Here is a 53,422-nt window from a genome sequence, read left to right as displayed (position 1 = left end):
GGCCGCTCGCGATCGCGTACAAGAAGCCCAAGGGCGCCACCCTCACCGACGAACAGAAGGCACACAACCGGATCCACAACGCGCTACGCGCCGTCGGCGAACGCGCGAACGCCCTGCTCAAGGTCACTTTCCGGCTGCTCCACAACATCACCATCGACCCCTGGAAGATCGGACTCGTCGCGAAAGCCGCCCTCGTCATCCTCCACACCGAGCACCGCAGGACCGCCTGACACCCAATACACCAACACACCATTGTTGTCACGGAACGCGACGAGACGTTACCGGGAAAGGCTCACTGCCTGAGCCGGCATCACGCGGGATCGTCCCGGCCCGCGGGTGGCGGGGTCAGCGCCTGAACAGCTTGTCGTCGTGCCACGCGTAGGTCTGGTCGACTCGTTCGGACAGGTCGCGACCGACTTGCGCATTTCGGTGACCGACCGATGCAACCTGCGCTGCGGCTACTGCATGCCCCCCGAAGGGCTGCCCTGGCTGCCCAAGGTGGATACCCTCACCGACGATGAGGTGATGCGGCTCGTCCGGATAGCGGTCCGCCACCTGGGTGTGCGCGCGGTTCGTCTGACCGGCGGCGAGCCAACGCTGCGGGCTGGCCTCGCGGGCCTGATCGCGCGGCTTACGGCGCTCACGCCCCGCCCAGAGCGGTCGCTGACGACGAACGGGCTTACGCTCTCGCCCGGACCACCGGCGCGAGCGCCGCCGCCGCACTGCGGCCGGCCGGCCTGGACCGGGTCAACGTCTCCCTCGACACGACCAGGCCGGACCGGTTTCTCACGATCACCCGTGGCGACCGGTGGCACGACGTGGTGGCCGGGCTGGCGGTCGCGGCGTCGGCCGGTCTCGCGCCGGTGAAGGTCAACGCGGGGCTGCTACGCGGCGTGAACGACGACGAGGCGCCGACGCTGGTGCGTTGGTGCCTGGAGCGCGGCTACGAGCCGCGGTTCATCGAAGATGCCGCTTGATGCCCAGCACGGCTGGGCGCGGGAGCGGATAGTCAGCGGTCTGGAGATCCTGGAGTTGCTGTGCGCCGAGTTCACCCTCACCCCGCTGGATGGCAGGGGTAGCGCGCCGGCCGAACTGTTCGCCGTGGACGGCGGGCCGGAGCGGGTCGGAGTGGTCCGGTCGGTCACGGCGCCGTTCTGCGGCGCCTGCGACCGGGTCCGGCTCACCGCCGACGGTCAGGTCCGCAGCTGCCTGTTCGCCCACCAGGAACACGACCTCCGGACTCCGCTGCGCGAGGGCGCGAGCGACGCCGAGCTGGCTGCCCGCTGGCGAGCGGCCATGTGGGGCAAACACGCGGGTCACGGGATCGGCGATCTCGGGTTCCTCCAGCCGGACCGACCCATGTCGGCGATCGGCGGCTGACTCCGTCGGCGCTCCCCTACCCGCCGGAGAGCCCACGTTCAGGAACGAATCATCGTTGGCGCAGGTAGAATGGGGGAGGCAGCAATGGGGGCCCGGTTGCGGGACATCATCGACCGCCGCGGTCCGCAGGCGGTCGGGGTCTTCTTCGGCGGTTATCGGCATGGGACGCCACCGGCGACCGGATGGCCCAGGCGCTGTACGCCGCGATCGGCACCCGGCGAAGTTCAGCCCGTTGACGATCGACGGCACGGCCAAGGTACTGATCTCGGACCTCGTGGGCGGATCCCCTGCCCTCAGCGACCGCCCTGACTACGACAACGCCGCCTTCGTCTTGTTCGCTGCGCGACCTCGAGATGTTCGCCGCGATCGAGATCATCAACAATGAGACGACGGCGTTGTCCACCCACGTCCGGCCGACCAAGGACCAGCTCGAGCGCGCGGACATCACCCTCTGGGACGCGCTGCTTCCGCGCGTCGCGGCCCAGCACACGCCCGCAGCCGTCGAACCGGTCGGGGACCGCCGATCGGTCTGGCGGGTGCTCACGGAGATCGGCCGCCGGCTGGGCCACCAATTTGCCGACACCACCTCCGCCGAGATCACCGATGACACCACCATGCTGGCGGGCATGCCGCCCGTGCTCGCCGTCTGTTCGCGGACACGTCGCCGAGCACTGGGTCGAGGTCCCCCGCGAGGTGCCCGCGCCGTGGGTCGACGCACATGTCGAACGGATGGGCGGCTGGCGGCTCGCGCCCCGGCTGCTCGTCGACCAGCTGGCCGCCCTCAAGCCCACCGAGTCGTCCCCGGCGCCGACCCGATCTGCGGCGACATTGTGCCCGGCGTCACCGTCGCACCCGCGACCTGATCCGGTACCCCGGGATCCGGGCACGCACGGATCCCGACCGAAAATGGCACCGCTTTGTAAACCCGACGGTGTCGGGCGCCAGCGCAAGGCGTCCCACGACACCATACGATTCAGGAGACTCGATTGCCCCACTGGTACGCAGACAGCCCTGTACCACGCCATCCGGTGAGCCCGGACGCCAGGGCGCGGCCACGCGCCGTCACTGCCGAGATCCGGACGAGCCCGCTGTCGATCGATGAATGCCTCGCCGCGGCGAGGACGCGCACGGTAGGAGGCATCGCCCTCTTCGTCGGGCTCGTCCGGGACGACGACCAGGGGCGGCCCGTGGCAGAGCTGGACTACACGGCTCATCCCTCGGCTCAGTCCGAGCTCGCGAGGGTGGCCGACGAGATCGCGGCGATCGACGGCGTGCAGACCGTGGCCGTGCTGCACCGCGTGGGACGGCTGTAGGTGAGTGATCTCGCGGTGGTGACGGCCGTGGGCGCGGCGCACCGGGCGGAGGCATTCACCGCATGCCGGCGCCTGATCGACGAGGTCAAAGCCCAGGTGCCCATCTGGAAGCACCAGCTCTACACCGACGGACCGTCGGAATGGATCGGTGCCTGCTCGCCGCCAGACAACGACTGAATGCCGCCTTGGGCGGTGTTTCGGTGGGGTCGATTTTGGCGAGGATTCGAGGCCGATGCAGCGGTGGTTCTCGGTCCATTCGTCGTTCCGCTCGGCGAGAACGGCGCCGACGAGGCGGACGACGACGTCACGGCTCGGGAAAATGCCGACGATGGCGGCCATGAGCCCCGATGTTCTCGTCGCGGGCGCACGGCCCTTCCCGGCGGTGAGCCCGCGTGGAATCTGCCAGACCGTAGCTGCCGTGGGAGACGAATCGTGGCGCCGTCGGGGTTGGCCGTGGCCGGGTCAACGGCCAGACGCGTCAACCGGACAGACGGGGCGGATTCATTCGTCTAGGCTGAAAGAACAGGCTGCCGGGGCGTCCACCGTTGTGGCAGCTGGCAACCGTAAGGAGATCTACCCGAGTCGTAGGAGGAATCGTGATCACTCATCGTCCCAACGCGTGCGCGCCGCGGCCGAGGCCCGTCGTGCTAGGAGACTTCCGATGATTACCACGACCTGGCCCGCGCGAGACCTCGAAAGCGAACGGGCGGCCCGGCGGGCGCTGACGGGCCTACGCGTTGCGGACGCGATGCTGCGCGAACCGGAGCTGCACGGGCCAGGCACCACGGTCGGCCAGCTGCGGGAATTCTTCGAGGATGACCATGTCCACGCTGCGGTCGTCGTCGATGCCGGCCGCCGGCTGCTGGCCGTCGTGGAACGCGCAGATCTGGCCGCCGGCGGGCCAGCCAGGGACCTGGCCACTACCGCCGGTCGGTGTGAGGGCCGCACAGTTGCCGCCTCCGCCGACCTGATCACGGTTTGGGAGGCGGCGCGGGCAGCCGGGCGGCGCCGGCTCGCTGTCGTCGACGAGGCCGGGACGCTTCTGGGCCTGCTGGCGCTAAAGCGCACGGGCCTGGGTTTCTGCTCCGAGGCCGACGTCCTCGCCCGGCGGGAGGACCGCCCGAAGTAGCGCCGAGCCCGGACCACACGGCGCCCTGTTGACCGCGCCACCGCCGCCGAGGACGGCCCGATGTCTTTCGATGCCGGCGAACGACCGAACAGGACAAGCCAGCCACACACCCGGGCGAAGATTGGATAAAGCAGGGGTACGGACATAGTTGACCATCATGCCGACGGTCGGGCCGTCACATCAGCCCAGCTTAAAGGCCCAGGCTGACTTCTGGCACCACAGCCAGAGGGCAGTCAACTCGGCGAGCGGAGGTCCCGCTGGCAGGAATATCTTTGCCCAAGATCGCCAGGGGTGGCTCGATGCAACACCGCCCTTCCGCGGCACCGCGTCAAGAGCCGGGCGAAAAAGACGCTGACAGGCCGACACTTCCGGCGTGGTCGAGCCCGATCAACCCGAACGCCTACCGCCCCGACCAGCGCGGCTGCCGCCTAGCGCGGAACGCGGCGACGCCCTCTTGGAGGTCCTCCGTGGCGAAGGCGAGTGCGAGTTGGGCCTGCAGGTAGCCCAGGGCAGCATCAAGCGGCTGGTCTCTGGTTGCGTCCAGGGCGTTCTTGCCCATCCGCATCAGGAGCGGTGAACGAGATGCGATCAGCCCGGCCCATTCATCGACCTCGGCGGCGAACCGGTCTGGGGGTGCCACCGTGTTGACGAGGTGTAGCCGTTCTGCCTCCTCAGCTGAGATCAGTTGGCCGGTCATCATGAGTTCGTTGGCCTTTGCCCGGGGCACGCTTCGATAGATGAGTGCGGAGATCATGAACGGGAACACGCCAACATTGATCTCGGGACACCCAAACCGAACGCCCGTGCGAGCGACGATCAGGTCGCAGGCGAGCGCGAGGCCGAACGCGCCGGCGAGGACGTCGCCGCCGGCCGCACAGATGCTCGGCCGCCCAAGCTGCCCCAGCAGCCGAAAGACCCGGGGAAACCGATCCAGCCCGGCATACTTATTTATCATCGGGACGTCGTCGGAAAACGCCTTGAGGTCGCCGCCGCTGGAAAACACTTGCTCGTCGCCGGACCTCAAGACGACCACTCGCACAGAGTCATCTGCTTTTACCTGCTCGAGCAGGCCGATCAGCTCGTCGAGCAGTTGGTTACTGAGGGAGTTACGCGTCGAGGGATCATTGAGAGTGATGGTAGCCACGCCACGTGCATCACAGTCATATTCGACGATCGGCATTGGAACGGTTTCCTCCTTCTCCGCGCTTCTGCGGGTGCGGTGGGAATCGGCAGCGCTGCTCGGTCACGCGCGCCAGCCCGACGTGGTTCCGGACGTACGGGGCGGCCGCCTTCTGGCACTCGGCCTGATCCTCTCGTTCAGTGCCGGACTGGCCGCGGTACTCATGAGCCTGGGACTGCTGCTGGTCCGTTCGCGCTCCCTCGTCGCCCATCTAGGCCGCTTCGACCGGTCCTGGAGCGCGGCGCTGCCCATCGTCACCGCCGTGGTCGTCACGGCCCTCGGCCTCAAGGGCATCGGCGTCACCGGTCCGGTGTAAGGACCGAGAGAACCGCGCCACCACGACCGGGGGCGGCCCCGCGAGCGGACACCTCGCGCTCCCCGAAGGGTAAGTACCTCGCGCCCGTCCCGATGTTCGGTCGATCTGGCGTGCGGCACACGTGGCACCTCGACACGCAGAGGGTTGCTGGTGAGCACCTCCTCGCGGTGGTCGTAGGCAGGGACGCGCGCTCGACTCGCCAGCTTGAGCGAGCCGCTAGTCGAGTCCGGCTCCCTGCCTCCACCAGCCGCGAGCCGTATCGGACGCAAAACTTAACCACGTAGTGGCCCGATCGTCAAGGGTTGAATTGTGACCCACCCTATTGCTAGCGTCAGACGTCAGACGTCAGACGTCAGACGTCCGCACCAGGCTAGGACCTCGTCGCAGATTCAGACCTTGCCGCCTCAGAAGCCATGCCCGACCTCGTGGGGTCTGGGTCTTCGTGTCGGCCACATCGCCGGACAGTCCGGCCGCAGTGTGTGCTCTCCGGACGGGGTGACAGGAAGTCCTATGGAGGTAGAGCGTTGAAACGAGTGATCTGCACTTCAGTGGACCGAGGCGTCGCCCCGTCCGACATCGGCCCTGACGACCTGCGCAAGCACCTCAGTGTCGCAGACACCGCCCGTATGCTGGTGTGCGCCGTCCACCTGACCGGCGATCTCACTCTTCTCGATCGGTACGAGGCGCATGTCACCGCCTCAGGCGGTGCTGGACAGTTCTTCGTCGTGGAGGGCGGTGCTGGAGACCACCCCGTGGGAGACCCTGAGCCGGACGGGTTGGCCGAAAACCAGGTACGCGCGGAACTGACCGACATTCTCTGCGAGGCCGTTGCGCAGACCCCGCTCAACCTCTACACCCCCTTCGACGACAAGACCACATTCATTCGGCTGGGCAGCGTGGCCTCGGGCGCCAAGATCGACTCGGCCTACAGCCAGTTCCTTCTCGAGCAGGCCGGGTTCCTGAATGACCTCGTTCAGGACGAGCCCGCGAAGGCGACCTCGGACGTGCACATCGCGATCATCGGCGCCGGTATGGGTGGCCTCGACGCGGCGGTTCGGGCCACGGCGCTGGGCCTTGACTACACCATCCTCGAGAAGGCCGCCGGTGTCGGCGGTGTGTGGCAGACCCACCGCTACCCCGGCAGTGGCGTGGACACCCCGTCGGTGGCGTACTCGATGTCCTACGAACTCAATCCCGACTGGGGTCGCGAGTTCCCGCTGTCCGACGAGTACCGGTCGTACCTCGAGGACTTCGCCGCAAAGCACAATATTCTTGAGCACGTGCGGTTCGGCACCACCGTGTCCGCGATGGTGTGGAACCCGGACGACGCGACGTGGGAGCTCACGGTGAGCTCCCCAGGCGGCGACCGCGTGGTCCGCGCGAACGTCGTCATCTCGTCGGCCGGCACTCTCAACGAGGCGAGTATCCCGAACATCGAGGGCCTGGACAGCTTCCAGGGCGACATGGTTCACACCACGCACTGGCGTCCCCTCGACGTGGCAGGCAAGCGCGTCGCGGTGATCGGTACGGGTGCTGCCTCGATCCAGACCGTCGCGTCGATCGCGTCGGAGGTGGGCTCACTCACCGTATTCCAGCGGCAGCCGCACTACCTGATGCCCAACAAGGCGTCCGACATCGTGCCGGACAGCGAGATCTGGCTACGCCAGAATCTCCCATTTTACCTGCAGTGGACCAGACTAAAGTCGGTCTGGGAGCTGAGCGATGCGGATCTCTACGAGATGAGCTACGTAGACCGTGAGTGGATGAAGACGCACGACATGTCGTTCTCCGCCGCGAACGAACGCAGCCGGCAGGCGTCGCTCGACTACATCAACGAGTGCTTCGGCAAACGCTCCGAGCTGGCGCGGAAGGTGACGCCGGATTACCCTTTCATGACCAAACGACCGTTGCGTGACCCAGGGACCTTCGGTCCCGGCGGTTTCTACTACGCACTCACTCTGCCGCACGTCGAGCTCGTCGCTGAAGGAATCGACTCAATCGGGCCGAACTTCATCCGCACGACAAGCGGTGAGAAGATCGAGATCGACACGATCATTCTCTGCACCGGAATGGTGCTCCACTGGATGAAGCACATCGACGTAGTCGGCGTCGACGGCGTCAAGCTCGTGGATGTGTGGGGCGAGGACGACCCCCGCGCGTACCTGGGTGGGACCGTTCCAGGCTTCCCGAACTTCTTCATGAACAACGGGCCGAACACGGCAGGTGGGCACGGAGGCACGCATACCCTCCAGGCAGAGACGGTCAACCACTACTCCTTCGAGTGCATCAGGTTCATGCTCGAGAAAGGTGCCCGGTCGATCGAGGTCACGCAGGAGGCGTTCGACGACTACCAAGCTCGTCTTGACGAGGCGATGAAGGACAAGGTGTGGGTGGCCGATGATCGCGCCCACAACTTCTGGAGGAACTCCAAGGGTCGCGTCATCCTTCAGCAGCCGTGGCGTCTCCTCGACATGTGGCGCATGTGTCGGCGGCCGAAACCAGCTGATTTCGTGCTCGCTCCCGGCCCGGTGCTGGTGGAGTCAGCGTGAGATGGTGGCCCTGACTGATATTCTGGATCATGCCGGCCGAGCGGCCGGCAGGTCGCCTAGTCACTAGCAGCACCGCGGTGCCTGTCCGGTAACGGAACCTGTGGGATTGTGGCTCACAGGCATCCGTTGCCGGAAGGCAGTCGGGTGTGACGCGTGCGGGACTCTCGTTCAGCGGGCACGAAGGAACTTGATCCTCAAGCGTGTGACCAGGCTAGTTGCTGGCGATCATCAGCCCTGTCACTGACAACACCGCGAGGCCTGCGAGTATGGCAAGACATCAACCACGTCAGCGAAGCACCTCTGCTCAGGTCGAGGAGCTGGTCCGAAAGCTTGCGGCCAACGGTGAGAAGCGAGTGCCCAACGAGGACCTCCTGGCGTCGGAGCTTGGAGTGAGCCGGCCTACGATCCGAACCGCTCTGCAAGCGCTTCAGCGCGACGGGCTCATCAGGCGGCGCCACGGTACCGGAACGTTGATCAACCATTTTGCCTTCGGTCGCGACACGACAAGCATCACCGCTGAGCGCGACATCATGGCCCACATCAAGGAGTGCGGTCACGAGCCACGCCTCGAGTCCGTCGCGGTCATCCCGTCGGTCACACACGAGGGCGCCGGGGCCGAGCTTGGCGTGTCGGCTGATGAGCCGCTTTGCGAGATTCGGCGGGTGTACACCGCCGGCGAGGTGCCGGCCGTCCTCACCTACGAGTACATCCCCGAAACCTACATCCACGTGCCAGCCGAGGCGCGCGTACCCTCCCGCACGATCCTCGACTTCGTCGCGGCGTGCACCGAGTTCCGCGTCGCCTACACGGTCACCTCGCTCGTGCCAGCCGTGGCCGACGCCGAGGTCGCGTCGGCCCTCGACCTCCCCCCGGGCACGCCGATCCTGTGCTTCGACAGCCTCCAGATCGCGTCCACCGAGACTCGCGTGGCGTTCTCGCGGTCCTGGGTCAGCTACGGCGTCGTCCGCTACTGCGTGGTCCGCGACCAGGGTGGCTGACGCTGGTCAAGCACGCCCACGCGGCGATATGCCAGGGCCGGGACCATGACGAGGGAAGAAGGCGCAGCAGCACGGGATCTCCTAGATTTCGAGCACGAGCCGGCCGAACGCCGCGCCGCTCTCCAGGCGTTCGTGGGCGGCGACCACCTCGTCGAGCGGGAACGCGCGGTCGACGACCGGTGGCGGGACGTTGTACGAGGCGAGCACGGACATCAGGCCGGCGAAGTCCTGCGGGCTGCCCATCGTGGTGCCAAGCAGCGAGTACTGGCCGAAGTAGTAGGGCCGGACCGCGATGCGAGCTTCCTCGGCTCGCGACGCACCGAGCACGACCAGCCGCCCACCGGGGCGCAGGGCACGCAGCGCGTCCTCCCACGTGCCGACCGAGTCGAGGACGACGTCGAAGCCTCGTCCGCCCACGAGTCCCCGCGCGTCCTCCGGCCAGCCGGGGTGGTCGTATCGCACCCCTGCGGCAGCCCCCAGCCCGCGGGCCCGGTCGATCTTCTCCTGGCTCGACGACGTCACGACAACTCGAGCGCCGACGGCGGAGGCCAGCGAGACCGCCATGGTCGCGACGCCACCGCCCGCGCCCAGGACGAGCAGCGACTCGCCCTCCTTCAGCGCGGCCCGGGTGAACAGCGCCCGATAGGTGGTCAGCCCGACCAGGGGCAGCGCGGCGGCCTCAGCCCAGGACAGGCCAGCCGGCTTCGGGACGACGCACTCGCGAGGCACCCGGACAAGCTCGGCATAGGTCCCGTTGCGGCGGTCTCCGAGGATCTCCCACCCCGCTCCGGGCGCCGCCACGTCCTCGCCCCACCACAACGAGGGCACCACCATCACCTCGTCGCCGGTGACGGCGTCCACACCGGCACCGTCCGCGCCAGGGACGTGCGGCAGCGGCGAATCGTAGCGACCCTGCCGGACCAGCACGTCGTGCCAGTTGAGTGCGGCGGCCTTCAGCCGGACCACCGACCAGCCGGGTGCGGCCTCAGGATCTGGTACGGCGGCCATCCGGAGCACTCCCGGGGGGCCGAACTCGTCCAGTACCGCCGCCCTCATGCCGCCCCCGGCGCAGTACGGTGCGCCATCTTTCCTCGCGCTTCTCCTGTGATCAGGCCGGGTACCAGCTAACCGGCCCGGCCACGATCGAGTGGCTGGTCAGCTGGCGGCCCAGGGTGGACTGGGCCTCACGAGCAGCCTCGATGATCAGCTCGAGGTCGAGACCGGTGTCGACCCCCATCTCGTGGAGCATCGAGACGAGGTCCTCGGTGGCGATGTTGCCCGTCGAGCCAGCCGGCACCGGGCAGCCGCCCAGCTCGCCGAAGCTGGACTCGAAGCTGGTGCAGCCCGCCTCCAACGCCGCGTAGGCGTTGGCCAGGCCCTGACCCCGGGTGTTGTGGAAGTGCGCGGTGACCTCGATGCCGGGCAGCCGCTCGATGGCCGCCGTAAAGAAGCGCGAAGCGTACGCCGGGTTGCACATGCCAGTGGTGTCGCCGAAGCCGATCTCGGTGGCCCCGGCCTCCGCGAACCTCTCGGCGAGATCCAGCACCCGACTCATCTCGACCTTGCCCTCGAACGGACAGCCGAACGAGGTCGCGATTATCGCGCACAGCCTGAGACCCTCGGCCAGAATCCGCTTTCCCATGACCTGGACGCCGGCCACGGTCTCCTCGACCGTGCGGTTGATGTTGCGCTTGTTGTGCGTCTGGGACGCGGAGACGAACAGCGCCGCTTCCTCGAAGAACTCACGTTCACGCAGCGCGTTGTCGAGACCGCGACTGTTGGGGACGAGCACCATCCGGGCGACGTCGCCGGGCACGTCGATGCCGCGCAGCACTTCGGCCCCGTCCGCGAGCTGCGGGATGACGTCGGGCCTGACGAAGCTGGCCACCTCGATCCGCTTGAAGCCTGCGCGTCCCAGGGCGTTGACGAGCCGGATCTTGTCCGGGGTCGGGATCCTCTCCGGCTCGCTCTGGAACCCGTCGCGAGGTCCGACCTCGCGGATGTGCACGCGTCGGGTCTCTCCGTCGGTCGCGTTGGGGTAGCTGGTCATCACACCTCCTGATCAGCGCAGCTTGTCGACGAGGCCGCGGATCTCGTCCACGGCCTGCGGGTTCTCGGCGCTCGACAAGTCGCCCGGATCGGTGCCGAGGACGGCCGCGCGGATTGCCCGCCGCAGGATCTTCGCCGAGCGCGTCTTCGGTAGCCGCTCGACCCGGAGCACCTGGCTTGGCGTGAAGGGCTTCCCCACACCACCGGCCACCAGGCCGCGCACGCGGCTCGCCACGTCGGGCTCCGCAGCGGCGTCGCGCGCGGCGACGTAGAAGACCCACACCGCCTCGCCCTTGCTCGGGTCCGGGATGCCGACGACCGCGCACTCCGCCACGTCGGGGTCCGCGGCGACGACCGACTCGATCTCGCCCGGCGCAACGCGTTTGCCCGCCACATTCATCACGTCGTCGGAGCGGCCCAGGACGAACCAGCTACCGTCCTCGTCAACGAGCGCGAAGTCGCCGTGCCGCCACAGGCCATCGAAGGTCGACCAGTAGGCCTCGTGGTAACGCGAGCCGTCGGCGTCCTGCCAGATGCCCCTGGTCATCGAGGGCCAGGGCTGGCGACAGACGAGCTCGCCGATCACGCCTCGGACCGACTCCCCCTGGTCGTCGACCACGTCAACGTCCATCCCGAGCGCAGGACCGCCGAGCGAGCAGCTTCGGATCTCCTCGACCGGGTAGGGACAGAGGAACGAGCCCCCGACCTCGGTGCCACCGGAGAAGTTGATGACCGGCACCCGGCCGTCGAAGACGTCGCGTGCGAGCCACTGGTAGGACTCGGGATCCCACGGCTCTCCGGTGGAGCCAAGGACACGCACGCTACCGAGGTCGTGACGCGCCACGCCGCCGTCGGCCCGGAGTGCCCGGACCAGGGTCGGGCTCACGCCCAGCATCGAGACCTGGTGCCGCTCGACGAGGTTCCAGAGCCGCTGCGTGTCCGGCATGTCGGGCGAGCCTTCGTAGAGCAGAAGGGTGCCCCCGGTGCCGTGCGTACCGAAGATCGAGAGCGGGCCCATGATCCAGCCCATGTCGGTGATCCAGCAGAAGGTGCGTCCCGAACCCAGGTCGAAGCCGTAGGCGACCTCGGAGGCCGTCTTCGTCACAAAGCCCGCGTGCGTGTGCACTGCTCCCTTCGGCCGTCCAGTGGTGCCCGAGGTGTAGGCCAGTAGCAACACGTCGCCGGCCGCCGTGGACTCGACCACGGGATCCAGATCGCCGGCCAGCGCCTCGTACCAGGCGATCTCGCCGTCGACGAGCTCGAGCGGCCGCCCGAGGTTGCCGACCACTACCACCGTCTCCACGCTTGGAGACGATCCGAGGGCGGTCCGCAGCATTGGGAGCATCGCCGTCTCCCTGGAGCGGCGCACCGTGCCGTCCGCGGTGATCACCACCTTCGCCCGCGCGTCCCGCAGACGGCGCGCCACGGCTAGCGGCGCGAAGCCCGAGAACAACGGGACGAGAATCGCGCCCAGGCTCGCGACGGCGTACGTCGCCACTACGGCCTCGGGCGTCATCGGCAGGTAGATGGCCACCGCGTCGCCCTTGCGGACGCCCCGGGCCCGGAGCGCACCTCGCAGCCGGGCCACGTGGTCGGCGAGTTCACAGTAGGTGAGCGTTCGGACCCGCCCATCCTCGGACTCGTGCACCACCGCCCTGACGTCCGGGGAGCGGTCCGCCCACGCACCGAGGCAGGCGTCGGCCGCGTTGAACCCGGCGCCGACGAACCATTCGGGCCACGCGATGCCCCGGCTCTGGTCGACCACCTGGCTGTACGGCGTCCGGAACGTCAGCTGCAGGTCGTCGACCACCTCGCCCCAGAAGGCACCGATGTCGGCCACCGACCGGGCGCGCAGCTCGTCGGCCGTCGCTACGCCGAGCCGGCGCATCAGCCGTGCGACGTTGCTGTTCTCCAGATAGTCGCGGCCGGGGCGCCAGACGTAGGTCATGAGTGGTTCCGTTCGACGACGAGGTGGACACTGCGCGCGGTCCGGCTCAGAACCGGCTGCGCGCTCTGCGGGCGGCCGGGGTTGTGGCGGATGTGCGTGACGGCAGGCCGACGGTGGCCTTGCCAGGCATGACGTCCTCGCCGCGCTGGTTGCGCGCGAAGGTCGTGACGTGGACGAGGGACTCGCCGTCCTCCGACACCTCCTTGCCGACCACTTCGCCGCCGAGCTCGATCACATCGGAGAGGTAGACAAAGCCCCGGTACTGCGAATCCAAGTGCTTCACCCAGCCAGCGTCACCCACCCAGTGAGTCATCAGCTGGATTTGCCAGCACTGACGCTGGAAGCCCACGTCATACTGGAACGCGACGCCCATCGCATTGGCGGCCGCCCGGTTGTAGTGCACCGCGTAGATCGGCTCCTGCGCACCGGTCGTGGGGTCACGAAAAGACCATGCAGGGTGAGCTGCGTAGTCGACAAGCGACGCCGCGTGCGCCTTCAGCCGGGGGATCGGGGTGCCGCCCCCGGCGATGAACGCGACCTCGTCGGTGAGCCCGACCGGGCCCTTGGTCAGGCGCGAGACGGTGTCGCCGACCTCGACGTCCTCGAAGTAGCGGGGCTCCTCACCACGCGGCTGCTCCGTAAGAACCTGCTTCTCGACCTCCTCGATCTCCCCAGAGGTCCACGGGTGCGGAATCGTCAGGGGCTTGCGCTCGCTGTTGTTCTTGCGCGCGGTGGCCCGTTCGTAATTCACGACCTGCCAGCGGATCTCGGCGACCGTCTCCCCAAGCTGGTTGGTGTAGGAGTTCGTGAAGTGGTCGGTGACCATCTGCCGCGCGAACGACGACGGCCGCGGGCCTGTGAAACCGTCGTAGCGGCAGCTCGCGGTGATGGTGTCACCCCAGTAAACCGGCCTGAACAGGTCCATGTCGGTCGCCGAGTGGAAGGAGCCCAGACCCGGCCAGCCGAACTGAATGCCGGAGAAGCAGCCGATGACAAACGACGGCGGCGCTACCGGCGCGCCGTAGTCCGAGGCCCGACCGCGCTCGGCGTCGGTCCAGAGCTCGTTGACGTCCCCTATGCCGCCGGCGAACTTCGCGACCGCGATCCGCGTGGCTTCCTCGTTGTTCACCGAATGACCGATACGCAGGTCCACCCCAATCTTCGCCCGCATCGACTCCATCATTTCCTCGCCAATGACAGCCTCCGGCATACGTGCCTCGGACGTCGAGGTCGGAAGTGACGAGTTTTCGGTGCTCACCGAGGAAGCTCCTTTGCCGTGGCCAACAGATCATTGTGCGGTCCGTGCGCGCTGTGGTGCAGTCCTCGCACCCGACTAGGTCATCTACGCCTTCCGCCATGTAGTCTAGTGCTATATCATCCAGTAGTCGAGCGATCCGATGCCACTCGAACGGATGTTGCAGGCTCCCGTTTCCAGACCGGAAGGCCACGATGCCGAGACAGATCCCTGTAGTCGAGTACCTCGCCCTCGGCGACGATCCTCACCTGACGAGCCATGCCTGTCGGTCGTGCGGTGCCCTGTACTTCGACCGCCGCAACGCGTGCGCCAAGTGCTTCGCCACGGACTTCGACACCACCCACCTCGCCAACCGAGGAAGGGTACGGGCCTTCACCATCGTCGGTCGGATCAAGCGTCCGTTCGTGTCGGTGGTCGTCGATCTCGAGGGCGGCGGGGTCGTGAAGGCGAACCTGCTGGGAGTCGACGACCCAGACGCGATCACTCCCGGGATGCCCGTCGAGCTCGCGACCTTCGTCGCGGGCACCGACGACGAGGGCACCGAGGCCATCGCGTTCGGGTACCGACCGCGGTCCGACAGAGAGGCGCAGCCGGCATGAGCGCGGGTGACATCTGGATCGTCGGCGCGAGCATGACGCCGTTCGGTCGGTTCGCGGACAAGGATCTCGTCGACCTCGCAGCCGATGCGACGCTGGACGCCCTGCGCGACGCCGACATGACCATGGCCAATATCGGGATCCTCGCGCTGGGCAACGTCTACGAGGCCAACTCCCACAACGGTCAACGGCTCCAAAAGCAGATCGGCCAGACCGGCATCCCGGTCTACAACGTGGTCAATGCCTGCGCGACCGGAGCGAGCGCGGTCCGGATCGCGATGCTCGCCGTCGCTGCTGGCGAGACTGAGGTCGGTCTGGCCGTCGGCGTCGAGAAGATGGGCAAGATGGGCATGATCGGCGGCGCGGCGGCCGCGCGCGCCGAGAAGAAGGTCTACGGGCCGCGCGGCCGGTACGGCGCGGTAATGAAGTCCGAAGGCCTGTTGGGCACCGGGCTCATGCCGGGTGTCTTCGCCCAAGCCGGCACCGAGTACGCCCTGGCGAACGGGGTGACCGCGACACAGTTCGCGAAGGTCGCCCAGAAGAACCACGCGCACTCGGTGCTCAACCCCCTGGCTCAGTATCGCAAGGAGTTCTCACTCGACGAGATCGTCTCCGCCGAGATGATCTCCTACCCCAACACGCTGCCCATGTGCTGCCCCACCGGCGACGGGGCGGCGGCCGTGGTCCTCGTGTCCGACCAGAAGCTCCGCACTCTCGACCCCGACGTCCGCCGGCGCGCTGTCAAGATCTCAGCCTCGATCATGACGTCGGACCCCTGGACCGAGTCCGACCAGGTGCAGCCGGACGTGAACACGCTTACCCGGATGGCCGCCGACGCAGCGTACGAGACGGCGGGCCTCGGCCCGGCCGACCTCGACATCGTGGAGCTGCACGACTGCTTCGCCACCGCGGAACTGCTGCACTACGACAACCTCCGGCTCTGCGAACCCGGCGGAGCCGGGGACTTCATCGACTCCGGTCGCCCCTGGCGAGACGGCGACACCCCCGTCAACGTCTCTGGAGGACTGCTCTCCAAGGGCCACCCGCTCGGCGCGACCGGCGTGGCGAACCTCTTCGAGGTAGTCACCCACCTACGCGGCGAGGCCGGTGACCGCCAGGTCGAGGGGGCCCGCGTCGGGCTCACCCACGTCATCGGACTCGCCTCCGCCTGCGCCGTCCACATCCTCGAGGCGCCCGCCCGCTGACAGTCAAGGAGGAGCGGACGGGACGGACCGCCTCGGGTGCGCCGTGCAGGCGGTCCGTCCCGGCGTCGCAGCGGAGGCTGGCTCAGCTTGCTGATCCTGCCGACAGGTAGTGCGCGAACAGGTCGCTGGCGCGCAGCTCGGCCGACGGACCGGCAAACGCCAGCTCGCCTCGCCTCAGGACGAAGGCGTGCTGGGCGATGTCGAGCACCCGGTGTACCAACTGGTCGACGACCAGCACCGAGACACCACGTCCTGCCACCAGCTCGTTCTCGAGGAACTGGAAGATCGCGTCGGTGACGATGGGCGCCAGACCGAGCGACGGTTCGTCCAACAGCACGAGCTGCGGCTTCCGCACATAGGCGCGGGCCATGGCCAGCATCTGTTGCTCGCCACCGCTCATCGTGCCTGCCAACTGCTCCATCCGCTCGCCCAGGCGCGGGAACACCGTGGTGGCCAGGTCGGCCGCTTCACGTTCGCGTCCCTTCTCAGCTTGCATGATCAGGTTCTCGCGCACGGTCAGGCGTTTGAAGACAGCCCTGCCCTCGCCGATGTGGCACAGGCCCATCTTGGTCCGCCTATACGGTGCCAGGGTTGTGATGTCGCTGTCGTAAAGGGAGATTGTGCCGCGGGTCGGGCGGATCAGGCCCGCGATCGTGTTGAGCAGCGTCGACTTACCTCCACCGTTCGGGCCGACAAGCGCAACGACCGACCCGGCGGGAACCTGCATCGAGACTCCCCGCAGCACCTCCGTCCGGTCATAGCCGGCCGCGAGGTCCTTGACTTCGAGCGCCGGTGTGCCGGCCATCGGCTGCGGAGACCGGGTCGCGGGTGGGGTCGGTGCGGCGTTCATGCCGTTCCTCCGGCGCTGACCTGGATGGGGGCGGCTGACCCTACCTGCGGGCGCTCGCGGGTTCCCGTCTGCTCGGCGCCCAGGTAGGCGGCCTGCACTTCGCGGCTCTGGGCCACCTCCGAGGGAGTCCCCTCGAAGACGAGCTGCCCGAAGTCGAGGACGTAGATGTAGTCGCAAAGCCCCATTACAAGCGACATGTCGTGCTCGACGAGCAAGATGCCGCAGCCCCGCTCTCGCACCACCTCCCGCAAGATCGCCGCGAACCGCCTGGTTTCCTCGACGCCTAGCCCGCTCGACGGTTCGTCGAGGAGCAGGGTGTCGAACGGCCCTGCAAGACACCGGGCGAGCTCGACGAGGCGGCGTTGGCCGGTCGACAGGCTGCCCGCCTGAACGCCGGCGACATCGGTGACCTCGCAGAGTTCCATGGCCTCCTGCACGGCGGCGTCGCGACTGCTCAGTTCGTGCCGTCCCGCGATCAGCTGCCGCCAGGGCGCGGCGCCCGCGCGGCTCGCCTCCCAACCAATACCGACGTTGTCGGCCACCGTGAGTGAATCGCAGAGCTCCATCACTTGGAACGTCCGGCCGAGCCCCAGCCTCGCCCGCGCACTCGGCGAACGGTGGGTGATGTCGCGGTCGTGGAGCTTGACGGTGCCCTTCGACGGCCGGTCGAAACCACTGCAGGCGTTGAACGTCGTGGTCTTACCGGCGCCGTTGGGCCCGATCAGTCCGGTGATCTGCGCTGCTTTGGCCTTCAGCGAGACGTCGTTGACTGCCACCAGCCCACCGAACCGGATGGTCAGGTGCTCGACCGTCAGCGCGCTGGAGCCGGGAGCGAGCCGGGCGGGCGGCGTCTTGGTCCGCTCGACGCGGGGGCCCGTCGACGACGGGTGGGCCGACCGACGGCCAGCCCGACCGAACTTCGACTCGAAGAATTCCTGCAGGCGCTTCGGCATGGGAGCCGGCCCGCCCTGAGTCGCGACGAGCACCGCGAAGAACCCGAACAGGACGTTCATGACGCTCGTGGTGTTCTCACCCGGCAAGTAGCCGGGGATCACAGCTGTGATGCCGGCGAACAGCCCGTACCACGGCACCCGGAAGGGAGCCAGGGCCAGGATCGCCAGTAGGACGACGGAGTTGAACGATGTGAAGTAGGAGTTGGTCGGTCCGACGCTGCCGAGCATCGCGCCGTACAGGGCCCCGGCCACTGCGGCGATGAAGGCGCTGGTGCAAAACACGATCACCCTGGTGACCCGCACGTCCACTCCCAGCGTCGACACGGCCTTCGCCGAGTCGCTCAGTGCCCAGAGCAGCCGACCGAGCCTCGCGCGATGGATCACGCCGACGAGGACGACCGTCGCAAGGAGGAACGCCATGACCACGTAGTAGTAGGCGACGTCGGACTGCGCCCAGCTCGGCCGCGGCATCGAGCGCCCGGCCGCGAGCGTGGTGAACATCCAACCTCGGCGGTACAGCAGGCGCTCGACCAGCAGCCCGAACCCGAGGGTCGCCAGGGCGAGGAACAATCCCGAGAGCCGGATGGCTGGTATGGCCACCAGGGCTCCGACCGGGACGGCGATCAGACCCGCGGCAAGGATCGCGAGTATCCATGGGAAGCCGGCCTCTAGCTGCAGCTGGGAGAAGGCGACGGCACCGATGGCGGCGAAGGCCGCACTGCAGAGCGAGACAATGCCCGCGGTCCGCACCAGCAGCCCCAGGGCCAGGATCATCATCGCCATCGTCAGCGCGCCGGTCCAGTACGGCGTCAACTTGTACCCGGGCGCCCAAAGCGGCACGGACGCGAGAGCGCCGAACACCACCACGTACGCGGCGAAACGAAGCGAGCGCGGGCCGTGCCAGAGCAGCGCCGGGCGATGCTCGAAGGTGGAAGGCGGCAGCAAGGTGCGCTTGGGGAGGAGCAGCATCGCGCCGATGAGCACCACGAAGGGCAGCGCCTTCGACATCCCCAGGAGGGCAGGGTACGTCAGCTCGTACCGGGAGATGACCGCTTCACCGACTCCCACCAGGATGCCACCGACGAAGGTCATCGAGATCGAGGCGAACCGGCCGACCGCGGCCGCCGCGAAGCTCTGGACCACGAGGAACGTCAGCAGGATCGGGTCCAGACCAAGGAACGGCAGGATCAGCACGCCGGACATGGAGGCGATCGTGCAGCCGAGGACCCACGACACGCGGCGCACCCGGACGGGACTGACCCCTTGGACGTCCGCGAGGTTCGGGTCCTCGACCACGGCACGCATCGTCAGGCCGAGCCTGGTCTTCTTGAACAGGACCGTCAAAGCGAGGACGACCAGCGTGGCTGCGACGAGGACGGTTACCTGGCTGTAGCGGACATTGACGTCGAACAGCCGGAACATCTCGTTGCCGCTGGGGAGGTACTGACGGACGGGCCTGGTGTCGGGACCGTATTTCAGCGTGCCGGCGCCCTGCATCAGCAGGATCAAGCCCGCGGTACCGACAATCTTCCACGCGGTGCGCTGATGGGAGAGCCGTCGAGCGACGAATTCCATCACGAGTCCGGCGACCGGGCCGGCTACCAGGACCGCGACCACCGCGGCGACGATCCAACTGGCCTGTTGCTGGACGTAGAAGTAGTAGAAGACGTACGCGCCGAAGGTAGCGATCGCCCCGTGCCCGAAGTTGAGGATGCCTGCCGTCTTGTACGTCAGAACCAACCCGGTTGCTGCCAATCCGTAGATGGCACCAGTAACGATCCCGGCGACGACGAAGGGAAGGATTTGTAACACCTGACGACCACGCAATCAAGCTAGGGGGCAAAGACTCGGCGAGACTCTCGCTGGGCGGTCTTTCTGCCAACCGACCCGACAGCGTGACGTCTCGACCGCTCCTGGCCAGCCGGGAGGTCAACTGGCCGCGACGCCACGCTGTCGGCAACATCAGCTCTGGACGCACTCCGAGGCCAGGTCACCCTTGGCGCCGTTGCCGGACTTGCCCTCGAAGGCGACCCGCTTGAATTCGCCCTTGGAGTCGCGCTCGATGGTCCAGAAGCAGCTGATCGCTGGGCTGGGCCCGTCCTTGGTGAAGGTCAGCGGCTGCGGAAGCAGACCGTCGAGCGTCTCGTCCTTGACCTGCCGGTAGGCGCCCAGCACGCTGGCGCTCGTGACATCGGCGCTCGACGCGGGATCCTTCTGCATGGCCTTGCGGAACAACTCCAGAGTCGACCACGTCGTCGTCTGGACGTACCCGCGATAGTCCACACCGTGGCCGTAGCGCTGCACCGCGTCACGGAACTGCTTGGCAGGCGCGGCGTCGGCGAACCACGGGAAGCCGGTCGACATCCCGTACATGGGCGTGTCGCCAAGCGACTCGAAGAGCTTGGCGTACGTCGAGACCAGGATCAGCGGCCCGGTGTAGCCCTGCGTACGACACTCCACCAGGAGCTTGGACAGCGGGTTGGAGGTGACGTACCCGGCGATCCCGCCCGGCTTCTCGTTGACGATTTGCAGGCACTGGGCGGTGGCACTGGTGTCGTCCGCGGCCATTGTGACCGTGCCCTTGTAGTCGATGCCGACCTTGGGTGCATAGGCCTGCTGGACTTTGCCGATCGCCGCGCATTCGGGGACCTCAGAGCAGACGACGCCTACGGTCGAGTGGAGACCGGCGTCCTTGGCCACGTTCGCGGTCGTCTGCAGGATCTGGGGCGCCTGGATGTCCGTGCCGAACCACGTGCTCGGGGAGTTCTCCGCGCTCCGGGCGAAGTTGACGCCGCCGATGATCGGGACGCCCTTGGAGTCGAGGTAGTCAGCGATGGCTGGTCCGGCGACGGAGCTTTCGATCGCGATCGCGACCACCCCGTCCTGCTCGACCGCCTCGCGCGCGGCCGCGGCCGCTTTGTCGGCCTGGAGCTGGTCGTCGTACACCTTGACGGTGACCGGGTGCCCGTTGATGCCGCCCAGCTCCTTGTTGACCATGTCGGCCCAAGCCTGGGAGACCGGGCCGGCCGGCGCATAGGTCTCTGAGAAGGCGCCGGTGCTGGAGGCGATCAGACCGATCGTGATGGGCGTCCCGGTCGGCGTGGGGCCCGCGCCGGCCGGGGGCAGGTCACTCGCTAAGGGGTTCCCCGTCGCAGAGTCGACCGCACTGCCGCCTCCGCCACACGCAGAGAGCACGAGCGCAGCCACAACGCCCGTGAGAGCGATACGCCTACAAGATCGGGATTTTTTCAACGCCACTTGTGACCCCCTTGGTTGGCGGCAGCCTGCATTGGTCTCGGAAGTATGGTGTGCGTCACCAGCAGGGTCAATAGTCATCGACTATTTAGTGCTCGACTATTTTTCCAGGCCAGGGATCCTCGTACGCCGCCCGGCGGGCCGGCACGTCAGGTGGCGAGTGCCCTGCCGAAGGGGGTGGTACGCACCTCAAACGGTCGTACGCGCCTCGCGACGACACGGCGACAGTGCGTTACCGAAGGTGCCGGCACCGCAGGGACTGGTCGTCCGGCAGTCCCACCGACCTGGGGCGGGGCCGAGCTACAACGCGGTACCGCTACGACGATGTACGGAGCACCGGCTGATGTATCCCGCGCACAATGCCCCTGCTCAACCGCGAACTCGGAGCGGGATGGTGGCGTACATACGCTGAGACGCACCAGGCGTTCGCCAGTCCGGACGCCAGAGGATGCGACGTGGGCGACGGGACATCTCAGGCGTCATGTGTCGGGCGCACTTTTGAGATGACGTTGGTGTCGCCGCCCCTCATACGCATACGCGCCAGGATCTCGGCGAAGTCCGCGCGGTCCGCGGCGCTGCTGCCGCACAGCCCGAAATCGACCTGCCGCACTGAGTCCGTCGCCTCCGACGAGATCCTCTTTCCGGCGGCCGTAATCGACACCAGGGTCGCGCGCCGATCCGTCGGGTGCGGACTGCGAACGATCAGCCCCCGCTTCTCGAGTCGGTCCGTCGCCAGAGTCGCTGTCGTGGCGTGCACGAGCAGGATCCGCGCCAGTTGACTGATCAGGCGGGTCCCGTTGTCGCTGAGACGCAGCGTCATCAACAGCATGTAGTCGGTGATGTTGAGCTTGTGGGCACGCAGCGCGCCCTCGACCTGGTCGGCCACCATCCGGTGGAAGCGGAACAGCGAGCCCATGGTGAAGAACTCGTCTTGCTGCTCGCCGAGGCCGTGCAGCGCCCAGAAGGGACGTGCCCACTCCAGCGGGTCGATGGGCGATGTGACCCGCGCCGAACTGCTCTCGTCCGAACGAGATGACATCGCTGGCTCCGTTTCGGTCGAGCCCATCGAATACTGTGGAATGAACTATACGGGACCGCACCATTTACGGTGCCCCCGCCATGCGTCGCCGCGCCCCCCCCCGCGGCCGGTCCCCCGCCCTCCCGCCCCGCGGCCTCAGTCCGGGAGCCCAAGGAACCGACGCGCATTGCGAAAGGTGACCTGCTCCAGCATGTCGCTGGGCAGGGAGCCGACCTGGTCGAGGATCAGTCCAGGAAGGTCCGGCCCGAACGGGTAGTCCGAACCGACGACTATCTGCGAGGTCCCGTACGTCTGCTCGAGGTGCCGGAAGGCCGCCGGGGCGAAGACCAGGCAGTCGACCCACATCCGTCGCGCGTACGCGCTCGGCGTCTCCGGCAGCACGTCCATGAGGTGCAGGTCACGTCGATCAACGGGTCGGTGGTCTGACCGCCACGTCCGGTCCAGGCGCGGCAGGATCATCACCAAAGAGCCCGCGCCGTGACTCGCGCATATCCTCAGCCGTGGGAAGTCGCGCACGATCCCCTCGATGATCAGCCCCGCGAGCGCGGCTCCGATCTCGTTGGGGAGCGAGGTCGCCGCGGCGGCGGTCTCCCAGGTTATCCCCAACGGTGCGCGTCCCTGACCAGCATGCACGAACAGCGCGAGGTCGAGCCGTGCTGCCTCCGCGAAGAAGGACCGGTACCGGGCGTCGCACAGCGGCACGCCGGCCACACTCGACCCGATCTCGACGCCGCGCAGCCCCGCGGCGCTGACCTCGCCCAACATCTGGGTGGCGGCGTCAGGTTCCTGCATCGGCACGACGCCCAGACCGACCAACTTGCCCAGTCCGCTCGCCACCTGGTCCGCGATCCACTCGTTCGTGCGCGAACAGAAGTGTGCCGCCTCGTCGGCCGGTGCCTCGTAGTTCAGCAGCGCCGGCATCATTGAGAGCACCTGGATCTCGACGCCGGCCTCGCGCATGTCGTCGAGGCGTTCGGCCAGGCTGTAGCCCCCCGGCTTGACAGCTCGGGTCTTACGCCCGCCGCGGCACAACCAGGCTTCCTCGCCCGACCGGTCGAGCGACTGCCAGGGATAGCTGCCGCTCAGCCCGAACGGGATCTCCGGGGGCACGACGTGCGTGTGTACGTCGATCATCTGATTGACCACGCCGAGAGCTCCTAACCACGACCATTGACGCTTCGGCTCAAGAGCCTCGACGCCATCGATTTACCAGCATCACCGAGCTTCGGTACGGGTTGCGCCGCTCCTGCCACGAAACGCGGGGAACGTGGCGGGTCACTTCGCCAGCTGCGCAACGATGCGCAGGCGCAGCTCGGGACATGAGTCATCCGATTCCGAGCCCTGGTGCGCACGCCACCACACGCCCAGGTCGTGGCTGGCCTGAGCGAGGATCTCCGCGGCCTGCGTGTAGCGCGCGTTGACCTCGGCGAACGTCTCCAGAGGACCGTCGCTCAACGAGCGGATCCGCCGGGCGAGGTCGGCGAAGTGGTCCCTTCTGTCGCCATCGGCCCCGACCCACTCGTCGATGTCGGCGAGCAGCCCGACGACGAGGTCGGTGCGGTGCCGCACCCGGAGCGCCGCGTCGTCCCAGTCGATCTGCGCGAGGACGGCTCGGATCTCACGCAGGCGTGCGCGCGCGAAGTCCGAGCGCACCTCCGGCTCGATGACGTCCCTGAGTACGGCGCGGACCCCGGCGATCGTCTCAGCGGGTGTCGGTCGCATTCCTACCTTCCCTCCGCCGCGAGGACCGCCGCGAGGACCCTCCGGACGAGGCCGTCGGACGGCGGCTGTGGTCGGTCGGTGGTGCCGAGGGCGAAGTTCCGCGCCGCGGTCACCGCGATGACGGCCAGTCGGAAGGCCGACATGATCTGCCAGAATTCCAACGCCCTCCGGTTGATCTCCAAACCCGTCCGTTCGGTGTAGCGGCGCAGGAAGTCCTCGACCTCCCACCTGCCAGGGATGAAGTGCTCGTGCGTGTAGAGCGTCGTCGTGTACCAGCCGAGGTCGTCGAGCGGATCACCGAGGTGGACCAGTTCCCAGTCGAGTACGACGGAGAGCTTGCCTTCGTGGACCAGGACGTTGGCCGGGCGGAAGTCGCCGTGCACCACCACCATCCGGGCCGGCGGCGGCGGGGGGTTGTCGCGCAGCCACGCCGCGACCGCCCGCAGACCGGGCTCGGGTTCGATCTGCGCGGCGTCAAGCCTACCTTCCCATTGCTCCAGCTCCTGCAACGCGGGCTCGGGACCCGGGTCGGGCAACACTCCCTGGACTCCGGTCTCATTCGCGTCGATCACGTGCAGCTGACCCAGAGCATCCGCCAACGAGGCCGCGAAGGCTGACTGACCTTCCGTACCCAGTCTGAGTGGATCGTTCGGCCGCAGCACCGCACGGTGCGCTGAACCCTCGCAGCGTTCGACGATCATCGCGGGCCGGAGCAGCTGCTCGCCGGTGTCGTCGAGCCAGTGGACCCGCGGGCTGGGCATGCCGGTTCTCGCCAGGTGCTTGAGCACGGCGAACTCGGCCACCCGTTGCGTCTCGACCACGTCGGCGGGCGGATCTCGCCGCATCAGGAGTCGGTGGACAGACCGTTCGCCGTTGTCGGCCCAGACCGCGTCGAAGGGCCAGTTCTCCCTCGAGGCACCGCCACCGGAGCGACGCAGGTTCGTGACCTCAGGCTCGGCCCCGTCTGGGAGGTTCGCGCGCAGGAACGCCGTGAGCGCCTCGACGACGGCGTCAAGCTCCGGGGCGGCCGCAGGCTGGACGGCCACAGCGTTCACGGGCCGGCCTTGTACTTCGCCGCGACCGCCTCCGGGTACTTGGTGTAGCCGGGGAGGACCACGTACTGCATGACGCCGTAGCCGACCTGGCCCTCGTGCCGCACCTCGAACAAGTGGTCGCTGCCCGCCTTGGCGTAGCGGTAGATCTGGCTCTCGTCGGTGAGGTCCCAGGTCTCGTGCTCCAGGCTCTCCTCACCCTTCCAGTGGCCCTGGAACCACCCGTTCCAACCCTCGTACCCGCCACCGCGCAGGTGGGCGCGCCCAGGGTGGGCCTTGAGTTCGAACTCCATCGCGCGGCCCGACTCCAGCGTGAGCGTGATCAGTCCGCCGTCGAGAGCCGGGGCCGGGGCGCCGTGGATCCACTGGAGGTCGTGTTCCACCCCGATGATCGCGTCGTCGTCGGCGGGAGCGCCGAAGCGTCGCCCGATACCTGCGGTCAGGTGCGTCAGCCGACCGGGCTGGTCCTCGCGGATGTAGACGTGCACCCCGAACTCGGGCAGCTGGAAGGGGCAGAACATCGCGAACTTCCACTTTGGGCGGTCGGCCGGCTGCGCGCCCTGCACGCGCGGCAGCGGGCGGGTACCCCAGGAGTGGTCGCGCTCGCCCCACCAGGTCTCCGGCGTCAGGGTCCATTCGCCGGTGGGTCCCTGCAGCGTGCCCGCTCCGCGCCCCATCTGCGCGTAGCGGGCCGCGTCGTAGACGACCCGGCTCCGGGCCACCTCGAAGTGCCGATCCTCCAGGATCGGCTCCTGGTCACTGGTCCAGGTGATGTCGAACGCCAGGCCGGACGGGTTGTCGTCGAGGATGAACCGGATCTCCTCGTACGGTTTGACGATCTCGGCCCGGAGCGGACCGACGGCCATCAGATCATTGCGGGGCGAGAGCGCACGGGCCATCCGAACATTGGTCTGCGTGTCCCCGTGAGCCAGGACGGCGTAGGCCTCCTGGGTGTCCTGGTTGGGGTAGTGGCCCAGCCCCAAGGTCAGCACGGCGTCCTTGGACCGGACGTCCTGAAAGCTCACCCAATACCGCTCGCGCCAGCTCGGGTCGCTCGACGCGACCATCGCGTGCGGGTAGGAGACCTGGTGATAGAAGTACTCGTCAGGCGGACTCAAACGCACCATTTCATTCCCATCTGCTGTCGGCCACCGTGCGGTGTGAGTGTGTGGTGGACCGACAAAGGCCCTCCACGACGCGGCAGCCTGCAACGCCTGCTCTGGGCGCGCACCCTGCCGCCGCTCGGCCGCGGCCGCCTGGAGCTCCTCAGCGGCCCTGCCACACACCCGGACGCTTCTCGCTCAGCGCGGCTACCGCCTCCCGCAGGTCCTCGCTCTGCGTGGTGATCGCCTCCAGGTAGAAGCCGGTGTCGAAGCACTGGTCGATCCGTGACGCCAGGGCCTTGTTCAATGTCCGCTTTGTCAGCTGCACCGCCACAGGCGGGAGCGCGGCCACCTGCCGCGCGAGCTCGAAGGCGAGCGGGCCGACCTCTTCGGGGGTTTCGACGAGATCGCTGACCATCCCGAGCTTCCACGCGTCCTCTGCGAGCAGCCACTCACCCCACAGCAGGTGACGCTTGGCTCGCGCCAGGCCGAGGTGGCTCGGCCACATCACAGCGCCACCGTCACCCGCCACCAGGCCGAGCTGGACGTGCGGGTCGGAGAACCGCACTCCTGGCGTCGAGACGATGCGGTCCGTGGTGAGCACGAGGCTGGTAGCGACGCCGAACACGTGACCGTGCACGGCGCTGACGATCGGCTTGGTGAAGTCGGCGAACTGCCGGAACAACCGTCGACCAGTGTCGACGTCCTTGAGTAGCAACCGCAGATCGGCGTTGATCTGCAGCATGCGCTCCGTGTCACCACCTGCGGAGAAGTGCTTGCCGGTCGAGGTGAGCACGACGGCGTTCACGCCGTCGTCGCCCTCAAGCTCCGCGAACGCCGGTCCCAGCTCCCCGAACAGCAGCTCGTCGAACCGGTTGTGCAGTTCCGGGCGGGTGAACCGCACCTCGCCCACGGCGTCGTGCCTGTGCACCGCCAGCGTGCTGTATTCCGTCATCGTTGTGCCCGTCTGCTCGCTGCGCTGTTCGGCCAGGTCCAGGTCGTCTCCACCAGACGAGGCGTCGGCCCTCATGGGGCGGAGGCCACCGCGACGCCCTGCTGCGTCAGGTCGTCGATCTCGTCAGCCGTCAAGCCCCAGTCCCGCAGCGCGTCGACGGTGTGCTGCCCAGGTCGAGGGGCTCCAGCCGAGACCGCACCCGGCGTCCGGGAGAACCGGGGCGCCGGGGCGGGTTGCGGGACGCCGGCGACCTCCACGAACGTGCCGCGAGTGCGGTTGTGCTCGTTCTGGGGCGCCTCGGTGAGCCGGAGGACAGGAGACACGCAGGCTTCGGTCCCGGCGAAGTGAGCGGTCCATTCCGCGCGCGTCCGGATCTTGAAGACCTCCCGGAACCGCTCACGCATCGCCGGCCAGGAGGACTGGTCGTCCTGAGGCCCGACGGTTGCCGGGTCCAGGCCAAGGCCGTCGAGCAGCGCGGCGTAGAACCGGGGCTCGATCGCGCCCACGGCGACGTACTCACGGTCCGAGGTCTCGTACGTGTCGTAGAACGGGGCGCCACCGTCGGTGAGGTTGACACCTCGCTCGTCGACCCACCACCCCTCCGCGATCATGCCGTGCAGGCACGAGGTCAGCAGGGCGGCACCGTCCACCATCGCGGCGTCAACGACCTGGCCTCGGCCACTGCGGGCCCGTTCGACGAGCGCCGACACAAGACCGACAACGAGCAGCATTCCGCCACCGCCGAAGTCTCCGACGAAGTTGACTGGCGGCACGGGCCGCTCGCCCACCCGGCCGACTGGGTGGAGCGCACCTGCGATCGCGATGTAGTTGATGTCGTGGCCGACCTCCGGGGCCAACAAGCCGGTCTGCCCCCAGCCGGTCATCCGTCCGTACACCAGCCTGGGATTGTGCTCCCAGCAGTCCTCCGGGCCGATGCCGAGGCGCTCGGCAACCCCGGGTCGGTTGCCCTCGACGAGGATGTCGGCGTGGGCGACCATACGCAGCAAGGCGCCGCGCCCCGCGGGCTTCTTCAGGTCAAGGATCGCCGAGCGCTTCCCACGCCCCAGCGTGAGCGGCGCCTCCAACTCCCGCGAGGGCCGGTCGATGCGAAGCACGTCAGCACCCATGTCGGCCAACATCGCGCAGGCGAACGGGGCCGGCGCGAGACTCGCGAGCTCGATCACGCGCACACCAGCTAGCGGACCCATGGCACCCTCCCAGGAGACGGCGGCGGACGAGCCTCGAACGGGAGCTCGGTGCGCCGCGGCTCACCGGTCCCGGTCGATCGGTCAGACCCGTTCGATGATCGTCGCGGTGCCCATGCCGCCGCCCGTGCACATCGTGATCAGGCCAATCGTCTGGTCGCGGCGCTCGAGCTCGTCCAGGACGGTCTGGAACAGGACCGCTCCGGTCGCCCCGATCGGGTGACCCAGCGCGATCGCACCACCGTTCACGTTCACCCGGCTTTCGTCGATCTTGAGGTCACGCATCACCTTCATCGGGACGGCGGCGAAGGCTTCGTTGATCTCCCACAGGTCGATGTCCGCGACGGACATCCCGGCCTTGGCCAGGCATGCCTCGGAGGCCGGTCCCGGCGCGGTGAGCATGATGACCGGATCCGCGGCGGCCACGGTTCCGGCCACGACGCGAGCCCGAGGTCGCAGACCGTGGGCCCGGGCATAGGCCGGCGACGCGAGCACCATCGCCGCGGCAGCGTCCACGACGCCGGAGGAGTTGCCGGCGTGGTGAACGTGATCGATCCCGGTGACCTCGGGGTACACCACAGCACACCGCTCGTCGTAGCTCCGGCCCTCGGGCTGGACCTCGGCCCCCAGCGCGACGAAGGCCGGCTTCAGCTTCGCGAGCGACGCGACGGTCGTGCCCGGCCGCGGGTGCTCGTCCCGGTCGAGCACAACCTGGCCGGTCGCGTCCTTGACCGGCAGAATGCTCCTGTCGAAGGCGCCGTTCTCCATGGCCGCCGAGGCCCGGTCCTGGCTGCGCACCGCGAAGGCGTCGAGCTCAGACCGGGTGAACTTCTCTCGCGTGGCGATCAGGTCCGCGGAGATCCCCTGCGGCACCAACGGATAGAGGTCGAGCAGGCGGTCGTTGCCGGCCGCCGTCGGCGTGGTGATGCCGCCCGGGTACCGGGACATGGACTCGACGCCGCCGGCGACGACGAGATCCTGCCAGCCAGCCGCGATGCCCATCGCGGCAAACATGATCGCCTGCTGCCCGGATCCGCAGAACCGGTTGAGGACCACGCCGGGAATCTGCTCCGGCCATCCCGCGGCGAGGACCGCCAACCGGGCGATGACGTTGGCGTGGTCACCATCTGGGTTGCCGTTCCCCATGATGACGTCCTCGACCGCCGCGGGGTCGATCCCGGCGCGTTCGACCAGGCCGTTGAGCACCTGCGCCAGCAGCTCCTGCGGATGGATGTCGTGGAGCCCGCCCCCCGGCTTGCCCTTGGCCCGGGGAGTACGGGCCCCGTCGATGATCCACGCTTCGTTCACCATCATTGCCTCCGATCAGACCAGACGGACCAGTCTCTGGGTTGAGTCGAGCCATCCGGGCGCCCGAGGGCGCTCGAGCTTCCCGCGGGCGACGATCCGGACCGCCGCGCCACCTCCGCCCGCAGCAGGTCGGCGGAGCCGACGACATCGTTGAACGCCGACCGTGCACGCTCGAGTGCCGAGGGCCGACAGCCTGCCAACGTCGAGGCGAGCTCCAGCCCGGCATCGACGAGGTCAACCGGCTCGGCCAGCCGGTCGGCGAGGCCGGCGGACCAGGCGGTCGCGGCGGGCACCCGCTCCCCGAGGAGCACCATGCGACGTGCCAGCGACAGGCCGACCCGTGCCACCAAGGAGCGGTAGGTGTACTCGCCCACACGGATCCCGAGCGGGATCTGCGGGAGCGAGAAGTAGGCGTCGGTTCCGGCGACAACGAGGTCACCACACAGCGCGAGCTCCACGCCCCCGCCGATCGCGCCTCGCTGCACGCACACGACGACCGGGACCGGGCACCTCGTCACCTCGTCGAACAAGGAGACCAGGTCGACGAGGTAGCCTCGGAACTCGTCCGCGGTCAGGGCCGCCGCCTCCGAGTGATCGCCACCGGCGCAGAAGTGCTTGCCCTGCGCCGACAGCACGACGGCCGAGCCGAGATCGGTCGCGTCACGGATCGCCTCCCGGAGGTCTGACACCAGCTGCGGCCCCAGCGCGTTGTTCCGCTCCCCGTCGGCCAACTGGACGTGGGCGACGCGGCCGTGCCGGCTGACGACGACCAGGCCGGTCATGACTGCGTCCCCGCGGCCGCGAACTCGGCGCGCCCGATGATCAGGCGCAGCACCTCGGACGTCCCCTCCCCGATCGAGAACGCCTGACTGTCGCGGAAGAAGCTGAGAACCGGTCCCTCGTCCGTGAAGCCGATGCCTCCGTGGAGGTGGAGCGCCGCTTCGGTCGCGTCGTTGGCGAGCTCGGAGGCCGCGAGCTTGGCCATCGCCGACTCGGTGGAGCACCGCTGGCCCGCGTCGAACATGTCGATGGCCCGCTCCATGAGCAGCTGCGCGCCGTCCAGCCGCACGCGTAGGTCGGCGATGCGGGCCAGGACGACATCGTTCGTCGATAGCGGACCGCCGAAGGAGTGCCGGTCCTGCAGGAAGTCCACCGTCGACGCCAGGACGCTCTTGGTCATGCCGAGGCAGATCGAGGCGACGCCGATGCGGCCGAACTCGACCATCGCCATCATCTGGTAGAAGCCGCGCCCCTGCTCGCCCATCAGGCGCTCGTCCGGGACGAAGCAGTCGTGAAGTTCGAACCAGCCGACACCGGCCGCGCGCAGGCCCAGCGTGCTGTGTCGACCTCCGAACTTGAAGCCCGGGTCGTCCCTGCGCACGATGAACATCGACAGCCCGCGGCGGGGCGGGCCGTCAGGGTCGCTGCGGGCGCCGACGAGGACGAAGTCGGCGTTCGCCGCGTTGTCGATCAGCCGCTTGCCGCCGTTGAGGACCCAACCGCGGTCGACGCGGATCGCCGTCGTCCTGAGTGCGGCGGCGTCCGAGCCGCCGTGAGGCTCGGTCCAGCCCACGGCCCCGAGCGACTCGCCGCTGGCGGCCAGGGGCAGCAGCTCGGCCTTCTGGGCGGCCGACCCGAATCGGTGCAGCAGCAGTCCGCTCAGGTTGGACCAGGTCGCGGCGACGGCGCCGGTCGGCCATACCCGCGAGAGTTCCTCCTGCTGGATCGCGAAACCGCGCAGTCCGTCGTCGGCGCCGCCGTACTCCCGCGGAAGCGCCCGTCCGAAGCATCCGGCCTTGGCCATCTCCCCGCGGATCTCGGGGGTGATCTCCTCGCGCTCGTCGGCCGCCGGCACGAACGGCCTGATCCGCTCGGCCAGCCGCCGCATGCGATCACGGTGGGCTGCCTCCCACTCGCGCCGGGCCTCGAGCGCCATCGACACCACCTCTTGAGGGAATTTGCTTAAAGCTCAATAGTTTGCAGTTAGACCATAATCCTCAAGCGAGCGCGGGGCATGACCTGTGTCACAGACCCAGCTTCGCCGCCACGGTGTCCAGGTGGTCGTCGACGACCGCCAGCAGGCGGGCGGACGACACCGCGCGCTTCAGGAACAGGTGGGCGTCGTGCTCCCAGGTGTAACCGATGCCGCCAAGCACCTGCAGCAGGCTCGACGCCGTGCGCTGGAACGCGGTCGACACCGACGAGCTGGTCATCGCGACCAGGAGTTCCTCGTCCTGGGCAGTTGCCTCGGCGAGGGACCAGGCGGCGTAGTACACGACCGACCGGCTGGACTCGACGGCGACGAACATGTCCGAACAACGGTGCTTGATGGCCTGGAAGGCCCCGATCGGCCGACCGAACTGCACCCGCGAGCCGGCGTAGGCGACCGCCATGTCCAGGCAGGCCTGCATGCCACCGAGCTGCTCTGCGGTCATGATGACCGTGGACACCAGTCGCGCGCGGTCCAGCGACCGGACGTCGCCCGCCGCACCCACTAGCTGCGCTGGGGCGGCGTCCAACGACAGGATCCCGAGCGGCCGGGTCGGATCAAAGGCTTTCGACGGCGTCGCGACGAACCCTGCCGCGTCCTTTGACACCGCGAACAGCGCCGGACCGCCGGTGGTGGCAGCGACGACGAGGACGAGGTCGGCGGTCGCGGCGTCGACGACCGCGGTGCACGTCCCCGAGAGGCTCCAGTTACCCGCCGCGTCGCATGCCGCGTCGACGGTGCCGTCACCTCCCCGGACTCGGCCGGGTTCGCCGCTCGCGACGGTGGCCGTGATCGCCCCGGCGGCGATCTTCGAGAGCAACTCCTGCCGGACGAGCCCGTCGGCCGCCTCGAGGAGCGCCGGCACGGCCAGGCCGGCCGTAGCGAACAGCGGCGAGCACAGCAGGTTGCGCCCGGCCTGCTCGAACAGCACGACCTGCTCGACCAGACTCGCCTCGGACCCGCCCGCACCCTCCTGGACGAGGAGTCCGGACAGGCCGAGCCCTTCAGCCAGCTCGGCCCACAGCCTCTCGTCGTAGGCACCGTCGCCGTCAACGAACCGACGACGGTGGTCGGCGCCGACGCGGCTGCCGAAGAAGTCCTCGAGCACTTCCCGGAACGAGCCCTGCTCATCGGACAGTGCGAATCGCATGTACAGCTCCTTCAGCTGGTCCGAGGGACTTTCACGCGCGGCTCACGTGGAAGACCGAGAACCTGCTCGCCGATCGTGTTCCGCTGGATCTCCGACGAACCGCCGTAGATGGTCGTCGGGCGGGCATGAAGGAAGTCGTAGGTCCACACGGCCGTGGACGTCGGGTCGATACCCGCGGGGTGAGGACCGAGCACCGCGAGGCCGGGGGCACCCGACGGCGCCAGGATGCCGCGGCCCGCGACGTCGAGCGCCAGCTCGGTCACCTGGTGGCGGTACTCGGAGGTCACCAGCTTGGTGATCGACGACTCCGGGCCGGGTGGCTCGCCCGAACTGCCGCTGGCCAAGGCACGTAGCGCCAGACAGTGCAGGGTGTGCACGGTCGCGCGGCAGGCCGCGATCCGTCGCCGGACGGCCGTGTCGCTCGCGCGGCCCGTGCGGCGGGCGAACTCGACCAGACGATCCAGCTCCGCACGCGCCTCGAGCGCCGCCGCGACACCGCCCGCCCCGCGTTCGTAGCCCAGGAGCGTGATGGCCACCTTCGACCCGTTGCCGACACCGCCGACCACGTTCGAGGCGGCCGTGCGTGCGTCGGTGAAGAAGACCTCGGCCAGCTCGGTGTCGTCGGCCATCGACCGGATTCCGCGGACGTCGACGCCTGGCTGGTCCATCGGGAGGAGCAGGAACGACAGCCCCTTGGACCGCTCCGCCTCCGGGTCGGTGCGGGCCACCAGGAAGATCCAGTTGGCGTCGAGGCCGCCGGACTGCCAGACCTTCTGGCCGTTGACGACCCACTCGTCGCCGACGAGACGGGCCTGGGTCTTGACGTTGAAGAGGTCAGAGCCCGCCTCGGGCTCGGAGTAACCCTGGCACCACCGCACCTCGCCGTCGATCGTCGCCTGGAGGAACTGTTTCTTCTGCTCGTCGGTGCCCCAGTGCAGCAGGGTCGGTCCGAGCAGCACCAGGCCGGAGGAGTCGGTCGAATGCGGGTAGCGAGGAACACCCGCCCGAGCCAGTTCCTCCGCCAGGATCGACTCACTGATCAGGTCCCGCCCGCGGCCGCCGAACTCCTCGGGCCATCCGGGTGCGAGAAGGCGCACCTCCCGCAACGAATCGCGCCACCAGGCCAGCCAGGAAGCTCGCTCGCTCGCCTCGACGTCGCCGGAGCCCCGCCAGTCGGACGGGAACACGCTCGAGATCCACTCTCGTACCTCGAGACGGAAAAGCTCCGCTTCCTCGGAATAACGCAGGTCCACGTGTGCTCACCCGTTCAATCTGTCCGGTGGGTCCCGGCGGGTTCCCGCGACGTGGTCACGAGGTCGGGCCTTGTGCCGGGTGACACGTGGCACGGCCTTCGTCCAGCACTGCCCGGGGAGCCGAGCCGTCCGGTCCTGCGGCCTCGGTCCTGAAGACGGCAGAGCCCTCGTCGGTCCGCCAGACCGACGTCGTCAGGGTCTCGCCCGGGAACGTAGGCGAGGTGAAGCGCACCGACAGCGAGCTCAGGCGGTCAGGATCACCGTCACCAAGGACGGAGACGAGGGCGCGGCCCGCGATCCCGTAGACGCAGAGCCCGTGAATGATCGGCTGCGGGAAACCGGCCCTCTCCCGGGCGAACCACGGGTCGCTGTGCAGCGGGTTGCGGTCACCCGAGAGCCGGTAGATGAGCGGGAGACGCTCGTCGGTCGCGAAGACGACCTGGGCGTCAGGCTCCCGGTCCGGGACCGGCTGGGGCTCCGGCTTCTCGCCCGGCGAGCCGCCGAAGCCGCCCTCGCCACGGAAGACCAGAGTCGTCCGGGTCGTCACGAGGGTCTCCCCGCTCTCGGGATCGGCTCCGGTCCCCAACAGCACGACGACGGCGTTCTTGCCCGGGCCTTTGTCCCGAATCTCACCGATCCGCGAGGTCACGGCCAGCGAACCCGCCGGCACGAGCGGGCGACACACGCGGATCTCCTGCGCGCCGTGCAGCAGCCGACCCCAGTTCGGCCTGCCCACGAGCGGCAGCGCCTCGAAGCCTGCCGCGACGATCACGCCGAAGGTGGGCAGGACCTTCTGCGGCAGGTCATGGGAGTTCTCGGTGGTGAGCGCGAGGTCATCTGCCCCCGCGCCGACACCAAGTGCATACAGCAAGGTGTCACGGTCGGTCCACGAGACGACCTTGGGGCCGACGGTCACGCCCAGGCTCTTGAGTTCGATTCCCACGCCCACTCCTGCACGTCATGGCCTTCCGGCCTTCCACCTCGCAGTTGGCTGATCAGCTCGCGAGGCCCTCCGGGTTGGCGCTCCATTTCTCCGTCAGCGGCAGCCCGATCTCGGCGACGACGTCAACGAGCTTCTCGTGGGTCCAGCGGCCGTCGGTCGACAGCGTCCACGACTTGTCGGCCTGCCACGGTGCGACCCGCTGCACCTTGCTCCCGCCGACGACGAACACTTCACCGGACATCTCGCAGTCGGGGCTGACGAGGTACGCGACGAAGGGAGAGATGTTCCCGGGGTGCCACCGGTCGAACGCACCCTCCTTCGCGGCCAGGGCCGCGCCGAAGCTCTCCGTCAACCGGGTGCGAGCCTGGGGCGCCACGGCGTTCACGCGTACGCCGTACCGGGCCAGTTCCTTGGACGCGACCTGCGTCAAGGAGGCGACGCCGGCCTTGGCGGCCGCGTAGTTGGCCTGCCCCGGATTGCCGAAGAGGCCGGATTCGCTGGTCGTGTTGACCACGGCGGCGTTGACCTTCTCGCCCGCCTTCGACCGCGCACGCCAGTAGGTGCCAGCGGCACGGGTCAGCAGGAAGGTGCCCCGAAGGTTCACCCTGACGACCAGGTCCCAGTCGTCGTCATCCAGGTTCACGAGCACCCGGTCACGCAGCACGCCGGCGTTGTTGATCAGGATGTCCAGCCGATCGAACTCGTCCAGCGCCGTGTCCACGAGCCGCTGGGCACCCGCCGGGTCGGAGATGTCGTCGGTGTTCGCCACCGCACGCAGGCCCTCGGCCCGGATCTCCGCGACCACGCTCTCCGCGGGACCAGCGGCGTTGCCGGTTCCGTTCTGCGCACCTCCGAGGTCGTTGACCACCACCGAGGCACCCTGACGTGCAAGGAGCAGAGCGTGCTCGCGGCCGATTCCGCGACCTGCTCCCGTCACGATCGCCGTCAAGCCGTCCAGACCAGCCATGGGACACCCATCCGATCACTCACGCGGCGGCGCCTGAAGACCCCGCTGTCGGGGTTGCCGCACGGACGAGGAAACTCTATCAATATACAATCGTTCTATCTACTAAAGCTCGTCGTCCGGAAGCGGGATCACTCACGCGGAGAGATCGGCACCGAAGTCTTCGACCTGGCGTGGGTCGAAGTAGTCGCGCCAGTAGCGGATCTTGCCGTCGACGACCTCGAAAACACCCATCAGCTCCATCTTGTGGATGCGCTCGCCCGCTTCGTCGAGAAACCAGTCGATGCGCTCGGTCAGCACCTTCGTACCGTTGGAGGCGACGTTGACCACCTCGATCTCGTTTGTGTACTTCAGCGCGTCCAGGTGGGACCTCACGAGCGCGAGGATGGCCTGCTTACCGCTCTGGTTCGGGAAGCCGGGGCCGGGCGCAAAGACGGCGTCATCGGCGAAGAGCTCGTCGATCGCATCAATGAAGCCGCCCTTGAGGGGCATCTTCGCGAACAGCTCCTGCACCACGTCTGCGGGTTCAGCACTCATCGTCTAGCCTTCCTTTCGTTGGAGGTCGTCCAGTTGGAGGTCGCCGTGCGGACTATCGCTGGTTGCGGATCAGGTCTGCGGCTCGCTCGGCGATCATGATCGTCGGCGCGTTCGTGTGTCCTGCGATGAGCGTCGGCATGACGGAGGCATCGACGACCCTGAGGTTCTCGACGCCGTGCACCCGCAGCTCCGGGTCCACCACGCTGGCCGCATCCGTGCCCATGGCGCAGGTTCCCGAGGGGTGCTCACCGCGGAACGCGCCGACGCGGAAGAACTCCGCCCACTCGTCGTCGGTCTGGACCGAGTCGCCGGGGACGATCTCACGGCCGGCGTACGGCGCCATCGCCGGCTGCCGGATGAGGTCGCGCACGATCCGCGCGGCCTGCCGCAACGCGGCTACATCGTCGTCGCGCCCCAGCAGCTCGTGGCGCACCCGCGGGCCGTCGTCGGGATTGGCGGACCGCAGCGTGACACTGCCCCTGGCCACCGGGTGCGACACCGATGGCAGCGCCATCATCGCCGGCTGCCTCATCGGCCGCATCTTGTTGACGTCGTGCTGGTGGTCCTCGGCGCCGTCGCCCCCGCCCGATTCGAGCGCAGCCGGGTTGAAGGCGATCTCGTAGTCGACGTACGGCTCGTCGGACCCGTCGAACCGGCCGAACACGAAGGCATTTCCGATACAGGCGGTCGCGGGCCCCCTGCCCTTGCGGACTAACTGCCACGCAGCCTTCGCCACTGCCGCCGGCCCCATCTGGGAGTTCAACGTGGGGATCGTCGACTCGTACATGAGGGAGGTGTACAGGTGCTCCTGGAGGTTCTGTCCCACCCCTGGGATGTCGGCGGCGATCTTGATGCCGAGGCTCGACAGGTCGGCCCCCGGCCCGATCCCCGACAGCATCAGCAGCTTCGGTGTGGCGATCGCGCCGAGCGAGAGGATCACGGACTTGTCGGCGTGCTCACGGTGGATCTGACCGCGGTGGCGGTACTCGACCGCCTTCGCCACACCGCGCTCCACGATGACGCCGGTTGCGTAGGCGTGGGTCCGCACCCGCAGGTTGCGTCTGCGACGCACAGGGGCCAGGTAGCCGCGCGCCGTGCTGTAACGCAGGCCGCGGCGCTGCGACAGTTGGACGTAGGACACCCCGTTGGCGCGTCTGCCGTTGTAGTCCGGGTTGTACGGAAGCCCCAGCTGTTCCCCCGCGGCGACGAACGCATGGGTCAGCGGGTGCACGACCGCGGTCGGCGATACCCGCTGCGGTCCGTAGCAGCCTCGGTACTCGTTGCCGGGGCCCGTGTACGTCTCCGACTTGCGGAAGTACGGGAGCACCGACCGGTAGTCCCAGCCCGTCGCGCCCAGCCGGGCCCAGCGGTCGTAGTCCCCCGGGCTCCCGCGCGTCCACATCTCTCCGTTGATCGAGCTTGAGCCGCCCAAGACCCGACCACCACCCCACTGGTCCACGGCACCGCCCCGGCTCTGGTCGGGCTCTCCTTCGTACCGCCAGTTGTATTTCTTCGACAGTTTGAGGAGTCCCACCGGGAGGTGGATGAACGGGCTGTAGTCCTCGCCACCCGCCTCGAGCAGCAGGACGGACGCCGACGGGTCCTCGCTCAGGCGGGCCGCCAGGACGCAACCTGCGGACCCGCCGCCGACGATGACGTGGGACCAGGACCGCCGTTGTCGGCTCACGGGCACCTCCATGATGGAAACCGGACCTGCTCCCGCCCGCCGGGGCCTGTTCTGGTCACGCGGCACGGCCGGTTTCGGCGTCGGACTGTCGGGTCGTGCCGGAACTCGCCGTGACGGGCGAAGTGCAGGGCCGTCTACGGTTGCTGTCGTCCGTCGTCGGGAAACCTACTTGTCACGACAGTGAAAAACAGATTTGTAGACTATCGCGTCTTAGACCATTTGCGAACCACGGCCCGCCCGTCACCGGCTCGGTGGCTCTGAGTCACGGAGCACCCCGCTCGCACGAAGGGACTCAAGTTCTGCCTGGTCCAGCCCCAACCACTCGACCAGCACCTCCTCGGTGTGCTCCCCGACGAAGGCCGCGCCCGCCCTCGGTCCGCTCGCGGCGTCGGAGAACCGGTAGGGCATGCGGACGACCGGACGCGTCCCGCCGCGACGGTCGTCCACCGGGACGGCGATTCCTCGCTCGACCGCCGAGGAGGAAGCCACTGCCTCGTCGGTGCTCTTGACGACCGCCCAGGCGAGCGTCGCGTTCTCGAGCTGCTCGAACAGGTCACGCCGGTCCTGGAACGCCAGAACCCACTCACGCACCACCCGGGCGCGCGCGGCGAACTTGTCCTCGTCGGGCAGGAACTCGCTGGGATCGGTCAGGCCGGCGGAGTCACGTAACGACATCCAGATGTGCCGAGGCTCTCCGGCGATGAGGACGTCGCCCTGCGGGTGCGGGTAGGTGACCCCACGCCCCTCGACGGGCGGGCCGTTGGCCTCCAGGCTGTAGTGAACGTAGTCGTCGCTGGCGAGCATCGCCTCGAACATGCTGAGATCGATGTGCTGACCCACCCTGGTGTCGTCGCGCAGCCGCAATGCCGCCAGGACGGCGATCGCGCCGTGCAGGCCCGCGAGCGAGTCGGCCAGCGCCAGCGGGAGGTCCGTGGCCTCTCGTCGGTCCATTTCGGCCATCCGAGCGAGCAGGCCCGATTCGGCGTGGAGCACGGGGGCGTAGGCCGGCCGCTTCGCCTCCGGTCCGGTCTGACCGAAGCCGCTGATGGACAGCATGATCAGCCCTGGGTTCAGCTCAGCTAGGCGCTGCCACCCGACTCCGAGCCGATCCATGACCCCCGGGCGATAATTGTTCACCAGCACGTCGCACTCACCGACCAGACGGCGAAAGAGCGAGACTCCCCCGTCGGTGCGCAGGTCCAGCGAGATGTTGCGCTTGCCGGCGTTCATCTGCACGTAGAGCCCCGAATGCGGGGCGTCACTCACGCCGAAGGCCTGCGAGACGTCGCCGCCGGGCAGCTCCACCTTGACGACGCTGGCACCGAGGTCACCGAGAATCCGTCCCACGTACGGTCCCGAGACGGCCCGGGACAGGTCGAGAACACGAATTGACGCGAGCGGGTACCCAAGACTTCCTGCGTGGTCGGACATTTCGAACCTCTCAGATCCGCTGTACCCGGCTGTCGCCGGTCGACGGACGGCCGGCGCACCTGTTCCCCGCTGGCCGCGGCGAGCAAGACCCGGTCAGAAGACGGCGAGCGGGTTGACCGGAGACCCAGTACCGCCCGGGATCCGCAGCGGGGCGATCAAGGTGAGGAACTCGTAGCTACCCACCTCGACACACACCTCCGCCAGCCTGTCGACCTGCGCGTTGTCGACCAACGCGACTCCGTAGGCCCAGATCATCGAGTGGACGGTATGGGCGATCTCGGAGTAGCTGGGATAGGACGCGTCGTGCATGTCGGCGATCACCACCGCGAAGTCGTACTCGCGGATGAACTCCAGACAGGACACGTCGAGGCCCGGGCGCGCGAAGTCGGTCATGTCGGCGTTCCAGACGCCCCACTGGCCCTTCTCCTCGAGCCACGCCTCGAGACCGCAGTTGATGACCAACGCATCGCCCGGCTCCGGGGTCAGCTCGGTTTTGGCCAAGATGGCCTCCAGTTCCGCCCCGGTGACCGGGACGTCCGGTGTCACGCTCGGCGTACCGCGATGCTTCGGAACGTCGAGCAGGACGCCCCGGGTAATGATGCCGTCGTGCCAGACGTCGACGTCGGCCCAGCTGGCTTTGTTCGCCCTGAAGACCTCGTCCACGCGGCGTCCGTTCCACACTCCGTCCCGGTCCCAGTTGTGGTTCAGCGCGTCGATGTGCGTGCTCCCGAGGCAGTGGATCGGGAGCTGAAGGTGGTCGAAGGCGTTGCCGGTGTCCCGCCACCCGAACTGCTGGACGACCTGCCGCTGTCCTGGCTGGGGCGAGGTGCTGATCGGGCGCGCCATTGAGACCGTCCGGCCCGCGCGGACCAGGCCCAGGGCGGCGAGGCGCTTCTCGGGAGTGATCAGGTTGACCGCGCCGGCCTGGTCGTCCTCGCCCCACCGGCCCCAGTTGCGCTTCTCGACCAGCCAGGTGTCGATGTCCTCGGCGGTCCATTTCTGAACGCTCACACCCGCTGTCCCTTCTCGTCGGTGCCCCGCTCGGGCTCCGGACCCGTCGCCGCCTCGGTGGCGAGGAACTCGGCCTTGACGGTCTTCTTGTCGATCTTCTCGCCGGCCAGCGTCGGCAACCGGTCCGTACGGATGGACCACCGGGTCGGGAAGGCGAAGTAGGCGACGGCTCCCCGGAGGAATGTCGTCAGGTCCTCGGGCGTCACGGTGACGCGTTCCTTCGCGACGACGACAGCGGCCACCTCCTCACCCAGGTCCGCGTGCGGGATGCCGAAAACGGCGACTTCGAGGACCTCTGGGTGCCGCGCGATCGCCATCTCCACGTGCCCGGTGGCAACGTTCTCACCACCACGGATGACGACGTCCTTGCTACGACCGTCGAGGTAGAGGTAGTTGTCCTCGTCGAGGTGCCCGAGATCGCCGGTGTGCAACCAGCCCTCGCTGTCGACAGTCTCGTCGTCGAGCCCCAGGTAGCCGAGCATCACGGTAGGGCTGCGGACCAGCACCTCGCCGGACCCGGTCCCGTCGGGGTCGAGGATGCGCAGTTCGGCCACCGGATACGGTCGTCCGACCGTACCCGGTCGCTGCTCCAGGTCCTTGTTGCCGGCACCGGTGACGAAGCCGCCCGACTCGCTCATCCCCCAGGTGTTGCCCAGTCCACGCCTCTTGAGCTGCGGGAGCTGGCGGGCCAGGCGTTCCAGGAGGGCGGGCGACACCGGGGCGCCACCAAGCGGCCACGAACGCAGGCTGGAGAGGTCGTGTTCCTCGAACGACGGGTGTTCGAGCACCCTGATGGCCATGGTCGGCACTCCGCCGAAGCTCTGCACCTTCTCGGTCTCGATCAGACGCAGGATCTGCGCGGGATCGAACTTGCCCTCGTTGAGGACCATCTTTCCGCCGACGATCAGGTTCGTCAGCACGTTGGTCACGCCGCCGACGTGGAACAGGGGCGTGCAGACCAGCGTGACCGACTGTTGGCCGTTGGGATCGAGGCCGGCGGGCAGCCGTCGTGAGCGCATCAGCAGGTTGTGCTGGTTGGCGATCACCGCGCGCTGGGACAGCACGACGCCTTTCGGCGCACCCGAGCTCCCGGAGGTGAAGATGACGAGGGCCGGGTCGTCCTCTTCTCGAGTGGCGAAACCGTCCATAACGGCGTCCGCGTCGCCCACGGACCCTGCCTCGTACGCCGCGGCGAAGTCAGCGATCGCCAGGGCGCCGCTCATCCCGCAGGGCGCCGGATCAGGGAGGTCGGTGATCACCAGGGCCGGGCGGGTCAGCTCGAGGCTGTTGGCGAGCTCCGCCTCGCTCCACCACCGGTTGCCCAGCACCGGGGTCGCGCCAGCCTGCCAGCAGGCCCACAGCGCGAGGACCCAGTCCGGGCTGTTGTAGCCGAGGAGGAGCACGTGGTCACCCGGTTGTACGCCGCGTCCCGTGATGATCTCCCCGGCTCGCGGGAGGGCGGCCACGAATTCGCCGAAGGAGATACGGCGCTCGCCCTGCACGAGATACGTCCGCTGGGCCCAGCGGTCGGCCCCGACAAGAACGTCCCTGAGCGACCGCGGGCGCGGCTCGAAGACCAAGCCCACGTGCCCGGCGTACTCGGCGGCCACGACCGACGAGCCCCACAAGCGCGCGAGCTCGGTCACTGCGCGCTTGCGCGCGTCCGCCGTCGTCATCGCGTCTCGCTCACGAGCGGGACTCCTGTGCCGGTCCTTCGTGGGCTACCTGGCCCGGACAAAGTTATCAGCACGAACGCCTTTCCATCCATCCAGCTCGGCCGTGCCGACCAGACAGGCCCGAGTTCCCGACGGTTCGGCCGATCCACCGCGTTCGCAGCTCAGCCTGTCCCAGATGGCCCGGCGTCCAGCGGGCGAGCAGCACCGAAGACCGGTCGACGCTTCTCCCGCCGGGCCGCCTGCGCCTCCAGGAAATCCGGGCCCGTCAACGCGCTCTCCGCAGTCAGGTCGAGTCCGCGCACCGCCTTGATCTGACGACCTGAGACGACGCCGTCGCGGATCGCGAGAGCGAACTCCTTTCCACGCGCGATCGAGAACGGCGACAAACCACTGAGCCGCTCGACCAGCTCGGCGACCCGGTCGTCGACCGCGGCGGCGGCCACGGCCTCACTGACCAGGCCGATCCGCGTCGCTGTGTCCGCGGTGACGCGCTCCGCCGTCAACAGCATGCGCCGAGCCCAGCCCGAACCGACAGCATCGACGAGCCGGTGGACGCTCGCGATCGGGTAGACCACGCCGAGCGCGGCTGGCGGGACGATGAACTTCGCGCTTGTCGACGCGATGCGGATGTCGCACGACAGCGCCAGCTCCAGGCCGGCGCCAGCGCAGCCGCCCTCGATCGCACCGATCACGGCACCCGGGTGCCGCTCAAGATCGTCAAAGAGACCCGAGAGCAAGTGGGCGTCGGTACTCGCGTCGAGATCGCCGATGCTGTAGCCCGAGCAGAAGTGACCGCCCGAGCCCTGGACCACGACGATCTCCGAGCCGTCCAGATCGGCCAGGGTCCGGCGGATCTTCCTGATCATCGGCGGCGTCATGGCGTTGCGGACCGTCTCGTTGCTGAGCTTGATGTGGACGGCCCGGTCCTTGACGACTACGTCAACGTCTCCGTGCGTGGCGTCTCCGTGCATGGCAGGTCCTAGGAGTCGATCGGGATGCGGTAGTGCGTGTCGGTCCGGAGGACGCCTGCGGAGTGGAGGTCCGCTAGGGCGGCCTCGTCCAGCTTCAGCAGGTCGGCGAGGACCTCTCGGGTGTGCTGACCGAGCCGAGGAGCCAGCTCACGCCCGTCGAACTCGTGGGAGCTCTTGATCGGGTTGCCGGCGAACGCGAAGTTCAGGCCGTCCGCCGTGATGTCGAGGAGCATGTCACGCGCCTCGACGTCCGGCTCGGCGAACGCATTGCGGATGCCGTTGACCGGGCCGCTCGGAACGTCGTGCTCATCAAGGACCTTGAGCCAGGTCGCGGTGTCGGCCTTCTTGAACTCTGCCGCGATCTCCCGCTCGAGCTCGTCGCGCAGCTCGACCCGGCCGTTGTTCGTCCGGTAGCGCGGGTCGCTCTCGAGATCCGGACGCCCGATCGCGCGACACAGCTTGGGCCAGAAATCGTTGCTGAACACGGCGATGATGATGTAGCTGTCGGTCGTCTCGTAGGCACCGTAGGGCACCACCTTGGAGTTACCACTACCTTGGGGCGGAATATCCTCATTCAGATTGAGCGCCAGCGCAGCCCAGTACATCAGCAGCGACAGCTGGCAGTCGAACATCGAGATATCGAGTTCCACGGGCTCGTCGACCCGGCCGCGCTTCACGAGCGCGGCAAGCACCGAGATGACTAGAAACATCCCGCCCGCAAGGTCCGCGATCGGGACTCCCGCTCGGGCCGGGGGGGTGCCCGGATGACCGGTGATGCCCATAACGCCGCTGCGCGCCTGGATCGCCACGTCGAACGCCGGCGCGTTGCGGCGCGGGCTGGTCGTGCCGTACCCGGACAGCTGGCCAACGATGATCTTAGGGTTGGCTTCCTTCAGGATGTCGGTCGAGAGCCCCAGCCGGTCCATGACGCCGGGCCGGAAATTGTGGAACACGATGTCGGCCTCGGCGACCACGCGCAGGAAGAGCTCGCGCCCGCGCGGGTCGCGCAGGTCGATCGACACGCTCTTCTTGTTGCGGTTGATCGCGGCGAACATCAGCGGGACTTCGCCCTTCAGCGGACCGCTCGCTCTCGTCGGGTCGCCGGTCGGCGGCTCGATCTTGATGACCTCGGCTCCCATGTCGGCCATCAGCAGCGAGCCGTACGGTCCGGAGAGATGCATCGACAGATCAAGGATACGAATCCCCGAGAGTAAACCGTCACTCACAGCGGCCAACCTTTCTTGCGTCGGGCACGGGGCACCGACCAACTCGACTGGAGTGGTGGTACCAGGCTCTGCCAGGACACCCGGTGAGCGCCAGGCTCGCGCCGTGCGTGGGCAGCGCGGGCACAGGAACTCCGCCCGGCCGCCCGGTCGCTATTTCCCCCGAGGCGGGCCGACCCGCTCGCGGTGCGTCATCGTCATCCGTCTTCACTCTTGCGCGTGGCTGCCCACCGGAAGCACCATACTGCCAAATAGTTGAGAACGCGAGTAGTATCGCGGGCCCAGGGCAGTTCGCTGCCGCACCGGGAGGCCACTGTGGACGCGCTCGTCATGGAGGGGCAGCTCGGCGGGGCACGTCACCCATGTCGACCGTGGCCGGCACCCGGACGGCCCCGTTCGCGCCGGCTCGCCCCCCGCGTCATGACCATTGCGAGCGGGTCCAGCAAAGGGCGAGACGCAGGCTGTCCGCTGATCGCGCCGTCCGGGCCGGCGTCCGTTCGACCGGCCGACGACGAGGACCACACCATCGAGACGATCACACCACTGAGAAGCGCCAACACCGAGCTCCGAGGACTGACATGACGACAGACAGGTCCAAACTCTTCATCGGCACCGAACTTGTCGACCCGCTCGGTACGGATCGGTTAACCATCGCCTCGCCCATGACCGAAGAGGTCGTGGGCTCCTCCCCCGCCGCTTCCGAGGCCGACGTCGACCGCGCCGTCGCCGCTGCGCGCGAGGCGTTCGACCACGGTCCATGGCCCTCGATGGACCCGGAGGAGCGCCGGGAGATCCTTCGCCGTGCGGGCAAGATCCTCGAGCCGCGGGCCGCGGAGCTCACGGAGCTGATCGTGCGCCAGAACGGAACGCCGTCCCGCTTCCAGCCCGGCAACAGTCAAGGCGCGTTCGAGTACTTCACCAGCCTGCGGATGCCGAGCCCACGCCTCGGCGAGTCCTCCCCCGGCAACCAGGCCGTCGTCGTCCACGAGCCCGTGGGTGTGGTTGGGGTCGTGATCCCATGGAACTGGCCGATTGGCCAAGGCCTGAGCAAGGCGCTGCCCGCTCTGCTCGCGGGCAACTGCGTGATCGTCAAGCAGTCGCCCGAGACCCCTCTTCAGGACGAGGCTGTCGGCGAGGCGTTCATCCAGGCGGGTCTCCCGAAGGGAGTGCTGACCATCATCGCCGCGACCTCGGGTCCGTCCGAGTACCTGGTCGGACATCCCGGCGTCGACATGGTCTCCTTCACCGGCAGCACCGAGGTCGGGCGTCGCGTGGGGAGCATCTGCGGCGGCCAGATCAAGCGCGCGCTGCTCGAGCTCGGCGGGAAGTCCGCGGCGATCGTGCTGGACGACGCCGACTTCGGCGAGGTCGCCCCTACCGTGCTGAACTGGGGCGTCTTGCTCCTCAACGGGCAGGCATGCTCGGCTTGGTCCCGCATCCTGGTGCCGCGGAATCGGTACGACGAAGCCGTGGACGCGTTCGCGGACGTCATGTCATCCGCGCGGGTAGGCGATCCGCTCGACCCCGAGACCGAGGTTGGGCCGTTGGTCACCAGCAAGCAGCGCGACCGGGTGGAGGGACTCATCGCGTCCGGAGTGGCCGAAGGCGCGCAGATCAAGGTCGGCGGGGTGCGACCCGCCGGTTACGACAAGGGCTGGTTCGTCGAACCGACCCTGTTCGTCGAGGCGAACAATGCCATGCGCATCGCCCGCGAGGAGATCTTCGGTCCCGTCGCGCTGCTCCTGCCCTACGAGGACGAGGACGATGCGGTGAACATCGCGAACGCGTCGACGTACGGCCTGGCCGGCGGCGTCTTCACCAAGGACCCCGCACGCGGCGCCGCCGTCGGTCGACGGATCAGAAGCGGTGCTATCAGCGTGAACTGCTTCAGCAACAGCGACGCCCTGCCTTTCGGCGGCTACAAGGACTCCGGGGTCGGCCGGGTCGGCGGTCCCGAGGGCTTCGCCGAGTTCTTCGAGACCAAGGCCATCGGGTTTGCCGGCGCGGTGCCCGAGCTGCTGAGCCCGAAGCAGGCGAAGGGTCTGGACGATGAACAGTGACTCGGTGACCCGATCGGCGGTGGAGCTGCGCCGCGGCGGGGTCTTCTACGAAGCACCGCGATGGCATGGCGGACGCTGGTGGGTGTCGGACCAGCAGGGCACCGAGGTCCTGGCGATCTCCCCGGAGGATGGCACCGAGGTCTACGCATCGGTGCCTGGCGGACCGTCGGGACTGGGCTGGCTCCCGGGCGGCGATCTGCTCGTGGTGTCGATGAGCGATCGGAGAGTGCTACGCCGACGTGGCGACGGCCAGCTCGTCGTGCACGCCGATCTGGCCGAATTCACCAACTACCGGATCAATGACATGATCGTCAACAGTCGCGGGCAGGCCTACGTCGGTTGCATCGGCTTCGACGACGAGTCGTCGACAGCTCCGTTCAGCACCGGTTCGCTCATCCGCGTGGATCCCGACGGAACTGTGTCAACTGCCGCCGAATGCCTCAGATGCCCGAACGGATCGTTCTTCCTTGACGGCGAGCGGACTCTCGTGGTGGGCGAGACGATGCTGCCGGGTTACACCGCGTTCACCGTCCAGGACAACGGCACCCTGACCGAACGACGGACCTGGGCTCAGATCGGACCGACCCCGGCGTCGACGACGGTCGCGGAGATGTTCCCGCAGCTGGTCTTCGCGCCGGACGGGTGTGCGGGTGCCCCGGACGGAACCGTCTGGTCGGCAGATCTGAGCAACGCACGGTGCGTCCACCTCGCTGAAGGCGGGGACGTCATCGAGCAGGTCGACGCCCCCGCAGGACAGATGGTCTTCGCGTGCGCCCTAGGCGGTCCGAGCGGCAGGACGCTGCTGTTGTGCGTCGCTCCTGATTGGGATCCGCGCGCGCGCAAGGCCGAGCACAACGCCTCGCTGATCACCGTGGAACTGTGAGCGGCCCGCGGCGGCCGACTGCAGGCTGACGTCGGCCCTGGTCCCGTGAGTCGTCGGCCTTCTGCCCAGCGAAGTGCACGTCGCCGCGCCGATGTCTGAGCGTTCGAAGATCAAGGAATGGAGTGGAGATGCCGGCAAGTGGACGGCTTGAGGGAATGGCCGCGGTCATCACGGGTGGGGCTCGCGGTCTCGGCCTGGGAATTACACGGTTGTTCCTCGATCAGGGCGCGAAGGTCTGCATGGCCGGACGCACGCAGTCGTGGGGCGACGAGGCCGTCGAGCAGTTCCAGAAGATCAGCGACGACGTCATGTTCGTGCAGTGCGACGTCGCCGAGGAGGCCGATGTCGCACGCTGCGTAGCGGCGGCCGTGGAGCGCTTCGGATCGCTGCACATCGTGGTGAACAACGCGGGCGGCACGACGTTCGGCACGGGCGCCAAGGCGTGTGACACGGAGCTCGCGGAGTTCCAGCGGGCGTTCCACGTGAATACCGATGGCCCGTTCCTGATGGCCAAGCATGCGATTGCGCACATGCTCGACGCTGGCTACGGCTCGATCGTGAATGTCAGCTCGAATGCTGCGATCCGGGCGTCCGCCAACGCGAACGTCGGCTACCACGCGAGCAAGGCAGCCCTGCACGGCCTGACGTTGAGTCTCGCCCGGGAGTACGGTCCGCAGGTTCGCTGCAACGAGATCGTCATGGGGCACCTCCACCCGCCGAACCCGGACCTGCCCCGCCACCGGTACGTAGAAGAGGACGAGGCGGCGCGGACTGCTGTCGAGCAAAACTACATGGTCGGCCGCTGGGGCTCCCCGGACGACCTCGGGTATGCCTGCGTCTTCCTCGCCTCCAGGGAGTCGGGCTTCATCACGGCGACCTCACTCCGCCTCGACGGCGGATCGCAGTCGAGGATGCAGTTCCCGCACCTGACCGGATACGAGGATTGGCTGGCCACCCAGCACAGCGCACAGGCGACGGCATGAACGACGAGATTCGCTTCGACGGCCGGGCCGTCATCGTCACCGGCGCCGGCCGGGGCCTGGGGCGGAGCCACGCCCTGCTGCTGGCTTCCCGCGGCGCCCAGGTCGTCGTCAACGACCTGGGCGCCGCGCTGCGCGGGGGCGGTTCGTCGACGGGGCCAGCACAGTCGGTCGTCACCGAGATCGAACAGGCGGGCGGCCTCGCCGTTCCGCACTACGGCGACGTGACGACACAGGAGTGCGGCGAGTCGATGGTCGCCACGGCGCTCGAGCACTTCGGCCGAGTCGACGCCATCATCTGCAACGCCGGGTACTCCAAGCACGCCCCCGTGCTGGACAGCGACATCGGACAGCTCGACGAGATGTTGCGTGTACATGTGCACGGGGCCTTCCACGCGATCCGCGCGGCCTGGCCGACGTTCGTGGCCCAGAACTGCGGTCGGGTCGTGGTGACGAGCTCGTCGGCCGGCCTGTACGGCGGGACAACCCGGGTATCTTACTCGACAGCCAAGATGGGCCTTCTGGGCCTGGCCCGAGGCTTCGCCATCGACGGCGCCGAGAACGGTATCAACGTCAATGTCGTCGCCCCAGGGGCTGCGACCCGGCTGAGTGATGGCATGAAAGACGAGGTGCTGCGGGAGAAGCTGCGCCGCGAGGCGCCCGCGGAGCTCGTATCGCCTGTCTTCGCCTGGCTCGCACACCCGGATTGCAATGTCTCGGGGCAGTTCTTCCACGCGACGTCGGGTCGCGTCGCTCGGGTGCTCGTCGGTGAGACCCATGGCTACGCAAGGCGCGACCTCTCCGTCGAGGACGTGCGCGACCACTGGGCAGACATCTGTTCGGAAGATGCAGGTTATCTCCATCCGTCCAGCAACTACGAGGCTCAGAACATCGCCATGCGTCTCATCGAAAGCGGTGCCCTCTCGGGCTCGTGAACGATGTAAGGCTTCACCTGGCGTGCGTCTCCTCCGTCACGCACGACGAGAAGCACCAGGGGCAGCCGGCCAGATCCGAATACTGGCCGGCTGCCCGCCTGGCGAGCTCAGAACCGTGGGAATCGGCGCTGAGCTTGACCTGGTCTCAGCTCGCCGCATCGGCCAGCACTCGACCGACGTCGTCTTGGACGAGCTTCGTGAAACGATCCATCGGAAGCGACATCGCCTTCCGAATCCCACTACGGGCATGGAAGTGATCAACCATTGCGGGATCGACCTGCTGGTGGCTGCCCAGCAGGTCGCTCGGCAACGGACCACATCTCAGGGCCGCAGCCTCCAGAGCCGGTCGGTCTAGGCCGTAGAATTTGATCATGTTCTCGCCGAGGATCAGGCGGACCTCGTCCTCCGGCACGTCTCGCATCGTCTCCCGGATGTACTCCCGCGTGTTCGGCCACGTGCTCTCGGGGTGCAGATAGTCGGTGCCGAACATGAACTGTCGACGCCCACTTCGTGCCGCACCGCCAGGTCCCCATACCGCATGATCGTGGCACCCGCCGCGCAGTTGCGTTGCCAGTACTCGCTTGGGAGCAGCTTGGTCGGGTGAGTCCTGGCAAACGTGTCCAGATAGTGCAGCGTGTCCGGTACCCAGTCGCAGTGGATCTCCATGAATCCCACCCGGAGGTCCGGGTGGCGATCGAACACTCCACCCCAGATCATCTGCCACAGCGGACGGCGCTCTACGAAGGTGTCCAGAACGTTCTGCAACGCGGTGTCCTCGCCTTTCGCGGCGCGCGCTGCCGCAGTGACCAGGTGGAGCATCCCCTGCGGGTGACCCCAGCCCGCATGGATGTGGGACGGCGAGCCCGAAATCGACACAAGCGTCCCAGAGCCGGTCGTAGAACGGGTCCCACAACCCCGGCGCCGGGTCGCCCTCAGCACCCGATCGCCTTCGCACCTGCCTCAGCCGCCCGGCGGCAGTCCTCGACAGCCAGGGCTGCGGCAAGTTTGCTTGGTAGCGACCGGTAGGTCGTGCTGAGTCCTCCGGGCCCTTCGGCCGGCCGCGCAAGCGCGGAAATTTTGGGGTGGGCCTGTAAGAACAACGGCTCTGGCGCATATTCGGTGGTGACGTTCAGTGATCGCGTGGTGAGACGCCGCTTGCGTCTACTTTGTCCTGGTTGAGGCTTTCCAGCGCAGCGCGGCGGCGCCTGCCGGACCTCGCGAACGTCTGTGAGGTGGCCGATTTCGACCGCTTTGACCTCCACGACCGGCGCTAACGCACCGTTACCACCGAATGTGCGCCAGAGCCGCTAACTTGACAGTCCCTTTGGGGTGGCTCGTTCGGGTGGTCTGTCCGGGCGGGTGTGGCGTGGGTGGCACTGCCGGGGATGATGTTGTCCGAGTCGTCCGTCGACGCCGGTCATTTCTTGCCGCCTCGTTGAGGCCGTCTCTGAGTCTGGCGCTGGGGGCCTGCTTGTCGGGCTGTGCACTGCGCTTCGAGCGCGCGTTCCAGAGTGGGTTTTCTGCCGTGGCTCCCCGGGCGGCTCGCTGTGTCCCTGTCGGTGGTGCGGAGAGGGTGGTCGTGGCGATCGAGGAGGCCGGCCCGTTCGTGGAGCGGGTCGCCGCGTTGGACATCGGCAAGGCGGGGCTGGTCGCCTGCCTGCGGGTACCGGCCGAGGGTGGGGGCAGCCGGCGGCGTCAGGAGGTGACCGACTGGACGACGATGACCGCCGATCTGGTGAACCTCGCGGACTATCTGGTCTGTCAGGGTGTGGAGCTCGTCGTGATGGAGGCGACCGGGGTAATCAGGCGTCGCCGCGGGGCCGTCCGCGACGGCGGTCGACGGGCCGATTTGTCCGCCTCCTCGGCCGTGGCGTACGGGTTATCCGGCGACCGTCCGTCATGGGGACAGCCGAGCCGACAGCGGGTCTGGCGCTCGTCGCTCCTCGGTGCTGCTTTTGTCCCTCCCATGGCGTACGCGTCCGTGACAGCCATGACCTGCAAAAACCCTAGATTCGATCTTGAAAACTACAGATAACATCTGACTACTGGCGTTCCCCGTACTACGTGCTCGAGGCGGCGGGGCTGCGGTGCTGGCTGGTCAACGCCCGCCAGGTCAAGCACCTCCCGGGGAGACCCAAAACCGACAAGATCGACTCTGTGTGGTTGTGCAAGGTCGCTGAGCGGGGGATGTGCTCGCCGAGCTTCGTCCCGGCCAGGCCGCAGCGGCAGCTGCGGTTGTTCACCCGCTATCGGATCGCGGCGGTCCGTGAGCGGACCCGGGAGATGCAGCGCGCGGAGAAGCTCCTCGAGGACGCCCAGCTGAAGGTGTCGGTCGTGGCCAGTGACCTGTTCGGGGTGTCCGGGCGGGCGATGCTCACGGCGCTCGTTGCCGGGGAACGCGACCCGGAGGTGCTCGCGGACCTGGCTCGCGGCCGGCTGCGGCGGAAGAGGACCGAGCTGGTCCGGGCGTTCCGGGGCAGTTTCGAGGACGCCCACGCCCTCGTGCTCGCGATGATCCTCGACCGGATCGAGCGGCTTGACAGCGACATCGCCCGGCTCGATGCCTCGATCGCCGAGGCCGTCGCGGCCATGACGGACCACGCCCCGGCCCAGGACCGGTCCGGCCCCGGCTGCGGCGCGCCATCTCCCGACACCGCCGCCGGCGGCCCGACACCCGAGAGTCCGCCGCCGGCCGGCGGCGGGGCCCGGCTCGGCCCGGCGGAGCGGCTCGCCGAGATCCCCGGGATCAGCCTCGCGACCGCGCACACGATCCTCGCGGAGGTCGGGACCGACGTGGCGGCGTTCCCGACCGCGGCGCACCTGGTGTCCTGGGCGGGGCTGGCCCCGAAGGCCAACCAGTCCGCCGGCCGGTCCAGCCCCGCGCGCACCACGAAAGGCAACCGCTACCTGGCCGGCGCCCTCGGCCAGGTTGTGTTCTCGCTGGCGAGGACCCAGACGTTCTTCGGCGACCGCTACCGGCGCATCCGCGCGAGCCGCGGCCCCCAGAAAGCGGTCGTCGCGGTCTCCCGGTCGGTCCTGACCACGATCTGGCACCTCCTCGACGATCCCGACACCCGCTACCGGGAGCTCGGCGCCGACTACCACCGCAACCGCCAAGACACCCACAAACAGGCTGCCGCCGCCGTCCGCCGCCTCGAGCGCCTCGGTTTCGAGGTCACCCTCGCCCAGCCGGCAGCCGCGATCTGACCCGTCGCGCTCCGGACCACCACGCACACCCCAGCGGCCACACCCACGTCCGAGCGGGCAAGGGCCACCGGGGTCATTCCGACGCGCCCATAGTTACGTTCATTTCCGTTCCAGGGTTTCCGGTGGTTCCAGGGCGCGGGTTGGTGCTGGTGGGCGGGGCCGAAAGAGGACGGGCATGGCCCTCGGATGATCATGGAGGTTCCTACGCCAGCCTGATCGTCCTCGAGGTGCCATGCCCGCCGCACCATTATCGTCGGCTGTCCCTGTCCTGGATCAGTTGGCCGCCGTGGCGCCGGTCGGTGGCCGCCGGGTGCCGCCGGTGGATCTGCTCGCGGTGTCCGAGCAGGTCGTCGACCCGCGGAAACGCCGTGGCCGGCGCCACCGGCTGCCGGTCGTGCTCACGCTGGCGACGTGCGCGGTGCTCGTCGGGGCCCGCTCGTTCACGGCGATCGCCGAATGGGCCGCCGACGCCGGCGAGGCGGTCGCCGGCCGGCTCGGGATCGTCCGGGTCCCGGACGTCTCGACGTTCCGCCGGGTCTTCGCCCTGCTCGACGCCGACGCCCTGGACGCGGCGCTGGGAGCCTGGGTCGCCGGCAGGACCGAGCCCGGCAAGGGCCAGCGGCGCCGGGTCGCGGGCGACGGGAAGACCCTGCGCGGCAGCCGGGCCGGTGACACGGCCGGCCGGCACCTGCTCGCCGCGCTCGACCAACGCTAGGCCGTCGTGCTCGGCCAGTGCGCCGTCGACGCGAAGACCAACGAGATCCCCACGATCAAGGACCTGCTCGCCACCGTCGACCTGACCGACACCGTCATCACCGCCGACGCGCTGCACACCCAGGACGACACGGCCAACTGGCTGGTCGCGCACGGCGCCCACTACCTGCCGATCGTCAAGGCGAACCGCCCGACGCTTGCGGCCCAGCCCACCGCCCTGCCCTGGACAAAGGCCCGCACCGCCTGCCGGACGACCAACCGCGGCCACGGTCGCGCCGAGCGGCGGACCGTGAAGGCCACCGAGGTCCGCGCAGGGATCGACTTCCCGCACGCCGCCCAGGCCATCCAGATCACCCGCCGCCGCGGGCCCCTGACCGGCGGCCAGACAACGACCGAGACCATCCACGCGGTCACGAGCCTGCCGACGCATCAGGCCAGCCCCGCGCT

46 protein-coding genes and 3 pseudogenes are annotated in these 53,422 nt (G+C 68.3%); 19 read left to right on the top strand and 30 right to left on the bottom strand.

The window, feature by feature from the left end; all coding sequences use genetic code 11:
• The 5 genes and pseudogenes from QOZ89_RS39575 to QOZ89_RS39555 form a co-directional block, all read left to right on the top strand.
• Window positions 1-230: transposase family protein (locus QOZ89_RS39575; RefSeq protein ID WP_312629202.1), on the top strand; the 230-nt coding region annotated here is incomplete at its 5' end.
• A 139-nt stretch (window positions 231-369) separates the two neighbouring features.
• A pseudogene (gene moaA / locus QOZ89_RS39570) lies at window positions 370-1,380 on the top strand (GTP 3',8-cyclase MoaA).
• 353 nt (window positions 1,381-1,733) lie between these two features.
• Window positions 1,734-2,243: a hypothetical protein gene (locus tag QOZ89_RS39565; RefSeq protein WP_071050072.1), complete on the top strand. Its 510-nt coding sequence runs from the start codon at window positions 1,734-1,736 to the stop codon at window positions 2,241-2,243.
• Between the two features lie 165 nt (window positions 2,244-2,408).
• A pseudogene (locus QOZ89_RS39560) lies at window positions 2,409-2,870 on the top strand (molybdenum cofactor biosynthesis protein MoaE).
• 484 nt (window positions 2,871-3,354) lie between these two features.
• Window positions 3,355-3,822 (top strand): CBS domain-containing protein, encoded by a 468-nt coding sequence (locus QOZ89_RS39555; protein WP_071050164.1) that lies wholly within the window; start codon window positions 3,355-3,357, stop codon window positions 3,820-3,822.
• A gap of 400 nt (window positions 3,823-4,222) precedes the next feature.
• Here QOZ89_RS39555 and QOZ89_RS39550 read toward each other — a convergent pair whose 3' ends face one another.
• The gene (locus tag QOZ89_RS39550; RefSeq protein ID WP_071047868.1) at window positions 4,223-5,002 is read right to left on the bottom strand and encodes an enoyl-CoA hydratase/isomerase family protein; all 780 of its coding nucleotides are present in this window, start codon (window positions 5,000-5,002) and stop codon (window positions 4,223-4,225) included.
• A 34-nt stretch (window positions 5,003-5,036) separates the two neighbouring features.
• Here QOZ89_RS39550 and QOZ89_RS39545 point away from each other — a divergent pair, with 34 nt between their 5' ends.
• From QOZ89_RS39545 to QOZ89_RS39535, 4 genes and pseudogenes are all read left to right on the top strand, one after another.
• A complete protein-coding gene (locus QOZ89_RS39545) occupies window positions 5,037-5,318 on the top strand; it encodes a hypothetical protein (RefSeq protein ID WP_071047869.1) in 282 nt (93 codons plus the stop codon).
• Between the two features lie 533 nt (window positions 5,319-5,851).
• The gene (locus QOZ89_RS39540) at window positions 5,852-7,867 is read left to right on the top strand and encodes a flavin-containing monooxygenase (RefSeq protein WP_312629199.1); all 2,016 of its coding nucleotides are present in this window, start codon (window positions 5,852-5,854) and stop codon (window positions 7,865-7,867) included.
• Between the two features lie 266 nt (window positions 7,868-8,133).
• Window positions 8,134-8,331, top strand: a pseudogene (locus QOZ89_RS47930) (GntR family transcriptional regulator); the annotation flags it as partial.
• 6 nt (window positions 8,332-8,337) lie between these two features.
• A complete protein-coding gene (locus QOZ89_RS39535) occupies window positions 8,338-8,865 on the top strand; it encodes a UTRA domain-containing protein (RefSeq protein ID WP_241841603.1) in 528 nt (175 codons plus the stop codon).
• A gap of 81 nt (window positions 8,866-8,946) precedes the next feature.
• Here the strand turns inward: QOZ89_RS39535 and QOZ89_RS39530 are convergent, their stop codons facing one another.
• The 4 genes from QOZ89_RS39530 to QOZ89_RS39515 are packed head-to-tail and all read right to left on the bottom strand — an operon-like array spanning window position 8,947 to window position 14,120.
• Window positions 8,947-9,921 carry a quinone oxidoreductase family protein gene (locus QOZ89_RS39530; protein ID WP_071047871.1) on the bottom strand — a complete coding sequence of 325 codons (975 nt, stop codon included), beginning with the start codon at window positions 9,919-9,921 and terminating at the stop codon, window positions 8,947-8,949.
• 52 nt (window positions 9,922-9,973) lie between these two features.
• Window positions 9,974-10,915, bottom strand: a complete 942-nt coding sequence (locus tag QOZ89_RS39525; protein WP_071047872.1) for a hydroxymethylglutaryl-CoA lyase — start codon at window positions 10,913-10,915, stop codon at window positions 9,974-9,976.
• A 12-nt stretch (window positions 10,916-10,927) separates the two neighbouring features.
• Window positions 10,928-12,862, bottom strand: coding sequence for an AMP-binding protein (locus tag QOZ89_RS39520; protein WP_071047873.1), 1,935 nt, complete (start codon window positions 12,860-12,862; stop codon window positions 10,928-10,930).
• Between the two features lie 46 nt (window positions 12,863-12,908).
• Complete coding sequence (locus QOZ89_RS39515) at window positions 12,909-14,120, bottom strand: FAS1-like dehydratase domain-containing protein (protein WP_198543160.1); 1,212 nt, start codon at window positions 14,118-14,120, stop codon at window positions 12,909-12,911.
• A 191-nt stretch (window positions 14,121-14,311) separates the two neighbouring features.
• Here QOZ89_RS39515 and QOZ89_RS39510 point away from each other — a divergent pair, with 191 nt between their 5' ends.
• Together QOZ89_RS39510 and QOZ89_RS39505 are read left to right on the top strand one after the other, a co-directional pair.
• Window positions 14,312-14,716: a Zn-ribbon domain-containing OB-fold protein gene (locus tag QOZ89_RS39510; RefSeq protein ID WP_071047874.1), complete on the top strand. Its 405-nt coding sequence runs from the start codon at window positions 14,312-14,314 to the stop codon at window positions 14,714-14,716.
• Complete coding sequence (locus QOZ89_RS39505) at window positions 14,713-15,918, top strand: thiolase family protein (protein ID WP_071047875.1); 1,206 nt, start codon at window positions 14,713-14,715, stop codon at window positions 15,916-15,918. Before QOZ89_RS39510 ends, QOZ89_RS39505 begins: the two co-directional genes overlap by 4 nt.
• A gap of 82 nt (window positions 15,919-16,000) precedes the next feature.
• Here QOZ89_RS39505 and QOZ89_RS39500 read toward each other — a convergent pair whose 3' ends face one another.
• From QOZ89_RS39500 to QOZ89_RS39385, 24 genes are all read right to left on the bottom strand, one after another.
• Complete coding sequence (locus tag QOZ89_RS39500) at window positions 16,001-16,768, bottom strand: ABC transporter ATP-binding protein (protein ID WP_198543161.1); 768 nt, start codon at window positions 16,766-16,768, stop codon at window positions 16,001-16,003.
• A complete protein-coding gene (locus QOZ89_RS39495) occupies window positions 16,765-19,533 on the bottom strand; it encodes a branched-chain amino acid ABC transporter permease/ATP-binding protein (protein WP_071047876.1) in 2,769 nt (922 codons plus the stop codon). The genes QOZ89_RS39500 and QOZ89_RS39495 overlap by 4 nt, the downstream gene beginning before the upstream one ends.
• A gap of 150 nt (window positions 19,534-19,683) precedes the next feature.
• Window positions 19,684-21,057, bottom strand: a complete 1,374-nt coding sequence (locus QOZ89_RS39490; RefSeq protein WP_083418366.1) for an ABC transporter substrate-binding protein — start codon at window positions 21,055-21,057, stop codon at window positions 19,684-19,686.
• A gap of 391 nt (window positions 21,058-21,448) precedes the next feature.
• Window positions 21,449-22,042, bottom strand: coding sequence for a MarR family winged helix-turn-helix transcriptional regulator (locus QOZ89_RS39485; RefSeq protein WP_198543162.1), 594 nt, complete (start codon window positions 22,040-22,042; stop codon window positions 21,449-21,451).
• Window positions 22,043-22,150: 108 nt separating this feature from the next.
• A complete protein-coding gene (locus QOZ89_RS39480) occupies window positions 22,151-23,161 on the bottom strand; it encodes an amidohydrolase family protein (RefSeq protein ID WP_071047878.1) in 1,011 nt (336 codons plus the stop codon).
• Between the two features lie 129 nt (window positions 23,162-23,290).
• A complete protein-coding gene (locus QOZ89_RS39475) occupies window positions 23,291-23,737 on the bottom strand; it encodes a hypothetical protein (protein WP_071047879.1) in 447 nt (148 codons plus the stop codon).
• 2 nt (window positions 23,738-23,739) lie between these two features.
• Window positions 23,740-24,792: a phosphotransferase family protein gene (locus tag QOZ89_RS39470; protein ID WP_198543163.1), complete on the bottom strand. Its 1,053-nt coding sequence runs from the start codon at window positions 24,790-24,792 to the stop codon at window positions 23,740-23,742.
• Entirely contained in the window at window positions 24,789-25,907 is a 1,119-nt protein-coding gene (locus QOZ89_RS39465; protein ID WP_206745005.1) for an Rv3169 family protein, read from the bottom strand. The genes QOZ89_RS39470 and QOZ89_RS39465 overlap by 4 nt, the downstream gene beginning before the upstream one ends.
• Window positions 25,908-26,055: 148 nt before the next feature.
• Complete coding sequence (locus QOZ89_RS39460) at window positions 26,056-26,922, bottom strand: enoyl-CoA hydratase/isomerase family protein (protein ID WP_241841605.1); 867 nt, start codon at window positions 26,920-26,922, stop codon at window positions 26,056-26,058.
• Window positions 26,919-28,055 carry a CaiB/BaiF CoA transferase family protein gene (locus QOZ89_RS39455; RefSeq protein ID WP_071047881.1) on the bottom strand — a complete coding sequence of 379 codons (1,137 nt, stop codon included), beginning with the start codon at window positions 28,053-28,055 and terminating at the stop codon, window positions 26,919-26,921. The genes QOZ89_RS39460 and QOZ89_RS39455 overlap by 4 nt, the downstream gene beginning before the upstream one ends.
• Window positions 28,056-28,136: 81 nt before the next feature.
• On the bottom strand, window positions 28,137-29,363 hold the full coding sequence (locus QOZ89_RS39450) for an acetyl-CoA C-acetyltransferase (protein WP_083418367.1): 1,227 nt from the start codon (window positions 29,361-29,363) through the stop codon (window positions 28,137-28,139).
• A complete protein-coding gene (locus QOZ89_RS39445) occupies window positions 29,363-30,142 on the bottom strand; it encodes an enoyl-CoA hydratase/isomerase family protein (RefSeq protein WP_071047882.1) in 780 nt (259 codons plus the stop codon). Before QOZ89_RS39445 ends, QOZ89_RS39450 begins: the two co-directional genes overlap by 1 nt.
• On the bottom strand, window positions 30,139-31,296 hold the full coding sequence (locus QOZ89_RS39440) for an acyl-CoA dehydrogenase family protein (protein WP_071047883.1): 1,158 nt from the start codon (window positions 31,294-31,296) through the stop codon (window positions 30,139-30,141). Before QOZ89_RS39440 ends, QOZ89_RS39445 begins: the two co-directional genes overlap by 4 nt.
• A gap of 88 nt (window positions 31,297-31,384) precedes the next feature.
• On the bottom strand, window positions 31,385-32,500 hold the full coding sequence (locus QOZ89_RS39435; protein ID WP_071047884.1) for an acyl-CoA dehydrogenase family protein: 1,116 nt from the start codon (window positions 32,498-32,500) through the stop codon (window positions 31,385-31,387).
• Window positions 32,501-32,511: 11 nt separating this feature from the next.
• Entirely contained in the window at window positions 32,512-33,753 is a 1,242-nt protein-coding gene (locus QOZ89_RS39430; RefSeq protein WP_071047885.1) for an acyl-CoA dehydrogenase family protein, read from the bottom strand.
• 55 nt (window positions 33,754-33,808) lie between these two features.
• On the bottom strand, window positions 33,809-34,696 hold the full coding sequence (locus QOZ89_RS39425) for a MaoC family dehydratase (protein ID WP_071047886.1): 888 nt from the start codon (window positions 34,694-34,696) through the stop codon (window positions 33,809-33,811).
• 52 nt (window positions 34,697-34,748) lie between these two features.
• Entirely contained in the window at window positions 34,749-35,663 is a 915-nt protein-coding gene (locus QOZ89_RS39420; protein ID WP_071047887.1) for an SDR family NAD(P)-dependent oxidoreductase, read from the bottom strand.
• Between the two features lie 132 nt (window positions 35,664-35,795).
• On the bottom strand, window positions 35,796-36,197 hold the full coding sequence (locus tag QOZ89_RS39415; protein ID WP_083418368.1) for a limonene-1,2-epoxide hydrolase family protein: 402 nt from the start codon (window positions 36,195-36,197) through the stop codon (window positions 35,796-35,798).
• Window positions 36,198-36,249: 52 nt separating this feature from the next.
• Complete coding sequence (locus tag QOZ89_RS39410; protein WP_198543164.1) at window positions 36,250-37,884, bottom strand: GMC family oxidoreductase; 1,635 nt, start codon at window positions 37,882-37,884, stop codon at window positions 36,250-36,252.
• Between the two features lie 240 nt (window positions 37,885-38,124).
• On the bottom strand, window positions 38,125-39,315 hold the full coding sequence (locus tag QOZ89_RS39405) for a CaiB/BaiF CoA transferase family protein (RefSeq protein WP_083418369.1): 1,191 nt from the start codon (window positions 39,313-39,315) through the stop codon (window positions 38,125-38,127).
• 93 nt (window positions 39,316-39,408) lie between these two features.
• Window positions 39,409-40,326, bottom strand: a complete 918-nt coding sequence (locus QOZ89_RS39400; RefSeq protein WP_071047891.1) for a cyclase family protein — start codon at window positions 40,324-40,326, stop codon at window positions 39,409-39,411.
• A complete protein-coding gene (locus QOZ89_RS39395; protein ID WP_071047892.1) occupies window positions 40,323-42,002 on the bottom strand; it encodes a class I adenylate-forming enzyme family protein in 1,680 nt (559 codons plus the stop codon). Before QOZ89_RS39395 ends, QOZ89_RS39400 begins: the two co-directional genes overlap by 4 nt.
• Before the next feature lie 161 nt (window positions 42,003-42,163).
• Window positions 42,164-42,973 (bottom strand): enoyl-CoA hydratase/isomerase family protein, encoded by an 810-nt coding sequence (locus QOZ89_RS39390; RefSeq protein ID WP_071047893.1) that lies wholly within the window; start codon window positions 42,971-42,973, stop codon window positions 42,164-42,166.
• Window positions 42,974-42,981: 8 nt separating this feature from the next.
• Window positions 42,982-44,199, bottom strand: a complete 1,218-nt coding sequence (locus QOZ89_RS39385; protein WP_241841606.1) for a CaiB/BaiF CoA transferase family protein — start codon at window positions 44,197-44,199, stop codon at window positions 42,982-42,984.
• A gap of 575 nt (window positions 44,200-44,774) precedes the next feature.
• Here QOZ89_RS39385 and QOZ89_RS39380 point away from each other — a divergent pair.
• From QOZ89_RS39380 to QOZ89_RS39365, 4 genes are all read left to right on the top strand, one after another.
• Window positions 44,775-46,256, top strand: a complete 1,482-nt coding sequence (locus QOZ89_RS39380; RefSeq protein WP_071047895.1) for an aldehyde dehydrogenase family protein — start codon at window positions 44,775-44,777, stop codon at window positions 46,254-46,256.
• Window positions 46,246-47,139, top strand: coding sequence for an SMP-30/gluconolactonase/LRE family protein (locus tag QOZ89_RS39375; protein ID WP_071047896.1), 894 nt, complete (start codon window positions 46,246-46,248; stop codon window positions 47,137-47,139). The genes QOZ89_RS39380 and QOZ89_RS39375 overlap by 11 nt, the downstream gene beginning before the upstream one ends.
• Before the next feature lie 128 nt (window positions 47,140-47,267).
• On the top strand, window positions 47,268-48,122 hold the full coding sequence (locus tag QOZ89_RS39370) for an SDR family NAD(P)-dependent oxidoreductase (RefSeq protein WP_241841607.1): 855 nt from the start codon (window positions 47,268-47,270) through the stop codon (window positions 48,120-48,122).
• Window positions 48,119-49,054, top strand: a complete 936-nt coding sequence (locus tag QOZ89_RS39365) for an SDR family NAD(P)-dependent oxidoreductase (protein ID WP_071047898.1) — start codon at window positions 48,119-48,121, stop codon at window positions 49,052-49,054. Before QOZ89_RS39370 ends, QOZ89_RS39365 begins: the two co-directional genes overlap by 4 nt.
• A 145-nt stretch (window positions 49,055-49,199) precedes the next feature.
• On the opposite strand, the gene QOZ89_RS39360 is transcribed toward QOZ89_RS39365, so the two are convergent.
• Window positions 49,200-49,544: a hypothetical protein gene (locus tag QOZ89_RS39360; RefSeq protein WP_071047899.1), complete on the bottom strand. Its 345-nt coding sequence runs from the start codon at window positions 49,542-49,544 to the stop codon at window positions 49,200-49,202.
• Between the two features lie 1,089 nt (window positions 49,545-50,633).
• On the opposite strand from QOZ89_RS39360, the gene QOZ89_RS39355 reads away from it, so the two are divergent.
• From QOZ89_RS39355 to QOZ89_RS39340, 4 genes are all read left to right on the top strand, one after another.
• The gene (locus QOZ89_RS39355; protein ID WP_312629175.1) at window positions 50,634-51,089 is read left to right on the top strand and encodes a hypothetical protein; all 456 of its coding nucleotides are present in this window, start codon (window positions 50,634-50,636) and stop codon (window positions 51,087-51,089) included.
• A gap of 29 nt (window positions 51,090-51,118) precedes the next feature.
• Window positions 51,119-52,261, top strand: coding sequence for an IS110 family RNA-guided transposase (locus QOZ89_RS39350; protein WP_071050160.1), 1,143 nt, complete (start codon window positions 51,119-51,121; stop codon window positions 52,259-52,261).
• A gap of 319 nt (window positions 52,262-52,580) precedes the next feature.
• Window positions 52,581-52,976: a transposase family protein gene (locus tag QOZ89_RS39345; RefSeq protein ID WP_241841736.1), complete on the top strand. Its 396-nt coding sequence runs from the start codon at window positions 52,581-52,583 to the stop codon at window positions 52,974-52,976.
• A gap of 6 nt (window positions 52,977-52,982) precedes the next feature.
• Window positions 52,983-53,422: ISAs1 family transposase (locus QOZ89_RS39340; protein ID WP_241841897.1), on the top strand; the 440-nt coding region annotated here is incomplete at its 3' end.

The sequence above is a fragment of the Pseudofrankia coriaricola genome (genome assembly GCF_032027725.1).
Classification (GTDB): domain Bacteria; phylum Actinomycetota; class Actinomycetes; order Frankiales; family Frankiaceae; genus Pseudofrankia.
Note: the sequence above shows the minus strand (reverse complement) of the source record. Positions and strands in the feature narration are given on the sequence as shown.

Coding starts and splice junctions, on each gene's coding strand:
- QOZ89_RS39490 (WP_083418366.1), bottom strand. CDS start 21,057: ATGACTATTGACCCTGCTGGTGACGCACACCATACTTCCGAGACCAAT.
- QOZ89_RS39435 (WP_071047884.1), bottom strand. CDS start 32,500: ATGCGATTCGCACTGTCCGATGAGCAGGGCTCGTTCCGGGAAGTGCTC.
- QOZ89_RS39550 (WP_071047868.1), bottom strand. CDS start 5,002: ATGCCGATCGTCGAATATGACTGTGATGCACGTGGCGTGGCTACCATC.
- QOZ89_RS39405 (WP_083418369.1), bottom strand. CDS start 39,315: ATGTCCGACCACGCAGGAAGTCTTGGGTACCCGCTCGCGTCAATTCGT.
- QOZ89_RS39455 (WP_071047881.1), bottom strand. CDS start 28,055: ATGGGTCCGCTAGCTGGTGTGCGCGTGATCGAGCTCGCGAGTCTCGCG.
- QOZ89_RS39395 (WP_071047892.1), bottom strand. CDS start 42,002: ATGACGACGGCGGACGCGCGCAAGCGCGCAGTGACCGAGCTCGCGCGC.
- QOZ89_RS39525 (WP_071047872.1), bottom strand. CDS start 10,915: ATGACCAGCTACCCCAACGCGACCGACGGAGAGACCCGACGCGTGCAC.
- QOZ89_RS39415 (WP_083418368.1), bottom strand. CDS start 36,197: ATGAGTGCTGAACCCGCAGACGTGGTGCAGGAGCTGTTCGCGAAGATG.
- QOZ89_RS39505 (WP_071047875.1), top strand. CDS start 14,713: ATGAGCGCGGGTGACATCTGGATCGTCGGCGCGAGCATGACGCCGTTC.
- QOZ89_RS39450 (WP_083418367.1), bottom strand. CDS start 29,363: ATGGTGAACGAAGCGTGGATCATCGACGGGGCCCGTACTCCCCGGGCC.
- QOZ89_RS39360 (WP_071047899.1), bottom strand. CDS start 49,544: ATGTTCGGCACCGACTATCTGCACCCCGAGAGCACGTGGCCGAACACG.
- QOZ89_RS39510 (WP_071047874.1), top strand. CDS start 14,312: ATGCCGAGACAGATCCCTGTAGTCGAGTACCTCGCCCTCGGCGACGAT.
- QOZ89_RS39420 (WP_071047887.1), bottom strand. CDS start 35,663: ATGGCTGGTCTGGACGGCTTGACGGCGATCGTGACGGGAGCAGGTCGC.
- QOZ89_RS39380 (WP_071047895.1), top strand. CDS start 44,775: ATGACGACAGACAGGTCCAAACTCTTCATCGGCACCGAACTTGTCGAC.
- QOZ89_RS39370 (WP_241841607.1), top strand. CDS start 47,268: ATGCCGGCAAGTGGACGGCTTGAGGGAATGGCCGCGGTCATCACGGGT.
- QOZ89_RS39460 (WP_241841605.1), bottom strand. CDS start 26,922: ATGAGGGCCGACGCCTCGTCTGGTGGAGACGACCTGGACCTGGCCGAA.
- QOZ89_RS39375 (WP_071047896.1), top strand. CDS start 46,246: ATGAACAGTGACTCGGTGACCCGATCGGCGGTGGAGCTGCGCCGCGGC.
- QOZ89_RS39440 (WP_071047883.1), bottom strand. CDS start 31,296: ATGGCGCTCGAGGCCCGGCGCGAGTGGGAGGCAGCCCACCGTGATCGC.
- QOZ89_RS39365 (WP_071047898.1), top strand. CDS start 48,119: ATGAACGACGAGATTCGCTTCGACGGCCGGGCCGTCATCGTCACCGGC.
- QOZ89_RS39500 (WP_198543161.1), bottom strand. CDS start 16,768: ATGAACGCCGCACCGACCCCACCCGCGACCCGGTCTCCGCAGCCGATG.
- QOZ89_RS39445 (WP_071047882.1), bottom strand. CDS start 30,142: ATGACCGGCCTGGTCGTCGTCAGCCGGCACGGCCGCGTCGCCCACGTC.
- QOZ89_RS39555 (WP_071050164.1), top strand. CDS start 3,355: ATGATTACCACGACCTGGCCCGCGCGAGACCTCGAAAGCGAACGGGCG.
- QOZ89_RS39530 (WP_071047871.1), bottom strand. CDS start 9,921: ATGAGGGCGGCGGTACTGGACGAGTTCGGCCCCCCGGGAGTGCTCCGG.
- QOZ89_RS39390 (WP_071047893.1), bottom strand. CDS start 42,973: ATGCACGGAGACGCCACGCACGGAGACGTTGACGTAGTCGTCAAGGAC.
- QOZ89_RS39565 (WP_071050072.1), top strand. CDS start 1,734: ATGTTCGCCGCGATCGAGATCATCAACAATGAGACGACGGCGTTGTCC.
- QOZ89_RS39520 (WP_071047873.1), bottom strand. CDS start 12,862: ATGACCTACGTCTGGCGCCCCGGCCGCGACTATCTGGAGAACAGCAAC.
- QOZ89_RS39475 (WP_071047879.1), bottom strand. CDS start 23,737: ATGCGACCGACACCCGCTGAGACGATCGCCGGGGTCCGCGCCGTACTC.
- QOZ89_RS39485 (WP_198543162.1), bottom strand. CDS start 22,042: ATGGGCTCGACCGAAACGGAGCCAGCGATGTCATCTCGTTCGGACGAG.